Source organism: Arthrobacter sp. P1_B9, from assembly GCF_056406495.1.
Map to the genome: position 1 here is coordinate 1 of NZ_JBFUAA010000009.1, position 56238 is coordinate 56238.

Consider the following 56238-nt stretch of genomic DNA (forward strand, 5'->3'; position numbering starts at 1 on the left):
CGGGCCGCGGCGCCAGTACGAGGACCGGTACAGGAACTGCCAGGTGTCCTCGATCCGGTGCGGGTCCTTGCCGATCAGCAGCTGCGCGACGTGCTCCTTCAAATAGGCGGCCACGGCGAGCTCGCGCCCGTTCAGGGTCGCGTCCCCGATCCCGGTCACGCCGTCCTCGGTGGTGATCCGCAGGGTCACGAAGTTCCGGGAGGGGCTGGTGACGAACACTTCAGCGGCAATGATTTTCACAACAGGTCCAGGCTTTCTTGGTCGGTGAATGTCGGGCGCGCCGGATAGCCGCCAATGTGGTTCAGCACGGGTGGTTCAGCACGGGGGGCTTAGCGCTGGGTGGTTCCGCCCGGCGTGGTCGCGAGCAGTGCCAGCTCCGCACGGCCGGGCAGGCCTTCCCAGTCCCCCTCGGTGCTGACGGCGAAGGCTCCCGCCAGGGCGCCGCGCTGCAGGCGGCCGGCGACGTCGGCGCCGTCGAGCAGGGCGGACAGGTAGCCGGCGGTGAAGGCATCCCCGGCGCCCACGGTATCGATGCTGGTCACAGGCACGGCGGGCACTTCCCACCGCCCGTCGGCGGTGTGGACACCGGCGCCGGCGGCGCCGCGCTTGACCACGACTTCGCGGACGCCGCGCTCCAGCAGTTCGGCGGCCATGGCTGTTTCGGCGGTATCTGCATCTGTATCGGCATCGCCGGGGTGCGGTGATCCCTCCGGGCCAGCTCCCACCGGGTCAGCGACCAGCCCGAGCTCATCGTCGGAGGCGATCACGATGCTGGCGTGCCGGGCGAGCGGCGAGAGCGCGGCGCGGGCCTCCTCCCGGGTCCAGAGCTTACTGCGGTAATTGACGTCGAGGGAGACCTCCATGCCTTCGGCGGCGGCGCGCTCGGCCGCGTACTCCACGGCCTTGCGGGCGTCGGGGCTGAGGGCGGCGGTGATGCCGGTCAGATGCAGGATCCGGGCCCCGGCCGCCAGGGCACGGTCCAGGTCCTCCCGGCCGAGGGTGGACCCGGCGGATCCGGCGCGGTAGTAGAAGGCCCGGGTGACATCCGCGGTGCGCTGTTCAAGGAACATCACCCCGGTGTTCCTTGCCGCGTCAATCCGGTGCCGCAGCCCGATCCCCTCGGCGCGCAGCTGCCGCAGAATGTACTCCCCGTGCGGGTCAGCGCCGACAACCCCGGCCCAGGTGACGCTGTGCCCGAGCCGGGCGACCCCGACGGCCACGTTCGATTCGGCCCCGGCCACGTGCATGCCGAGGCTGCCGCCGGCGGACAGCGGGCCGGTGGACCGCAGCGAGACCATGGACTCGCCAAACGTCAGCAGGTCGACGCCCTCCCCAGCCAAAGCCGGGCCGACGGCGGCCATCACCGCAGGCTCTCCGCGCGGGGGCGGCCGAACCCGGCGGCCAGGGTCACGAAACCGCGGGCCCGCTCCCGCATCGGGGCGAGGTCGCCGCCGGAGCCGGCATCGCCGAACAGCGGTCCGCCGAGCCCCACGGCAATGGCGCCGGCTTCCCAGTAGCCCTCGGCTTCATCCAGCCCGACGCCGCCGACGGCGATGAACGGGATCCCGGGGAACGGGTCGCGGAGCGCCTTGAGGTAGCCCGGACCGCCGATGGAAGCGGGGAAGAGCTTGACGGCCGTGGCGCCGCGGTTCATGGCTTCGTGGGCTTCGCTGGGTGTCAGCGCACCGGCGAGCACAGGCAGTGCCAGCCGGGCCGACTCGGCAATCGACTCTGCCAGCGACGGGGTCACCATGAACTGGCCGCCCGCCTCGGCGACGCGGGCAACGTCCCGGGCCGTCAGCACCGTTCCGGCACCGACGAAGCAGCCCGCGGGGGCGGCCGCGCGGACTTCCCGGATGGCTTCAAGGGCCCGCGGCGTGGTGAGCGCTATTTCGACATACCGGAAGCCCTCCTCCATCGCCGCGAGGGCTGCCTTCGCGGCGGCCGCGCCGTCCGTGCCGCGCACAATGGCCACCAGCCGGCTTTCCTGGATCCCGGCCAGCAGCAGTTCGGGCGTCAGGGTGTTCTCCATGTCAGGCTTCTCCTTCGGGGCAAATACGTCGGGGCAACTACGTCGGGGCAACAGGTCCGGTCCCAGCGTTCCGGCGTTCACCACTCGGCGAAGGCGCCGTCGGGGTGCCGCCAGACGGGACCGCGCCAGGCGTGCCCGCGCTTGTCCGCGGCCCGGACCACGGTCTCGTCGATCTCGATGCCCAGGCCCGGGCCGGTGAGCCGTTCGATGTGTCCGTCCACGAACTTCAGCGGGGACTTGTCCACGACGTAGTCCAGGACTTCGGCGCCCTGGTTGTAATGGATGCCGATGCTTTGCTCCTGGATCAGGAAGTTGGGCGTCGCGAAGCCCACCTGCAGGCAGGCGGCGAGCGCCAGCGGGCCCAGCGGGCAGTGCGGGGCGAGCTGGACCTCGTAGATTTCGGCGAGCGAGGCGATTTTGCGGACCTCGGTGATGCCGCCGGCGTGGGAGAGGTCCGGCTGGGCCACGGCGATGCCGGCCTGCAGCGCGGGCAGGAATTCCTGCCGGCTGTAGAGCCGCTCACCGGTGGAGACCGGCGTCGTCGTGGAGGATGTGAACTCGCGCAGCAGGTGCGTGTTTTCCGGGACCACCGGCTCTTCGAGGAAGAAGGGCCGGTACGGTTCCAGCAGCGGCGCCACCCGGCGGGCGTTGGCGAGGCTGAAGCGGCCGTGGAAGTCCACGGCCACGTCGCGGTGGTCGCCGAGGACCTCGCGGGCGGCGGCGACGCGGCGGACGACGCCGTCGAGCTCGGCCACGGAGGCGATGGGGCTCATCCGGCCGCTGGCGTTCATCTTGACCGCCGTCAGGCCGACCTCCAGCTGCGCGCTGATCTGGTCCGCCACCTCATTGGGCTCATCCCCGCCCACCCAGCCGTACATCCGGATCCGGTCCCGGACATGGCCGCCGAGAAGCTGGTGCACGGGCGTGTTGAAGTGCTTGCCGGCGATGTCCCAGAGGGCCTGGTCCAGGCCGGACACGGCGCTGGCCAGGATGGGCCCGCCGCGGTAGAAGGACCCTTTGGTCATGACCTGCCAGTGGTCCTCGATCCGGAGCGCGTCGTTGCCGATGAGCAGCTCGGAGAGCTGGTCGACGGCGGTGCGCACGGTTTCGCTGCGGCCTTCGCAGCTCGCCTCGCCCCAGCCGACGATCCCGCTGTCCGTCTCGATCCGGACGAAGAGCCAGCGCGGAGCGACGAGGAACGTTTCAATCCTGCTGATGAGTGTCATCTGTTGCCTAGCCCTTGGTCGCGCCGGCGGTCATGCCGGAGACGATGTACTTCTGCGTGAAGAGCGCAATGATCATGATCGGAATAGTGACCACGGTGGCGGCCGCCATGAGTCCGCCCCAGTCGATACTGGCGTAGGAGACGAAGTCGAAGATCGCGACCGGCAGGGTCTTGGTCTTGGAGCCCGAGAGCACCAGGGCGAACATGAAGTTGTTCCACGAGAAGATGAAGGACAGGATGCCGGCGGTGGCCATGCCGGCGACGGAGAGCGGCAGGGTGATGCGGCGGAAGGCGCCGATCGGGGTGAGGCCGTCCACCTGGGCCGACTCCTCCAGCTCCAGCGGCAGGGAATCGAAGTAGCTCATCATGATGTACACGATCAGCGGCAGCGCGACGAACATGTGGCTGAGGATCAGCACCTCGAAGCCACCCACCATCTTCAGGTTGGAGAAGACGTAGTACCAGGGCACCAGCAGGGAGACGCCGGGGATGACGCGGGCCATCAGGACCACAAGGGCCGAGCGGTGCATCGTGAACCGGCTCATGGCGTAGGCGGCGGGCACGCCCAGGACCAGCGACAGGGCAGTGGAGACGAAGGCCACCCAGAAGCTGTTGAAGATGAAGACGAAGTAGTTGTTCCGCTGCAGCACATTGGCGTAGTTCTCGAACGTGGGCGTGAACAGGAACGACTTGCCGGTGTCGTAGATGTCCACGTTGGTCTTGAGGGATGCCAGCAGCATCCAGAACAGCGGGGCGATCAGGAACAGCACCACGGCCACCAGTGCCGCCACGCGGAACACCTTGTACGCGCGGGTGCCCAGCGGCTTCCGGGGGCGCGGCGCCGGTGTGGGCCGGGCGGGGTCTGCGGTCCGGGGCTCGGTGTTTTCTGTGTTTTCTGTCAGTACGGTCATTTGCTTACCGCTTTCTTGCGCATGGTCAGCAGCCACATGGAGCCGATGATGATCATGAAGAACAGGATCAGCACCGCGGAGGAGAGCCCGTACTGGTTGTAGTCGAAGCTCAGCCCGTAGGCGTAGACGTTGAGCGTTTCCACTTCGTGGAAGGACCCGCCGCCCTTGCCCTTGGTGGCGTAGAGGATGTCGAAGGTCTTCAGGGCGTCGATGCCCCGGAGCAGGATGGCGACGATCACGGTCGGCATCATGAGGGGCAGCGTGATGAAGAAAAAGCGCTGGAAGGCGTTGGCGCCGTCCATCCGGGCCGCCTCGTCGGGTTCCTCGGAGAGCGAGGTCAGTCCGGCCAGGAGGATCAGGACCACCATGGGGGTCCACTGCCACACGTCCATGAAGATGGTGGTGCCGAGCGCCGTGTCCTGGCCGGAGAGCCAGGGCTGGGCGGGAATCCCGACCATGCCGAGCAGCTGGTTGACGAAGCCGATGTTGGGATCGAAGATCAGCCGCCACATCATGCCGACGGCCACGGGAGTGGCGACGAGCGGGAGCAGGATGGCCACGCGGACCCATTTTTCGCCGCGGAACGGGCGCCACAGCAGCAGCGCAATGCACATGCCGAGGACCACTTCGCAGACAAGGGCAACGCCGGTGAAGCTCAGCGTGCGGCCGACGGCGGGCCAGAAGCGTTCGACGTCGGAGAGGACCGTGAGGTAGTTCTGCACGCCGACAAAATCGGAGGCCGCCCGGACCGAGCCCTGCGAATCGGTCAGGCTCAGGTACAGGGTCCAGCCGAGGGGGAAAACGATCAGGACGCCGACGAAGATCATGGCGGGGGCAGCGAAGAGCCATTTGCGGTGCCGGTTGGCCCAGCCGGAGAAGTTCTCGCGTGCACCGGGGGTGCGGGCGCCCTTGCGGCCGGACGGCGGCTGGGTCTGGGCGCTGCGGGGAGTGGTCAATACAGACATGGTTCACCTAAGGAGTTGGGGGTGAAGTGAAAAGCTGGCCGCGGCGGGACGGCATCGGACCGCCGTCCCGCCGGGCTGTTTGGTGCCCAGGCGCAGTGCTCAGGCGCGAAGCCTGGCTGGCGCGCCGGGGGCGCTACTTCTTTTCGCTGTCCAGGAACTTCTGGAAGGCGTCGTGCGCCGTGTCGGCTGCGGCGGACGAGTCAGAGCCGGTGATAGTGGCGACGATCGGGCCGCCCACGATTTCGCGGGCCTTGCCTACGGTGACAACCTCGGGACGGTCGTGCCCGACGCCGTTCTTGGCGCTGGCGGAGATGGCCTCGGCGAGGTCCTTCGGGTAGGTGGAGGTGCCGGCCTGGTCTGCCCAGACCGAGGCGCGGGGTCCGGGGACTCCGGCCTTCTGTGCCTCGAGGGTGCGTTCCTTGCTGGTGGCCCACTGGATGAACTTCCAGGCGTTGTCCTGGTTGCTGGATGCCTGGTTGATGGCGAGGCCCCAGGACGGGATGTTGTACGGCTTGGAGCCGGCGGGGCCGGCGGGCAGTGCTGCGAAGCCGACGGTGTCGGCGACCTTGGACTTGGCCGGGTCGGTGGCGTTCTTGTAGAGCGAGTCGGCCTCCGTGTAGAAGGCGGCCTTGCCCTGGGTGAAGATCGCCATTGCCTCGGGCCAGCTCATGTCGGTGCTGACGTTGGCGGGGCCGTAGTTCTTGATCAGGCCGCCGTAGAACGCGTAGGCCTTCTTCGCAGCGTCGGAGTTGACGGCGGACTTGCCGCTGGCGTCGGTGAAGTCGCCGCCGAAGCTGTACAGGAAGCTGGAGAACTGGGTGACGGCGGCGGACTTGCCGGTGCGGGCCACGAAGCCGGCCGTGCCCGGGGAGGAAGCCTTGATGGCCTTGGCCGCGGCTTCGAGCTCGTCCATGGTCTTGGGAACCTCCAGGCCGGCGGCCTTCAGCAGGTCCTTGCGGTAGTAGAGGACTTCGCGCTCGGTGATGATCGGGACGCCGACCACCTTGCCGTCAGCGGTGGTGGCCTTGACCGGGCCCTCCTGGTAGTCCTTCCAGTCCCACGCGGCGTCCGAGGAGACCTTGGACGTCAGGTCCGCGAGGTAGCCGTTCTTCGCGAACGCCTTTCCTTCCTGGAGCGGGCGGTACATCATGACGTCGATCTCGTCGCTGCCGGCGTTGAGCTTGACGTTGTACTGGTCCGAGAGCTGGTCTTCGCCCAGCTGGGTCAGTTCGACCTTGAGCCCGCTGGACTTCTCGAATTCCGGAATGGCTGCCTTGATGCCCTCGGTCCAGACATGGTTGGCGAGGGTGACCCGGACGGTGCCGGAGGTCTTGGCGTCGGCGCTGCCGCTGGCCCCGCCGCAGGCAGTCAGGCCCAGGGAAAGGACGGCGGCGACGGCCGCGTACTTCGCAATTGAACGTCGCTTCATTACGACTTCCTTTGGTTTTCAGGGCTGGGCGTCTCTGTCCAGCCGGCTGCAAATGCATCTTTACATCTGCTCTGGAAGTGATCTTAGGTAAATAAAGCAGATTTATACAAGACCTTGGGGGCTCCCAGTATGATTTATTTATGAAAACTCCAAAGGCGGAGCCAACAGCAGACCTGCACGCCGTGCTGCTCCAGAACCTGGGGCTTGCCATCGCCGAAGGGACGCTGGCACCGCACTCGATCCTTCGCCTGGACGAGATTGAGGCCCGGCACAACGTCTCCCGGTCCGTGGTGCGGGAAGCCACCCGCGTGCTGTCCTCCAAGGGGATGCTGGAGTCGCGGCGGCGGCTGGGGACGGTGGTGCAGCCGGAGGAATCGTGGAATGCGTACGACCCGCAGGTAATCCGCTGGCGGCTGGCCTCGTCAAAGCGGCTGGAGCAGCTGCAGGCCCTGAACGAGCTCCGCGGGGCAATCGAACCGGCGGCCGCCCGCCTCGCCGCCGGGAGGGCTTCCTGGGATGCCGGGAGCGACCTCGTCTCGCTGGCCGCACGGCTGTGGGCATCCGGCCAGCGCGGAGACCGGGACGAGTTCCTGCGGCTCGACATCGAATTCCACGCGTCAGTACTCCGGGCCTCCGGCAACGCCATGTTCGCCCAGCTGCATAACCTGGTCACCGAGGTCCTGACCGGGCGCACCCAGCACGGCCTCATGCCGCACTTGCCACACCACGAGGCCCTGCAGCTGCACGTCGATGTGGCCAGCGCCATTCAGCGCGGCGAGGCGGACGCCGCGCACGCCGCCATGAGCAGGATCGTGGAGCAGTCCACGGAGGAAATGGGCGACATCTGGTCCAGCTATCATGCCGGCGGCCCCGCCTCCCCGGAAGGGCAGCACTCCCCCGAATGACAGCGCGGGGTCACTTCCGGCCCATCGCCACCCCCCGGACCGGCGCTAAGTGACCCCGCGTTGCCTTGTTAGCCCGTTGCCTTGTTAGCGGCCGCCCTCGAGCTTCCGGCTGCGCTGTTCCTGGGCCATCGGCCCGTACGGATAGACTCCGACGCGCGGCCGGCTGGCCTCGGTCAGCCGCTCCGTCTCCCCCGCGGTGAGCCGCAGATCCGCGGCCGCGAGATTGTCCGCCAGCTGCGCGGTGGTGCGGGCGCCCAGGATCACCGAGGTGACCGCCGGCCGGTCCGCCAGCCAGGCCAGCGCCACCTGGGAAGGGCTCACGCCGTGGCGCCCGGCGGTCTGCTCCACCTCGGCAATCACGTCCCAGGTGCGCGGATCGGCGTTGCGGGCCTCCCAGGCCTCCATCCCCCGTTTCGGGTTCTCGCCCAGACGGGTGGCCCCGGCCGGCGGCTGGTCGCGCTTGTACTTGCCGGACAGCCACCCGCCGCCCAGCGGCGACCATGGCAGCAGACCGATCCCGGCGTCGAGTGCGGCCGGCACAATTTCCGACTCGATCTCACGGACCAGCAGGCTGTACTGCGGCTGCAGCGTCACCGGGGCACTCCAGCCATGTGCCTTCGCCACATGGACCGCTTTGGTCAACTGCCAGCCCAGGAAGTTGGAGAAGCCGTAGTAGGCGATTTTGCCGCTGGTTACGGCGTCGTGCAGGAACCGGAGGGTCTCCTCGAGGGGCGTAACAGGGTCCCACGCGTGCAGCTGGTAGAGATCGATCTGTTCCACGCCGAGCCGGCGCAGCGAGTCATCGAGTGCCCGGACAAGGTGCCGGCGGGAGGTTCCGACGTCGTTGGGGGCCTGGCCCATCGGGAAGCGGCCCTTCGTGGCCACCACCGCCCGGTCCCGGACCTCGGCCCGGTCCGCCAGCCACCGGCCGATGATTTCCTCCGACACCCCCGAGCTGTAGACGTCGGCGGTGTCGATGAAGTTGCCGCCCGCCGCGAAGTAGTCATCCAGAATCGCGCGGGATTGCTCCTCGGTGGCCTCGGCGCCAAAAGTCATGGTGCCCAGCGCATAGTTGGAGACGACGGCGCCGCTGTTGCCCAGGGTGCGGTATTGCATGGAGCTCCTCAAGTTGGGGTCAGTCTTCAGTGGGGGTGGTGCGCAGCGGGTGGTAATTCCGCCAGGTGTGCTCCGGCGCGTAACCCAGCAGCCGTTTGGCCTTGTCGATCGAGAGCATGGTCTCGTGCTCGGCCAGGTCCTTGACCACTTTGACGTTCGGGAACACCTCGGCGGCCAGGCTGGCGCTGGAGCGGCTCATCACCGTGTCCTCGTTGGCGATGATGTACGCCTCGAACCCGGGCTTACCGTGCTCCAGGGCTCGGGCCACGGCCTGGGCGCCGTCCCGGCCGTCAATGTAGCCCCAGAGATTCCACTTGCGCGCCCGCGCGTCGTGGTCGAAGGAGGGGAATTCCTCATAGTCCTCCGGGTCCATCACATTGGAGAACCGCAGGCCGGTGATGCTCAGGACCGGGTCCCAGCGGGTCAGCTGGATGGCCATCTGCTCCTCAAGGTGTTTGACCAGGGAGTACGTGCTTTCCGGCCGGGCGGGGTAGTCCTCGTCCACCGGGATGTAGGGAGGGTCGACGTCGAAAGGCAACCCCAGCACCGTCTCACTGGACGCGTAGACGATTTTCTTGATCCCGGCCCGCCGGGCAGCCTGGAACACGTTGTAGGTGGACTGCATGTTGTTCTCGAAGGTGGCGGCATCCGGGGCATGTCCCGGTGCGGGAATCGCGGCCAGGTGCACCACGGCGTCAAAGCCGGCATGGCGGTCCTCCAGGCCGAGGAACACGTCCACCACCTGGCCGTAGTTGCGCAGGTCCACCTCCGTGAAGCCCGGGCCGCGCACACCGGTGCGGTCAAGGTTGGTCACCTCGTGCCCGTCATCGCTGAGCCGCCGCACGACGTTTCGGCCCAGCTTTCCGCTTCCTCCGGTAACAGCAACTTTCATCAGGAACTCCTCGGGTGGCAGGCTCGGCTGACCGTCATGGTCAGGCCGGGGGGCCGGCACCTGCTCCGGTGCCGGCGGTCACCGTTCCACCCTAAGCGGAGGCGGCCACGGTGCCCAGCCCCGCGTGACTTTCGGCCCTAGGCAGTCCCGGGGGGCAGGGGCAAGGCTGGGGACCATGAACGGTGATCAGCGCATTGTCGTGGGTGTGGACGGTTCCGAGTTTTCGACGACGGCGCTCCGCCTCGCCGGGCGCATGTCCACCGCTCTGAACATCCCGTTGGAAGTCATCACATGCCTGGGAACTTCCGATTTCTTCCTGGCCTCCCACCTGCCCGAGGACAGAACGCCCACCCTCGATGAGCTGGAGGAGACCGCCGAACGCCTCGTGGACCAGGCACTGGAGCGGGCCTTCGGCGAATCGCGTCCGGAAGGACTTACCCGCTCGGTCAAGTTCGGGGCGCCCGCCAAGGTCCTGGTCGAGGAAAGCCAGCACGCCGAAATGCTCGTGGTGGGCCGGCGCGGCAAGGGCGGCTTCCTCCATCAGGTCATGGGCTCGGTGAGCGCGGCCGTCGCGGCCCACTCCCACTGCCCGGTGGTGGTGGTCGGGCCGGAATCGGACGACCCCAGGGGCCGGACCAGCGCATGAGGTCCCTCGCGTGAGCGGTCAGCACGTCCCCGGCCGGTTGCGCGGACCGCTCGCGGCGCTGGCTGCGGCATCGGCGGGCGCAGCCTACGTCCTGGCTGTCCGGCCGCGGCTCCTGCGCTGGGGGGCTACCACCCAGGAGGCCGCCGGCCCGCTCGCCGGGGACGAGATCGTGCCCGCCCCGCGCATGCAAAGCACCCGCGCGATCACTATTGCGGCCCCGGTGGCAGAGGTCTGGCCGTGGCTTGTCCAGATGGGCGCCGGGCGGGGCGGCTTCTACTCCTACGACTGGCTCGAACGCGGCGCGGGTCTGGGCATCCGGAGTGCGGACCGGATTCTCCCGGAGCTGCAACGCCTGAAAGTTGGCGACGTCGTTCCGCTGTCCCCCGACGGCGGCCTTCCGGTCCGGCTCATCCAGTCCGGGGCGGCGCTGGGGCTGGGCGGAACCATCGATCTGCGCACGGGGAGGATGTCGCCGGCAGGGGTCCGCCCCATCGGGCGCCGGCTGGACGTCGGCTGGACGTTCGTGTTGCGACCTGCTGGGCCCCAGGCCACCAGGCTGCTGTCCCGCACCCGGTACGACTTTTCGCCCCTGGCGGAGGGTCTGGCCCTGCGTGCACTGCTGGAACCGGTGCAGTTCCTGATGGAACGGCGGATGCTCCTGGGGATCCGGTCCAGGGGAGAGGGCCGCCGGCGCTAGGGTCCGCGGGATTCGTGGTCCCGGCCCTCCCCGGTTCTGGCCACCTCAGACGCCCGCGGCCCCTCAGACGCCCGCGGCCCGCGCGCCGGCACCGTTCGGGGGCAGCAGGTAGTCGACAAACCAGTCCCGCGCCAGGATGGCCGCCGCCGCGAGCGTGCCCGGCTCTTCAAACAAGTGCGTTGCCCCCTGCACGACGGCGAGCTGGCTGGGACTGCGCATCATCGCCTTCGCCCGGCGGTTCAGTTCCAGGACCTCGTGGTCCAGGCTCCCCACAATCAGGAGCGTGGGCGCCTTGACGGCGGACAACCGCGGGCCGGCGAGGTCGGGGCGGCCGCCGCGGGACACGACAGCCGCGATCCGCGCCGACGGCTCCGACGCCGCCCACAGCGCAGCCCCGGCTCCCGTGCTCGCACCGAAGTACCCCAGAGCGCAGGAGGCCGTGTCCGCCCGGGTGGAAAGCCAGTCCGTTGCCGAGGACAGCCTGCGGGCCAGGAGTTCGATGTCAAAGACGTTGGCGCGGTGGCGCTCCTCCGCCGGCGTCAGCAGGTCCAGCAGCAGCGTGCCGAGACCGGCCTGCTGCAGGACGCCGGCCACGTACCGGTTCCGGGGGCTGTGGCGGCTGCTGCCGCTGCCATGGGCGAACAGCACCACGGCGCTGGCCGGCACCGGAAGGTGCAGCTGGGCCTGGAGCCGCACCGCGCGGGACGGGATCTCCACTTCCTCGTCGACGTCGGCGGCAGTGCCGGCGCGGGTCGCCGTCGAGGTCCAGAAGGGCGGCGGTGCGGCCTCGACGCGTTTGGCCGCAAGATCGAGCAGGCGCAACACCTCGTCGTCGTCAGTCGGCGAGAAGTCCCGGTAGTGGTATCCGACGGCGGTGAACTGGCGCGGCGTCGCCAGGCAGACCACTTCGTCCGGTTCCGTCAGGTCGGCGAGGGTCTCGGCGGGGGCAACCGGAACGGCCAGGATCACGCGGGCCGCACCCTGTTTGCGGGCGACCCGGCAGGCCACGCGGGCGGTGGAGCCGGTGGCGATCCCGTCGTCGACGATCACCGCGATGCGTCCGGTCAGGTCGTGCCGGGTCCGGCCCTTCCGGAACAGGACCACCCGGTTTTCCAGCACGCCGCGTTCGCGTTCTTCAACAGCCTGGAGTTCCGCACCGCTGATCCGCGCATGGGCCAGGACCTCCTCGTCCAGGACTTTGGCGCCGCCTTCACCGATAGCCCCCATGGCGAGCTCGGGCTGGTAGGGAAGCCCAAGTTTCCGCACCACAATCACATCCAGGGGAGCATCCAGGGCGGCGGCGACTTCGAAGGCCACAGGCACGCCGCCGCGCGGCAGGCCCAGGACCACAATGTCCTGGCCACGCAATTCCGCCAGACGCCTGCCGAGCTGCCTGCCGGCGTCGACCCTGTCTTCAAAAATGCTCATGGGCTATGGCTTTCAAGTCGAAGCGTGGGCCATCGGCCATCAGTCGTGTGCTGCTGAAACTGGTGCGCTCCTACGAGTTCCCCTAACCCGAACAGGACCAGGTGGCCGCTGACTCCAACTATCCGCCCGCGCCCGAAACCCTGTGAGGGCCTTTATGCCCGAGTTTGCGTCGGCGGCGCCAGCCCGGGCCACGGTGGACGAGCAGCGGCCTGGCCGCCGGGATGCTGAAGCGGGCGGCCCGGCGGGCGATGCGGTGGGTCTGGCCGCGGTGCCGGAGCGCCGCCGGCTCGCGTGAGACAGGCTGCTGGGCGGCCCGGGAGTAGAACCAGACTTTCGCCATTTCCACCAGCACCAGGTACACCACTGCCATCCCGAGCAGGGCGAGGAAGAACGGCACAGGCAGCGGATCGAAGCCCAGCACGCCGGCCAGGGGCGAGAACGGCAGGTACACCCCGAGGGCCACCACGCCCAGGGAGGCCCCGACCAGGCCAAGCGACGGCCTGCTCCGGAAGAAGGGCACTCGCCGGGTCCTGATGACGAAGATGATCAGCGTCTGCGTCACGATGGACTCGATGAACCAGCCGGCCCGGAATTCGCCCGGAACCGCGTCGAAGACGAAAAGCATGAGGGCGAAGGTCGCGAAGTCGAAGATGGAGCTGATGGGGCCAAACAGGAACATGAAACGCCGGATGAAGCCGATGTCCCAGTGCGATGGGGCCACCAGCTGTTCCTTGTCCACCCGGTCGCCCGGAATGGCCAGCTGGCCGGCATCGTAGAGCAGGTTGTTGAGCAGAATCTGGCCCGGCAGCATGGGCAGGAAACTCAACACCACGGAGGCCGTGGCCGCGCTGAACATGTTGCCGAAGTTGCTGGACGTGCCCATGAGAACGTACTTGATGGTGTTGGCGAAGATCCGCCGGCCTTCCATGACGCCCTCGGCCAACACCCCCAGGTCCTTGTCGAGCAGCACGACGTCGGCGGCGTCCTTGGCGACGTCGGTGGCGCTGTCGACCGAGATGCCGATGTCCGCGGCATGCAGCGCGAGGGCGTCGTTGACGCCGTCGCCCATGAACCCGACGGCGCCGCCGCTTAGCCGCAGCAGCCGGATGATCCGAGCCTTCTGTTCGGGCGACACGCGGGCGAAGATGCTCGCCTCCCGTGCGGCGGCGGCCAGCTCCGGATCGGACATGGCCTCCACGGCGGCGCCGCTGAGCGTCCCGCCGGAGAGCACGCCGAGTTCGTCACAGACCTTTTCGGCGACCTTGGCGTTGTCGCCGGTGGCGATCTTGACCGTAATGCCGAGCGCCTCGAGCTGGTCAAGGGAGGCCCGTGCATTGGCTTTGGGCCGGTCCAGGAAGATGAGGAAACCGGCGAGGATCAGGTCCTTCTCGTCGGGCGGCGTCAGGTCCTCCAGGCCGCCAGCGGGTCGCGTTCCGACAGCCACCACCCGGGATCCGGCGTCGAACTGCTTGTCCAGCATCGCCTGCACGTCCGCCGGCGTGCCCACGCAGAGCGCCAGGACATCTTCCGGCGAGCCCTTTGTGATGATGCGGGCAGGTCCGTTCGCTTCGCGCACCAGCACGCTGGTCCGGCGGCGCTGGTGGTCGAAGTCTATGACGTCCAGGCGTTCGTAGCGCTCCGGCCGGAAGCCCGCCGCGTCGGGTGATTCCCAGAGGGCTGCATCCAGGGGGTTCAGGCCGACCGTGGAGAGCCGCGCCTCGGCGTAGTCGGCCTCTGTCGCCAGCAGTCCGAGCGTGAGCAGCTCGGCGGGCTCGATGCCCGCGCCGACGGGCAGCGCGGTGGTGAAGCTGATCCGGCCCTCGGTCAGCGTCCCGGTCTTGTCCGTGACCAGGATGTCCATGTCGCCCAGGTCCTCGATGCAGACCAGGCGCTTCACCAGGACCTTGCGCCGGGCCAGCTGCCGGGTGCCCGTGGCCAGGCTGGTGCTGACCACCGCGGGCAGCAGCTGCGGAGTGATGCCGACCGCGATCGCCAGGGAGAACAGCAGGGATTCGATCACGGGCCGGTGCAGCAGCAGGTTCGCGACGAAGATGAGCGAGCTCAGTCCGATGGCCACTTGCAGCAGCAGGAAGGAGAACCGTTTGAGGCCCAGCTGGAACTCGGTCTGCGGCTGCCGTTCGCCCAGGCCCAGTGCAATCCGGCCGAATTCCGCCCGGCCTCCGGTGGCTACCACCACTGCCGTGCAGCTGCCGGACTGGAGCACGGTCCCCATGAAGACGCAGCTGGTCAGGTCCGCCAGCGGGGCATCCTGCGGCACGGGCGCAGGATCCTTGGCGACCGGCAGCGATTCCCCGGTCAGGATGCTTTCATCACACAGGAGGTCCTTGGCCGTCAGCACCCGCATGTCCGCCGGAATGATCGCGCCGATCCCCAGGTGGACGACGTCGCCGGGCACCAGCGCGGTGACGTCGATTTCGCCCGGACTTCCGTCGCGGACGACGACGGCGCGGTGCGTGACGCGGGAATGCAAGGCCTCCGCAGCGCGTTCGGCCCGGTATTCGTTGCTGAACCCCAGCCCGACGCTGACCAGCAGGATCACGCCGATGACGATCGCGTTCGTGGCGTCCCCGAGAAACAGTGAAAGCCCGGCGGTGATGAGCAGGAGGAGCAGGATGGGGCTTGCCAGCTGCCGGCCCAGCACCGACCACCCGCTGGCCATGTGGGTCCGCACCGCATTCGGCCCTATTTCCGTCAGGCGCCTGCCCGCTTCGGCACCCGTCAGTCCGTTCCCGCCCGAGCCCAGCTCGGCCAACACGGCGCCAACAGGCCGGCCCGCGGCGCGGGCGATCGCCAGCGGGGCGGAGGGTAAGTCCTTGACGTCCAGCTCTGGCATACGGAATCCGTTCGCGACATTTCGCCTAAGGCACAGCTTATGCCCGGGACGAACGGTTCAGGAGCCGTCCGGCCCGGAGCCCTGTGTGGAACCTGCGTTTCCCGGATGTATATACTCTCCCGGTACGGTTTTGCAGCGAGCCGTTGGATTGTTCTTCGATCCGGCCGCTGCCGTATCCGCCCCTTGCCGCGGTGGGAAGCTCGGCCGGGTCGTCTTGACCTGAGTGAAACGGCACAACAGATAAGTGGTCAGCGAGTCAACCGCAAATTCAATAAACCAGCAGCTGCATGAACTGGTGCTCAGCAGCTCCGACGTCGAGGACTTCCTCTGGGAGCTGGCCCGCGTATCCGCGCGCAGCCTGTCCGAGCCCGGGGACGAGATCCTGTGCGGCATCACGCTTCTTCGGGAAAAGAAGGCGGCCACCGTCGCGAGCAGCAGCCCCGCCGCGCAGGCCATGGACGAAATCCAGTACACCTTCGGTGACGGCCCTTGCATGACGGCTTCCCGGGAACAGGTAACCGTCCACGTTGAGGACCTTGAACTCGATGGCCGTTGGCCGCAGTACGCCGCGGCGGTGCGGGGGCACGGCTTCCGGTCGATCCTGGCGCTGCCGTTCCTGCTGGAAGGCGAGACCCGGGCCGCCCTGAACCTCTATTCGCACCGGCCGGGCCGGTTCGATCACCGCGCCACGGAGCTGGCCCGTGACTTCGTCCACCAGACGTCCATGGCGCTGCGCCTCGCCGTCCGGTTCGCGCACAGCAGCGATACAGCCGCCAACCTCAAGGCCACCCTGGAGACGCGGACCGTGATCGACGTCGCCGTCGGCATCATCATGGCGCAGAACCGCTGCAGCCAGGACGAGGCGTTCGAGCTCCTGAAGTCGGCCTCGAGCGCCCGGAACATCAAGCTCCACGCCGTCGCGGCCGGGGTGGTCGAGTCACTCGGGCAGGGCCCCACCCGGACCCACTTCGACGTCTAACCCCGGCCCCGAGCAGCCAGTGCGGTCAGGCCGGGCTTCCGGGCAGCGGCTCGCCCGCCGCCGCGCCAAGGCCCGTGAACGCCAGAATGCCGTCCCGCACTTCGAGGGCCCGGTTGTGCTGGACGACATGCCCGGTTCCCTGCACTTCCAGCAGCCGCCCGCGGCTGGCGAGCCCGGCCAGCCGGCGGCACCAGTCTGCATCCGCGATGGGGTCGTTGGCGCCGCGCACCACGAGGACCGGTGCGCTGACGCCGGCGATCTTCTGTTCCATCGGGTACTCCATCATGACCTGCAGGGTCTTGAAGTACCAGGACGGGCCGCAACGCAGGTAGTCGGTGAAAACCAAGGCGTTCGAGGAGGGACTCTCGTAGAACAGGCAGTCACGGCCCAGCGCCAGGCCCATCTGTGCCACGGATCCGTGCCTGGGGTCCACCACGGGACCCATCAGCACCACATTCGAGATCTGTTCCGGCTGCTGAAGGGCCGCTTCCAGAGCCATCTGTGTTCCCATTGAGTGCCCCACCAGCACTATTTCCGCCACGCCAAGCTGTTCCATGACGCCGAGGATGTAACGGGCGTGGTCGGCAATGGACAGCTGGTACGCGGGCTTGGGGGTGGCACCGAATCCCGGCAGGTCGATTGAGTAGGTCTCCCTCGACCCGGCCAGGAGCCGGTGCAGCCGGCGCAGGTAGCGGTGTGACGCGCCGATTCCGTGGATGAGCACGACGGCGGGCGCGGACCCGCCGGCCATTTCGCGCGAGGCGAAGACGTGGCCGGCGTGGCCCGCGGCTGAAATCTCCAGGCGGACCGGACCGGTCATGCTGTAAACGACCGCGGCGGGGAGCACGGGTACAGGAGGGACCGCGTGGCAGCTGCCGGGGTCATGAAGGGCTCGTTTCGTCGCCGGGTGGTCAGCCCATTCTAGTAAGCCTGCTGGCTAGAACCCTGACGCCGTGCGGGGCGGCCGGCCCTTCAGGATGATCGGGCGGATCAGTTGTCCCGTTTGTCCCGCTCCTCGAACTCCTCATCGAGGTCATAGTGCCGGAATTCCGTCTCCGGATTCGGCTCGCCCTCCACCACGTACTCATAGTCCAGTTGGCGCTCGACTTGGCTGTCGAGGACCTGAAGATCCTTGTCCGGCAACTTGCTGAGATCCTCCGGGAAGTCATCTTCCGGGCTGAGGTGCAGCTTCTCGGTCATTGCATGGCTCCCTTGGCCAGGGGATGGACTCGCGCTTGCACTGTCCTGGCTGCATTCAGGATAGCCCTTACTGCCGGCGCGGCCGAGGGCCCGTTTTAGGCGGGCTCGGAGCCTACGTTTACCAGCCAGTCCACACCAAACCGGTCCTTGCACATGCCGAAGACGTCGCCCCAGGGTGCCTTCTCCAGCGGCATGGCGACTGTGCCGCCATCGGCCAGCTTGTCGAAGTAGCCGCGGAGCTCAGCTTCGTTGGCACCGCTCAGGGACACGGAAAAGTTGTTGCCCGCGGTGTAGTCCATGCTGTTGGGCGTGTCCGCGCCCATCAGCACCATGCCGGCGTCCGTCCTGAGCTGGGCATGCATGATTTTCTCCTGCTCCGCCGGGTCTTCGCTGGCGTGGTATTCGGCGAAGGTACTCATGGTCAGTTCCCCGCCGAACACCGACTGGTAGAAGGTCATGGCGTCTTTCGCGTTGTCGCGGAAGCCGAGGTAGGGATTGAGCGTAGTCATGTCCGAAACTCCTTGCTGTTGGGGGCGCCGGCCGGGCGGCAACGACGACGGTGCACGGTACAGGGCATATCCTGCCGCAAAACCAACAGCGTGGGTAGGTGTTCGGCCGCGGAACCGGGCAGCCGGCGACTAAGCAGGTGAACGGCCGGCCGAATGCGTCCGACGGCGGCCGGTGCCGCCGTCGGACGCTGCGGCGGGATTGCGGCTACGGCGTCTGGCCTGCGTGCTCGCCTTCGGCGATTTCCTCAAGGAGTTTGGCGTTGAAGGCCGGAAGGTCACGCGGGCTGCGGCTGGTCACCAGGCCCTGGTCCACCACGACCTGTTCGTCAGTCCAGATCGCGCCGGCATTCCTCAGGTCCGTCTGCAGCGTGTGGTAGGAAGTCAGGTTCCTGCCGCTGACCACGCCGGCGTCGATGAGCAGCCACGGGCCGTGGCAGATGGCGGCGACGGGCTTGTGCTGCTCGAAGAAGGCACGCGTGAACGCCTGGGCCTCCTTGTCGACCCTGAGGTGATCGGCGTTGACCACGCCGCCGGGGATGACCAGGGCGTGGAAATCGGCGGCGTCGGCCCGCCCCACGGCGAGGTCGACGGCGAACCGCTGTCCCTTTTCGGTGCCGTCATAGCCCTGCAGCTCTCCGCTCTTCGGCGAGACCAGGGTGGGCACGCCGCCGGCTTCCTTGACGGCATCCCACGGGCTGGTCAGCTCCACTTGCTCCACACCGTCCGTCAGCAGGAACGCGACTTTCTTGCCGGAAAGATTGTGCTCTGACATGTGTCCTCCTCGTGCCGGGCGCGGGCCGGGCAACATTCGTTCAGTGCCGGCGCCACGCGCAGTGTCCCACTTGGTTTGCAGTGTTAACTCTAGAAAGCCGCCAAGTCGTAAGCAAGCTGATGATGCATTGCAGGGCTCCCGCCGGCACAGGACGGGAAGCTGAGAGAATGGGCCCATGGAAGTCGCTTTCGGGCTGCTGGCCCTCGTCGCCGTCGTCTGTGCCTGCAGCGCACTGGGCCAAAGGATCAACATCTCCGTCCCCCTGCTGCTGGTGCTGGCCGGCGTGGTGTGCTCGTTCCTGCCGTTCGTTCCGACCATCGAGCTGAACCCCGAAATCGTTCTGGTCGGGCTGTTGCCGCCGCTGCTCTATGCGGCGGCGCTGCAGACCTCGCTGTTCGATTTCCGTTCCAACCGCCGCTCCATCGGCCTGTTGTCGGTCGGCTACGTCATTTTCGGCACCGTCAGCGTCGGGCTGGTGGTCGCCTGGCTGTTTCCCGAGATCCCGCTGGCGGCCGCCATGGCCCTGGGCGCCGTCGTCGCGCCCCCTGACGCCGTGGCGGCGACGGCGATTGCGCGAAAGGTGGGCATGCCCCGCCGGGTTGTCACCATCCTGGAGGGCGAATCGCTGGTCAACGACGCCACGGCGCTGGTCTGCCTGCGTGCTGCCATCGCCGCGATCGCCGGAGTTGTCTCCGCCGCGGAGATTGCCGGCGGCTTCGTCCTGGCGGTTGGCGGGGGCGTGGCGGTGGGCGTTGCCGCGGCCTTCGTGCTCACAGCGCTCCGCAAGCGGATCCGCAACGTGGCCATCAACACTTCCACTTCCCTGATCGCCCCGCTTGTCGCCTACCTCCCGGCGGAAGCGATCCACGCCTCCGGCGTCCTGGCCGTCGTCGTCACCGGGCTGATCATGGGGACCAAGGCGCCGTCCATGCCAAACGGGGCGGCACGGCTGAGCCAGCGCAGCAATTGGCACACGGTCCAGTTCCTGCTGGAGAACTCCGTTTTCCTGCTGATCGGGCTGCAGGTCCGGACCATCATCGAGGGCGTCCGGGATGACTCGCTGGGGCCGGAACGGATCTGGTTCGGCTGTGCCGCCGTGCTGCTGGCCGTGCTGGTCCTGCGCCCGGTCTGGGTCTTCCCCGCAACGTACCTGCCGCGGCTCATTCCCGCGGTCCGGCGCAAGGATCCCGCGCCGCCCTGGCAATTTCCGGCGATCGTCTCCTGGGCCGGCATGCGCGGCGTGGTGACGCTTGCCGCCGTCCTGGTCCTGCCGGCGGAGCTGGAGCACCGGTCGGTCCTGATCCTGATGGCCCTCGTGGTGGTGGCCGGCACGCTGACCCTGCAGGGTTTCACGCTCCCGGCGCTGGTCCGGTTGCTGCGCGTGAAGGGACCGGACCCGCGCGAGGACGCGCTCAACGAGGCGTCGCTGATGCAGATGGCGACGGCGGCTGGCGTGCAGCGGCTCCAGGAACTGCGTTCGGACGCCGATCCCCCCGAAGTCGTGGCGATGCTCAAACGGCGCACCCAGGAGCGCGGGCTGGCCGCATGGGAGCGGCTGGGCCGGCCGTCCGCCGAAGCCGCCACCCCCAGCCAGCGGTACGCCCAACTCCGGCTGGCGATGCTGGACGCCGAGCGCACCAAGGTCCTCGAGCTGCGGCGCGGCGGCGGATACGCGCACGAGGTCCTGGTCAACGTCCTTGACCGCCTCGACGTCGAAGAGTCCATGCTGGACGCCGCACTGGAGGAACCGGACGCGGACGGCAGCGGCGGCGAGGGAATCGCCCGGCCCCGCGGCGTTTGTCCGCACCTGGAGTCCGCCCCCGATCTCACCGTCCCGTCTGGCCCCTTCTGCGAGGCGTGCGAACGGGAGGGGACGACGACGGTGCATCTGCGGATGTGCCTGCAGTGCGGCAACGTGGCCTGCTGCGATTCCTCGCCGGGAACCCACGCGTACAAACACTTCCAGCTCAGCGGCCACCCCGTCATGCGCAGCGTCGAGCCCGGCGAGGACTGGCGCTGGTGCTACCCGGACGAACTTCTTGGCTAGGCCGCAGGCGCCGGCCAGTGCCGTCCGGCGTCGGTCCCGGGCGCCCCTGTTCACCGCACCATCCCCTCCGTAGGCTGGAAGGGGACCTGCTGGAAGTGGACCCTGCGAAGAGAAGGCTGTCTGCCGCCGTCGGACGAAAAGAGGACACCATGGACAATCAAGACATCCTGGAGCGCATCAAGGCCCTGGTGGAGGAGGAACACGGCCTCCGCGAAGGCTCAACCCAGTCTGGCGGGACCGGAGGCCCGGACATCCTCCGGCTGCAGCAGGTGGAAGAACAACTGGATCAGTGCTGGGACCTGCTCCGCCAGCGGCGCGCGAAAAAAGACTATGGCGAGAACCCCGACGAGGCGGAAGTGCGGCCGGTCAGCGAGGTCGAAGGCTACCAAAGCTAGCCCCCGGGCCCTGACCTGACAGGCAGGCAGGCAGGCAGGCAGTCCATGCTGATCGCGCTGCTGGGAGACGTCATGCTGGGCCGGCTGGTGAACCGGCACCTGGCAGCGGCCAGGCCTGCCTATCCGTGGGGCGACACGCTGGCGGTCCTGAAGCAGGCGGACGTCCGCATCGCCAACCTCGAGTGTGTCCTGGCGGCCGGCGGCGAGCCCGAACCCGGCAAGATCTTCCATTTCCGCTCGGACCCGAAGAACGTCGCCAGCCTCCTCGCGGCCGGGATCGACGTCGTCTCGCTCGCCAACAACCACGTCCTGGATTTCGGCCAGGACGCGTTCGGGGAGATGCTGCCGGCGCTGGATGGCTGCGGCATCCTCCATGCCGGGGCCGGCCCCGACCTGGAGGCCGCCCGCCGCCCGGCCGTGTGGCGCGTGGGCGCCGTCGCCGTCGGATTCATTGCCTTCACGGACAACGAGCCCGGCTGGGAGGCGGGCACCGCGGCTCCCGGGGTCTACTACGTCCCGGTAGACGACGTTCCCGTCGATGACGCCGGCCGGCGCCGCGGGACACGATTGGACGGACTCTTGGAACTGGTCGCCAGGACCAAGGCCCGCGTCCAGGTCCTCATCGTGTCAGCCCATTGGGGCGGCAACTGGGGCTACGACGTCCCGGCCGGGCACCTGGACCTTGCCCGGGACCTCATCGAGGCCGGGGCCGACGTCGTGTTCGGCCACTCGCCGCACATATTTCGCGGCGTCGGCATCCACCGGAACCGTCCCATCATCTTCAGCGCCGGGGACTTCATTGACGACTACGCTGTGGACCCGGTCGAGCGCAATGACCAGTCTTTCGTGTTCATGCTCGACACCGACGCCGGCGCACCCCGAACGCTTCGGCTGCATCCGACCATCATCGACGGATTCCAGGCGCGACTGGCCCGCGGATCGGCACCCGGCATTGCCGCCCGGATGCAGCGGCTGAGCGGTCCGCTGGGCACGCTGGGCTACTGGAACGCCTCCGGCCGCTGCCTGGAGATTCCGCTGGACCAAAACTGAATCGCTGTAGTGGGCCAGCCGGCGGGCTGATTGTCAGACTGGTTGCTTGCCGGGCCGGCTGCTTACCAGGGCGGCCGAGACCTCCCTGTTGACGGCGGGCATGATCTCCGTGGCCAGCAGTTCAATCGACCGGGCCGTCTCGGCAAAGGGTAGGCCGCCCAGTCCGATCTGGGCCAGGTATCGCGAGTTCCCCAGAGTCTGGTGGATCTCCAGGAGCTTCTCGGTGATCTGCTGCGGGCTCCCCACCAGCAACCCGCCGCCGGGCTCGGTCCAGGAATCGAAGGTGGATCGGGGGAAGTGGTCTACGGGTCGCGGCATGTTTTGTTCGAAGTAGGCCCGGTAGTAGGGGTAGAACGTGTCGCGCGCCTGCTGTGACGTCGGCGCCGCGTAGAAGTGACCGCCGGCCCCCACCGGCAGCGCGCCGGCATCGTGGCCGGCCTCGGCAGCGCTCTCGCGGTAGAGCTCAACAAGGCGGCGGAAGCGGGCCGGCCCTGACAGCAGGGCGATGAAAAGAGGAAGCCCGAGCCTGCCCGCCCGGGAAAAACTGGCCGGGGTGCCACCGACGCCCACCCAGACTGGCAGCTTCGCCTGCACCGGGCGCGGGGCGATGTCCATGTCCGGGATGCTCTGAGTCAGTCTTCCGGCCCACTGCACTGTGGAGTTGTCCCGGGCGTTGTCCCGCAGTTCCAGCAGCAGGCGCAGCTTCTCATCAAACAGGGCGTCGTAGTCGTCGAGCTTGTGGCCGAACAATGGATACGACTCCACGAACGCGCCGCGGCCCGCAATGATCTCGGCCCGGCCGTCGGAGATCAGGTCCAGAGTGGCGAACTGTTCAAAGAGCCGCACGGGGTCCTGGGTGGAGAGCACCGTCACGGCCGTGCCCAGCCGGAGATTGGATGTTTCCCGGGCGATCGCGGCCAGGACGACTTCCGGGGCCGAGAGGGCGAAGTCGCGCCGATGATGCTCCCCCAACCCCAGGAAACCGAGGCCCGCCTGATCGGCCAGCTTGGCGAGTTCGATGATCTCTTTTAGCCGCTGCTGCGGGGACAGCGCGATGCCGGTGCTGCTATCGCGGGTGAGCTCGCCGAAAGTGAAGATACCAAAGTCCATATTTATTGAACATTCAATTATTTGAATTCATTCCTGGCCTACCCGGCAGCATCAAAACCGGCTGGTGATTGAGGTCCCGTTTACATTTCTGAAACATGCCGGTCACGCGAACTTCACGCCGTCGCGATTCCCGTAACGTGCCCGCAACTTTTCGCCTCACTCCCGGAAACATGGCTCCGCGAGGATTAAATCCGGATCGGGGGGGGCCGGCGGCGACGTGTCCCGGTACGGAAGACTGACGAGAAGGGACCCGCCGGTGGAGCTCACTGCTGGAAGCGTCTGGATGATTGTGTCGGCAGCGATGGTTCTGCTGATGACCCCGGCCCTGGGCCTGTTTTACGGAGGAATGACCCGGGCCAAGGCCTCGCTCAACATGATGATGATGAGCTTCGTCTCGGTGGGGATCGTCGGCGTGGTGTGGGTCCTCTGGGGCTACTCCATGAGCACCGGGCAAGGTGTCCTCGGCGTGTTCGGCAACCCGTTCGCGAGCTTCGGCCTGAGCAGCCTCATCGGTTCGCCGGATCTGATCAAGGCCGGCTACAGCGCCACTTTTGCCATCCTCACCGTGGCCCTTATCAGCGGCGCCATCGCGGACCGCGCGAAGTTCACCTCCTGGGCCCTCTTCGTCCCCATCTGGATCACCCTCGTGTACTGCCCCCTGGCCTTCATGGTCTGGGGCGGAGGCCTCATGAGTGCCGGCGGCGCCGTAAGTGCCGTCTTCGGCCAGGTCATCGACTTCGCCGGCGGCACCGTAGTGGAAATCGCGTCCGGAACCGCGGCGCTGGTCCTGGTCCTGATCCTGGGCAACCGGCACGGTTTCGGCAAGGACCCCGGCCACCGCCCCCACAACATTCCCTTCATTATGCTTGGCGCGGGCATCCTGTGGTTCGGCTGGTTCGGCTTCAACGCCGGCGCCGCCACCACAGTGGAGCAGGCCGGCCTGATCTGGGTGAACACCCTGGCCGCCCCTGCCGCAGCCATGATCAGCTGGCTGGTGACGGAGAAGGTCCGCCACGGCCACCACACCTCCTTGGGCGCGGCGTCCGGCGCCGTCGCCGGCCTGGTGGCGATCACGCCGTCGTGCGCCAACATCAGCCCGCTCGCCGCGCTGGGCCTTGGCTTCGTGGCCGGTGCGGCCTGCGCCGTGTTCGTGGACCTGAAATTCAAGTTTGGCTTCGATGACTCGCTCGACGTCGTCGGCGTCCACCTCGGCGGCGGCCTGATCGGCACGCTCGCCCTCGGTTTCATTGCGCTCCCGGTGGACGGTGCCGGCGGCGGGCTGTTCTACGGCGGCGGCCTCCACCAGGTCATCGCGCAGGCCGTGGCCGTTCTCATCACGGTGGCCGTGTCCGGCCTCGGGACCGCGGTGATCGGACTCGCCATCCACAAGACGCTGGGTTTCCGGGTCAGCCGCGAGGACGAACTCGCCGGAGTCGACCGGTCCGAACACGCCGAGACCGCGTATGCCTTTGCCGAGCTCGGTTTCAGCCGGTTCAACCCGTTCGGCCACCACACCGGCGCGGCCCACGCCGCGACGTCCGCCCACGCGGCCGGCCGGGCACCGGAAAATGCCTCCGCACGCGCAAAGGAAGACAGCCTCGTCTGAGCCGGCCGCTGGGGCCGGCTCAAGTTTTTCCAAAGGGCCCGGGTGTAAGACGCGGTCGGAGGCTTAAGATATGGGCGGGGGGCACTCGAATTAGCGAACTCGCTTAATGGGAGGCCACGATGTTCAGCCAAGCCAGCCGCAAGGCATCAAAACCGAAGCTAACATCGGTGGCGCGGACCCCGCGCAGACACCGGCGCAGCTCTCTTCCCAGACCGGACACATTTTGGTTCAGGCGCGGGCTGGCCTCGCTGGCGGCCTTTGCCCTGGCGGCTGGCGGCAGCCTGGTGGCGGCAGCTCCTTCGAACGCCGCCAACCCGGCACAAAACTACATCGTGGTGCTCAAGGACGGCGTCGTGGACGCCGGAGCGGCGGCGGCCGCCCAGCAAAGCGCCTACGGATTCACGGCATCAAAGGTCTACCGCAACGCTGTGAACGGCTACTCTGCCACTCTGACGGCGGCCCAGGCGCAACGCGTCCAGGCCGACCCCAACGTCGACTTCGTCACGGCAGGCCGGACCTTCCAGCAACCGCGGGATCTTGGAACCGCGGCCACCCAGGAGACGCCGTTTTGGCGCAAGCGGATCGCCGGAACCAGCTCAGACGTCCGGAAGGCCCTCGACCGGGGGCCAAGCCGGATCAACGTCAACGTCGCCGTGATCGACAGCGGCATCGATGCGACCCACCCGGACCTGAACGTCAAGGGCGGCGTCGACTGCCAGTCCGGCTCGCCCGTCGAGGTGACCCCCGTTGACGTCCTGGGGCACGGGACATTCGTTGCGGGCGTGATCGGCGCCCGGAACAACCGCCTGGGCGTCATCGGGACCGCCCCGGGCACTCCGCTGTGGTCTGTCCGGGTGGTTGACGACAACGGCCTGATCTCCGAGCAGAGCCTGATCTGCGCGATTGACTGGGTGACCTCGACGCGCAAGGACCATGACGACAGCAACGACATCGCCGTGGCCAACATCAGCATCGCCGGCGGCGCCGCGGACACGCCCAACTGCGGCAAGGGCACGGACCCAATGCACTACGCCATCTGCCGCTCGGTCCGGGCCGGTGTCACCTATGCCGTCGCGGCCGGCAACGCCGGTGAGGACTTCGCCAACACAGTGCCGGCCACGTACGACCAAGTACTGACCGCCACCGCCATGGGCGATTTCGACGGAAAGTCCGGCGGGGATGCCGCCCCGATCTGCGGCCCTGACGACTTTTCGAAGTACGGGCAAAAGGATGACCAGCCTGCATTCTTCTCCAACTTCGCCACCACGAGTGACGACAAGGCCCACACGGTCGCCGGACCCGGTGTGTGCATGCTCTCCACCTGGCCCGGAGGCTACAACGTAAGCAACGGCACCAGCTTCGCCAGCCCGGCCGTGGCAGGGTCCGTGGCCCTCTGCATCAGCCAGAAGGCCTGCACGGGCTCAGCCGAGCACGTCATGGAGCAGTACCTTGACCTGACAAAGTCGTACTCGAAGCGGCACCACGACTACGGCTTCGGCGGCGATCCCATCCACCCGATCTCGGGGCAGTACTACGGATACCTGACCCAGACGGTGAGCTTCTGACGCTGCGGCGGTGAGGAATCCGGCGGCGCAAGTCGCCGCGCCAGAGGCCCTCGGCGAGTCTCAGCCGGGGGCCCAGCCGGGTCTCAGCCCAGCCGCCGGTTTCAGCCCAGCAGCCGGCGCTCATAGGCGAAGGCCACCAGCTGGAGCCGGGTCCCGAGGCCCAGTTTGCCCAGCACGCTCCTGAGGTGTGTCTTGACTGTCGCCTCGGATACGAACAGGCTTCCGGCGATCTCACCGTTGGCCAGCCCCTTGGCCGCGAGCAGGAAGACATCCCGTTCCCGGACAGACAGCACCTCCAGCGCGGACAGGTCCGGTCCCCCGGCCGGCACGGTCCGGGCGGCATGCTGGAACAAATCCTGCACTGATCCCGGCGCAATCACGGAGTACCCGGAGTACACCGTCCGGATCGCGGCGAGGAGGAACTCCGGTTCGGCGCTCTTGAGCAGGTAGCCGCTGGCCCCGGCGTGCACGGCGTCAACCACCGCCTGGTCCCGATTGAACGTGGTCAGGGCGATGATCTTCGGCGCGCCGGTGCCCGCGGCCTCCGCCTGCCGCACGATCCGCCGTGTGGCGCCGACACCGTCAAGGACCGGCATGCGCAGGTCCATGAGCATCACGTCCGGGCACCGTTCGACGGCGAATGCCGCCGCCTGCGCGCCGTCGCCGGCTTCCCAGGCCATCTCCATGTCCGGCTGGCTCTCCACCAGCATCCGGATTCCCGCCCGGAACAGGGCCTGGTCATCGACAATCGCCACGGTAATGGCCGCCCCGGCATCAGCCACGGTCGCCGGCTTCGGCCAGCGGCATTCCCGGGCGCGCTGCTGGGCTTCCCGCGGGAACCAGGTCCGGCTCCGCGCTGGCGGCGGCAGCGGCAGCGTCGGCGTCGGCCGTCCTTGTGCCGTAGGGGATAAAGACGGTCACCCGGTACTGCTCGCCATCCGGGCCGGACGTCATCCAGCCTCCTGAGAGGTGGGCGCGTTCCCGCATCCCGGCGAGGCCGCGGCCCACCCGCGTTTCGGCGGCGGGGTCCGGGCTGTCCCTGCCTGGGGTCTCCGGGATCCCGGACGCCGCATGCAGGGTCAGCCCCGGGCCGCTCCAGTCCAGGTGCAGCCGCACCGCGGTGCCGCGGCCGCCGTGTTTCAGTGCGTTGGTCAGGCATTCCTGGATGATCCGGAATACGGCGAGCTGCTGCCCGGCGGAAAGCTCGGCGGGTGCGCCGGACTCGCTCTGTTCGATCTCGAGGCTGCCCTGCATGCGCGCCACGAGGGGCCCGACGTCGCTGAGCCGGGGCTGGGGCGTGACCATGCCGTCGTCGTGCACCCCCTCGATGACGCGCTGCGCGTCCACCAGGGCGCTCCGGGCCGACGTCGCAATGTTCTCCAGGGCGTTTAGGACTGCCCTCGGCTGGTCCTTGCTCAGGTAGCGGGTGCCATCCGCCTGCGCCGCGATCACGGCGAGTGAGTGGGCCAGCACGTCGTGCAGGTCCCGGCCGATCCGGGTCCGTTCCTGCTCCACGATCAGGTCCACCTCGGCTTCCCTGAGGCTGGTCTGGGCGATGGTCCTGGCCTGGAACAGGCTGCCGCGTTCCTGATACATCGCCAGCAGAAGTCCGACGGCGGCGCAGGCTGCCGCGATCACCAGCAGCAGCGAAAAGAGTTGCCAGCCGTAGGCTTGAAAGGTCCACCGGTCGCCCATGTACAGCGGAAGGAGCCAGCCGACGCCGTTGCCGTAGCGCCAGGACAGCATCAGGAAGGTCATGGCGCCGGCGAACACCACGTTGGCGGCCGCCGCGATGAAGCGTGTCCTTCGCCGGGCCGTCCATTGGATGAAAGCCAGGGACACGAACGCCCCGAGGTAAATGGCCCAGTGGTTGGCGTGCATCGCGGGAATGGCGTACCCCAGTTGGCCCGCGAGCAGCCCTGCCGTGAATCCGAGCGACGCGTAGGGCTTCCAGGCAGCGCAGGCAATCGCTGCCGTCATGAGGATCAGCGGCCACGTCCCCTCCCAGGTGTGGAGGCCGGGGCCCATCCGCCCGGCCTCGGCCACGCACCACAGCGTGAAGAAGAGAACGGCCGCCGCGGGGGCGCCCCAATGCCGCAAAACTTTCAGTAGTGGTTCCATGCTGTCACCCTATCCACGGCGGCTGTCACAGGCAGGTCACATCCGGCCGCACTCCACCTTGGGGCCAGAAGATTCATCTTTCGAGCCAGCCCTCCGTCGATAGCGGGCGTAGTATGGCGGCCATGACCAAGGCAGCGGTTGAGGTCACAGCTCCCGCCGAAGCGGTGCCGTACTCCGTGCTGGACAGCGTGTTCTTCGTGGTGGGCGGCGTTGCGGCTGTGTGGCTGACCGCGCTGCTGGTGCAGTTGAGCTTCGAATGGGGCTGGGCGCAGGTCTGGTTCCTCTTCATCTTCTGGGCCCTGCTCGCCTATCTGGTGCTTCCCCGTCTGCACCGGATCCTGACCCGGCTCTACGTTCCGGACTACTTCATCGGCCGGGCGCGCACCAGCGACGGGCTGCTGGGCGATCCCGTGAACATCGCCCTGCTGGGATCGGAACCGCAGATCCATGGCGTGATGCGGTCCGCGGGCTGGACAAGGGCCGATGACGTGACCCTGGCCAGCAGCCGGCGGATCGTCTCCTCCACCCTCCTGCGCCGCAGCTATCTCGAGGCCCCGGTCAGTCCGCTGTTCCTGTTCGGCCGCCAGCAGGATTTTGCCTACCAGCAGGAAGTCGACGGCACCCCGGGCAAACGGCACCACGTCCGCTTCTGGCGGTGCCCGCCCGGCTGGCTGCTGCCGGGCGGGCTGGCCGTCGACTGGTTGGCGGCCGGCACGTATGACCGCAGCGTCGGGCTGTCCCTGTTTACCCTGCAGATCACCCACAAGATCGATGAGAACACCGACGCCGAACGCGACCATGTGGTCGGCGCCATTACCGGGGCCGATCCCGCGGCCGGGCTCCGGGTGATCCGTGATTTTTCCACCGGCTATCACGCGCGCAACGGCGGGGGCGACACCATCACCACCGACGGCAATCTCCCCATCGTCGATCTCAGGCAGACCGTCGCGGAGCCGACCGCTGCGGGCTTGCTTGGGAGCGACACGCCCCCGGGCGAGGGCCGCGCCAGGCGTCCTTCGACCACGATTGTCGGGGCGGTCTTCGTCGGTGCCCGCGCGGCGGCGGCCGCGCTGCTGGCCCTGTCCCTGGTGCTCTTCAAGGACGCGCACGTCAGCTCACTGGTGCAGCCCGTAGCCGGCCCGGCGGTCACAGAGGCCCAGGCGGAATTGGCCGTCAGCGCCGCAACGGCGGTTGTCCTGCTCTTTGCCGTGGCAGAGATCCTGCTGGCGTGGTTCGTGTTCCTCGGCCGAAACTGGGCCCGGACGGTGGCCATGGCACTGAGCACGGCCGCCATCTGCTTCCAGGCCGTCGATGTTTTCCACGGCGGCCCGGACATCACCCTGAAGTCCAATCTCCCCGGCCTGACCCTGGACATCCTGTTGCTTCTGGCGCTCTCCAGCAAGCGGTCCCGCGACTATGCCCTGCGCCCCCGCAAGGTAATCAACCGGGATTCCAGCCGTCCCGGCGGCCGGACGCCCGTCTGAATCCGCAGGATCAACGGGCCCTTGACAGCCCTCTCGCAGCGGGAGCTAGATGTTCAAATAGCCAGCAATCCACCGCAGGAGCAGCTAAGGAGCGGACATGAGCGACGACTCACAGGCGCCGGAGCGCCACCACAGCGAGACCCCGGCCGAAGGTGATGCAACGGCTGAACCCTTCGACGACCGCGCCCATTCCCAGGACGCGGCAGAAGGCCCGGACACCGACGACGAACCGGGCCCCACGGCCTAGCCTCCCTAGGCGCCAGCCTCTCTACGATCGAATTCGCCGGAACCCTGCGGGCTCGCCGGAACTTTCCGGCGAGCGGGGAGGCTTCCGGCGATTTGGACTCGCCTGCCCCGACCGGTGTCCTGTCGGTCCCCGGCGCACACAGTCCTTAACAGGCGAAATATCTTCGCTTGCCCGGCTGTTGCTCCGGCATGACAACTATCGGAATCATCGGTGCAGGACACATTGGCAGCCAGATCGCCCGCAAGGCCGTGGAGGTCGGCTACGACGTCGTGATCAGCAACTCGCGCGGGCCGGAAACCCTGACGGAGCTCGTCGCGGAACTGGGGCCCAGGGCCCGGGCCGCAACGCCGGCCGAGGCGGCCGCAGCCGGCGACTTCGCCGTCGTCACCGTGCCGCTCAGGAGCCTCCCGGACGTCCCCGTGGAACCGCTGGCCGGCAAGATCGTCCTCGACACCAACAACTACTACTGGGAACGCGACGGGCATATCCCGGCCCTGGATGCCGGCGAGGCCACCACGTCCGGCCTGTTGCAGGAGCACCTTCCCCAGTCGAAGGTGGCCAAAGCCTTCAACCACATCATGTACTCCCAGATCACCACGGACGGGACGCCGGCCGGCACCCCGAACCGCCGGGCCCTGGCCACGGCGAGCGATTTCCCGGAGGCGGCCGAGCTGGTGACCAGGCTCTACGACGAATTCGGCTTCGACACCGTCAACATGGGCCCGCTCGCCGAAAGCTGGCGCACGGAACGGGACCGCCCGGCCTACGTGATCCGGCAGAACGCGGCCGAGCTCACAGAGAACCTGGCCAAGGCTCCGCGCACCATCTGACCCGTCCTGCCCCGGGCGCGCGAATTCGCCGGAAGCCTGCGAGGTCGCCGGACTTTTCCGGCGGGCTCGCAGCCTTCCGGCGAATCCGGGCGGCAGCGCGCGGCTACGCCACCGCAGGACCCGGGAAGCCCTGAAGGGGGACGACTCCCGGATGGTCATTCCCCTATGCGCTTTGCTGGGCTCCGGCCCCTGCGTCCCGGAACTCTGACGGACGCGACGACGGCGGCGGCTGAACCTCCCGCCGTCGGGGTCCGCTGGCCGCGTCACCTGTCGCGGGCGGGCGCGTCCTTCCCGAACCATGCACTGACCAGGAGCCACACGGACCACACGAGGATGAGGACAATCCCAGCGAGTGTAGGAATGGAGTTGGCCGGAGAGAAGCCTTCGGCGCCGACGATCCAGCCCTGCGCAAGGTAGGCGAGCCCGGACAGCGCCATAAGGTAGCCGATCAGCCGGGAGACGCGGCGCGCCCCGACAACCACGGCACCGGTCAGGACCAGGGCCACGCCCAGCACGAAGCTCTGGTAACTGCGCATGCCCCACTCCAGCCAACGGATACCCTCGGCCGTCGCAAACCGCGCAGCTTTCTCCGGCTCCGGAGCCGCAACCCAGGCGTCCACTGCGTGCTTGAGGGCAACGCCGTCGACGGCTTGGAGGGCGGCGTAAAGTGCCAGCGCGGCGACCGCAGCGACAGCGCCGAAGCGGGCCGTCCAGGCCATGGCCCCGTCCGGTGCTTTCAAGACCACCAGCAGGACCAGCAGCCCGGAGATGAGAAGCGCCATGCCGGCGAACTGGCCGAGGTGGACCGCCGTCCAAATACCGCTGCGGGCGTACTCCGCGAACGTCGCCGGGTGGTCATTTGCGCTGGCCGTATCGGCATGGAGCAGCCCGGCGACCACGGACAGCGCGAAGCCGGCAAACGCCAGGGTGGCGGCGAGGCGAAGCGGTGCACGGTCTGATGCCGGGCGCCCAGACCCGGCCGAAGCCGCCGGCCGCGGATTATGATCAGTGCCGTATTTCCTCATGGCATCGCCCGTTTCGTGCCGACGCGCGGGTGCGCGAAGTGCGCGAAGTGCGCGCCTAAGCGCAGGCTACGCCGATTGCGTCCCCGGAGCCACGGGCCTTTGACCGGCATGTGGCGGCGGCACGTGTGACCCGGCGGGACCGCCCGTTAATCTGGACACCGCCGCACCCACTAGGACTGCGCTGGTCCATGGCCCAACCGCGCAGCGAAGCGCGCGACCGCGTCTTCCGGAGTTGGCGCGGGGCCGAAGAGTTCTGCCTGGCGGCTCGTGTTGGCCACGTAGCGGCCGGTTTCGAACCACGCCGCCATGGCTCCCATGTCGCTCATGCGCGAGCCGGACTTTCCCGAAATCTTGCCTATCCTGAGGAGCAGTCCGGTGGGAAGGGAGAGCACCCTAATTTTCTTGTTCGCCAGCCGCGACGCCAGTTCAGCGCCTTCCCGCATGCTGATGGGGCGCGTCCAGCCGATTTCGATGCGTTCGCCGTCGGCGATGTCGGCGTCGACGGCTTCGGCGAGGTAGGTTGCGAGGTCGCTGGTCAGAACGAACGTCAGGGGGACGCTCTTTGAGCCGAGCCAGATGATGCGGCCCTTCTCGAACGGGTCACCGCCGAGCCGGGCAATCTGGTCGAAAAATGCTCCGGGGCGCAGCGCGACGAACGGGACGTTGAGTTCTTCGAGCTTGTCCTCGGCGAGCTTCTTGTGCCAGAAATGCGGCACACCGGGTGTCTGGTCACTCGTGAGGATGCTGGTGAGCACGAAGCGCGGCACCCCGGTTTTGCTGGCGGCGATGGCGAGATTGGCGTTGCCACGCGTGTCGATCTCGTGGGCGTTCTTGTTCTTCCCGGTGTACCCGGCCGCCGTGGTGATCACAGCGGCGGCGCCGGTCATCGCGGCGACGAGCGAATCGAGGTCGAGCATGTCGCCGCGGGCTATCTCGACGCCCTTGGCCTCGAGTTTGCCCGCGTCCGAGCTCGGGCGGACAAACGCCCGCACCTTCTTGCCCCGGTCAAGAAGCCGGTCGACGACCTGCCCACCGAGCGATCCCGTTGCACCGACCACCAGCACGGGTTCCTGTTCAGACATTGTTATCTCCTAGTTGTTTTCTCTGCGGCAGCTGCAATGGGCCGGCCCTCGAGTAATGAGCCCAAGGAGTTCGACGGCGCCCGTAGCCTGTGAGCGTTTAGTTCGGCGGCGCCTGGCCCGCCCCGCTCCACAGCCGCCGCCACCAGGGCCGCCTCGGCTCCGGCTCCGGAGGGGCGACGGCGGCCGCGGCAGCCCGGCGACCCCGCCAGCGGTCCAGTTCGGCGTCGACGTCCCGCGTTTTGGTGATCACGGGCGGCCCGCCCTGGAGCTGCCGCCGGGCATCGATGACCCGGGCATTGAAGTCCTCCACGATCTCGCGGACCTGCTTTTCGCTGAACTGGGCATCGAGCCGCGCGTCGAGCTCGGCGTCCTCGGTGCGGAGCAGGATCGCCTTCGGGCCCAGCCCGGAGATGTTCTCCCGCTGGATCAGGCCCTTGACCCACCAGTCAGGGTCGTACGCCTCGTCCAGCCCGGGAATGGGTTTGCCGGCGTACTTGAGGTTGTCGAACTTGCCCTGCGCCATGGCATCCCGGATCAGGTACTCGGCCTTGGCGGCGTCGTCGATCTTGGCGCGCTTTCGCCGGAGTTCCTCCTCGGCGGCGTTGAGCTCGTCGTTCTCCTGCGCCGTGCTGCCCGTGGCCCGCACGGCCCGGAGTTCCGCGGCACGCTCCACCCGGCGCCGGAACGCGCTGTTGGAACCACTGACTCCGCTGCTCATCAGTCACCACCGTCCTCGCCTGTCGAAATCGCGGATCTGCCTTCCAGTATGAGGAACAGCCGGGCGGCGGCAAAAGGTCCGCGCGGCGGCGAACCGCGACCGTTGCAACCCGCCCCCTCGCCGAGACGGGATCCTTACACTCCCGTAACCCGGTGTTAACCCACCCGTGCGAAGCTGGGGACTTCGGATAAAACTAAGCATCCTTCCCATCTCTCCTGCACAGCAGATCCCGAGGAGTTGCAGCCGTGAACAGCCAAAACCAGAGCGCGTCCGGAAGCCCCCTACAAACCAGCCGCGAGGAAGCGCCAGAGGATCAGAGCAGCACGCACGTCACGCATGTGCGCGAAGACGTGGCCATGGCGGGCCGGTGCGCCAACGTCCACCTGCCCACCGGGCGCACGTGCACGTTGCCCAAGCGCCACCCCGGCTCGTGCAATTTCGTCGGGCCCGAGGACGCGGAGCACGTTGCAAAGCATTAGATCAAAGCACACCCCCTCCGCAGTTTTGCGCAAGGATTCCGGCGGATCCGGTCACGGGTGCCATGCCCCGGCTACGCTGATCGGACATTGAGCACCGGATCTAGCTGAGGGAGATCACGTGCCTCGAGAGAATCTGCGTGAAGATCTGCAGCACGCCGAGAACCTATCGGCTCAAAGACTGCCGACTGGAAAATCATCCGCCGCGCCGCGGCCCTTACCACTGGACGCCACAGCCCTGACCCGGGCCGGCATTGCCGGCTGGGCCGCCCGGCTCGGACCCCCCGGAGCGGAAGCACCCCGGTCCCGGAGGCTGGCCCATGTGGGCGGCATCGCGGCCATCGCCGCCCTGGTCCTCTACCTGACGTGGCGCGTCCTGTTCACGATGCCGTCGGGGGAATGGAACCTGGCCATCGCCTGGATCCTGGTCACCTTCGAGGCCTTGCCGCTTGCCGGCCTCATCCTGAAGGCGTGGTCCGTGTGGAACATCGACAGCCATCCGCCGGCGCCCGTGACGGAGGCCCCCAACGGCATGCGGGTGGCGGTGCTGATCCCCACGTACAACGAGCCCATCGAGGTTCTGACGCCCACGGTCGCGGCGGCCTGCGAGCTGGCCCCGGCGCATGAGACGTGGGTCCTCGACGACGGCGACCGGCCTTGGGTCGAGGAAATGTGCGTCGCCTACGGCGCCCGGTATGTCCGACGGGCCGTCCACGACCACGCCAAGGCCGGCAACATGAACCACGCCCTGGGCCTGATGGCCTCGGAGAAGGCCGCCGGCGGCCCCGGCATCGACATCATCGCCGTCCTGGACTGCGACCACGTCCCGCTGCCCACGTTCCTTACCGCCACCCTGGGCTGGTTCGAAGACCCCGGGATCGCCCTGATCCAGGGTCCGCAGTCGTTCTACAACGGCGGCGCGTTCGACGACGACGGCATCACGGGTGAGCAGGGCACCTTCTTCAACGTCCTCATGGCGTCCCGCAACGTACCCGGCGCCGGACCCTTCTGGTGCGGGTCGACGTCGTTGTTGCGTCTGAGCGCCCTGCAGGAGGTGGGCGGCGTGGCGACCGAGACCATCACCGAGGACATGCACACCACGCTCAAACTCATCCGGCGCGGCTGGCGGACCGTCTACCACCACCAGACGCTCGCCGTCGGGCTCGCGCCGGCGACGCCGGACCAGTACCTGCTGCAGCGCCGGCGCTGGGGCATGGGAGCCATGCAGATTCTCGTCCACGAGAAGCTGTGGGCGGCGAAGGGGTGGCTGTCGTGGCGGAATTACCACGAGTACCTCAACGGCACGCTGTGGTGGCTGGAGGGCATCGCCACGCTGGTGGCCTTCCTGATTCCGGTGGTGATCATGCTGTCCGGGGCGCAGACCTCCACTGCCGGGCCGCTGCTTTTCACCGGGGTCTTCCTGGTCATGTTCACCGTGCGCCTGTGGGGGTCCAAGCAGCTGATGCGCAACGAAATCCACTGGCCCACGGCCTTCGCCCTGCGGATTTTCCGCGTCCCGGTCGGCCTGGCGTGCCTCTGGTGGCTCATGTCCCGGAACATCCTGGAGTTCCAGGTGACGCCCAAGGGCGCCGCCGACCTCCGGCTCCGGGGCCGGACGCCGCGCATCCTGATCGTGATGGTTGTCCTGATCACCGCGGTGATTCTGTATGCGGCGGCCGGGTTGGCCGGGCTGGTGCCCTGGCGCACGACGCCCGGTTCCACGGTGGCGTCCGGTGCCTGGCTGGTGCTCGCCGGCGCGGTCCTGGTGCTCGGGACGCGCAGGATCCGGGCCGCCGAATTCGCCACATCCCGCCGCAACGCCTACCGGATGGAGGTGTCCTCGCCGGTCGAGGCCGAGGGCACCAGCGGAGAGCTGCTGGACATTTCGGTCGGCGGCGCCGCAGTCCGCTTCCCGCACGGCACGCTGCCGGCTTCGGGGTCCGTCATGCTCCGGTTGCCGGAGGCCGCGCCGGTCCGGCTGCAGGTCATCCGCACCACCGGGCAACCCGACGGCACCGAGATCGCGTCCCTGCGGGCGGCCGACGACGACTGGGCCACCTACCGTGCGCTCTCGTTGTGGATCTTCCACACGCCCGCAGGGGCGCTGCCCGATTTCCCGCCCGGCGTCCCGGCCGCGGCGTCGCTGCGGGGGCGCTGAGGGCTGGAGGCCGGTGGTCCCGCCCGCTCATTCCCCCTCGAGGCAGAGGATGAACCCGGGAAACACATGCCGGCCGGGGCGTCCGCCCACCTCGTCGATGGCCCGGCGGATCTGCCGGAGCTGCTCGACGGTCATCTGCAGCGGTGGTTCGTCGGGCTGGTAGGTGGTGAAGATCGGATAGTCGACGCCGGGCTGCTGCGACATTTCGATGTGGCAGCCCAGGACATGGGTGACGGGGTGGGTGGCGCAGAACCCGATCAGCCGGTCGATGGTGCTCACAAACGCTGGCCAGTCCTGGATGTAGAGCCGGCCGGGATAGACCGTGTCACCGGTGAGCAGGAACCCGGTGTGGGGATCGTAGAACGTCACGGCCGCGTTGTGGTGCCCCGGGCTGGGCCAGCATGCCAGGACGCGCCCGCCGAGGTCCACCTGCGCCGGCTGAACGGCGTCGCCGCCGGCGTCCGGGTCGCCGGCGTCCAGGGCACCCGCGGCAGTGAATCCGAAAAATTCCCAGGCATTGTCCCGGGCCGCGTCCACCAGAACGGTGTCGGGACGGCCCGCGAACTGGGCATCGCCCGCGACATGATCGCCATGCGGGTGGGTGTGGAGGACAAGGAGACCGTAGCCGTCGCGGGGATGGGCGGCAAGCCAGGCCTCCACAAGTCCGTCGACAACGCGGCGCAGCGGGAAGAAGTCCGCGGATGCGGTCGCGCCGGTATCGATGAGGACGGCCCGCGCGTTGCCGAACAGCAGGAACATGAACGGCGCCTCGTAGTTGACCGCCATGTTCTGGCGCAGGATGAACGTGTGCCCGTCGTAGGCGTGGACCTGGATGTCCGGGTCCGTATTGTGCTTCGCCGATTCCGAGCCGTGGATCCAGGCCGCCTCCAGGTCTCCCGACCGGGCGCGGCCTGCGGTGAAGTCGATCAGGTCCGGGGGCGTCTCCATGGGTTCTCCTAGGGGCGTCAGCGCCAGTGGCGGCGGGTGCGGCGGACGTCGGGTTCCGCAATGACGCACCAACACTCCATGATGACCGGTCCCCTTCCGGTCCTCAAACCCGGTCGGTTGCTCCGTAGTTGCCCTTTTGACGAGTGATTACGGCACTTACGGAGCAATCGATGGGGCCACGCAGCTCTGCAGACCTCGCCTTGGTCCGTAGACCTAAAACGGGCCGCGTAATTTAGGAGCTTTTCCATACTTTCGGCGATGTCTGCTGGATAGGCTGAGGTGTCCGGACAAAGCCGTCCGGGCGGGTGCCGATGTCAGAAAGAAGCCCATGGCCGCAGCTACAGTGGACGACATCCTCGCGGATCTTCCGTTGGGTTTCGCCAGCCTGATGCTTCGGCCGTCCCGCACGGATGCTGCGATCGAACGCTTTCTGATCGTCGACGCCGACGACGAGACCGCCGACGGCGCGACTGCGTTCGTCCTTCTGATCGGCGTTCGCGGACGCTCCGCGTTGCCCGCAGTGCGGCGCCTCTTGAAACGCCCGCCCCTGGTCCTGGCCGTCAAGGGCAGCCCCGACGAACTGGCGGAAGCCGAAGAGCTGCTCCGCGCCGCCGGAACCGGCCTGCTGCTGGTGGACCCGGCGGCAGACTGGGACCGATTGCTGTCCATCGCCAAGGACCGAATCCAGCCGCCCAGCTACCAGCGCGAAGTGCTGACCCTGCTCGAAGAAGACCTCTTCGCCATCGCCCAGACCACGGCCCGCCTGACCTCCAGCCACGTGGTGATCGAGGACGCCGCCAACAAGGTCCTGGCCTACTCCACGGTCACCAACGCCATTGACGAACTGCGAAAGGCCTCGATTCTGGCCCGGCGCGGCCCGCGCAAATACGAACTCCTCCTCAAGGACCTCGGCGCCTACCGCGAGCTGCACCGGACGCGCCTGCCGGTCCGGGTTCCCGCCCGGCCCCAGGACGGCCTGCGGGAGCGCGTCGCCATCAGCCTGTTCGCCGGCGACCGCATCATGGGCTACATCTGGCTTCAGGAAACCGGTGCGGGCTTCGGCGACGACGTCGACTATGTGCTCACCGGCTCGGCCGCGCGGGCCTCCGCCGAGCTGATCCGGTACCGTAACCAGCAATCCGTGCACATGCGCGAGGACCGGATCGTGCGCCTACTTTCGGGTCCCGCGGAGGCTGCGGCGAGCGCGCACAGCGAGAAGATCCCTGCGGACCGCCCCGCGGCCCTGATCCTGATTGGCCTCTCGGCGTCCGAAGCCCAGGAGAACGACGCCGCACTCAAACACGGCGAGCTGGCCAACCTCGCTTCAATCCATGCAGCCGCCTACAAGCCCTCAGCCATCGTGGGACAGTTTCACGGCGACACCGCCGTGATCCTTCCCGGGCTGCAGTCCGCCAACGCGGGGGCCGGTCTGCGGAGTCTGGCCGAGGCAATCGTCAAGGACGCCAACAAGCACCTCGGCATCAGCCCCTTTGCCGCCGTCGGCCCCGCTGTTCCCGATCTGCTATCAATCCATTCCGTGACCGGAATATGCGAAGCGCTGCTGGGCTGCATGCGCCGCTCCGGCGAAGTTTCGGTTGCCACGGTGGACGACTTCGAAGCCGAGATCCTCTTCCACGACGCCGTGGAGAACTTTACGACGGCGGCCTTTCGGCACCGCAGCCTCTGGGCCCTCCTCCGCGACGACGCGGAACTGGCCGTAACCCTGCGTGCCTTCTTCGACGCCTCACTCGACGTGGCCGAGTGCGCGAAGCGGATGCAGCTGCATAAGAACACCGTCTACTACCGGATCGGCAAGGTCAGCCGGGTCACCGGCCTGGACTTCGGCAATCCCCGCCATGCACTGGTCGCGCTGCTGCATGTTCAGGAGTGGTCCGGCACGCAGAAGGAGCATGTGGGCAAGAAATGATGACAACACTTGATTCGCCGCCGCTTGCCTTATTACTGGATGACATTGTCCGCGGCCACCGGCCCCGGACGGAAGCGGGGTCAGTCCCCGCAAACATTCCCCACCTGCAGTCCCCGCCGTTCGACCGTTTCGGCATCGCGGTTGCCACGACGTCCGGGGAACTATTCAGTTCCGGCGACGCCGATCTTCCGTTCTCGATCCAGAGCATCTCCAAGGTCTTCACCCTGGCGATGGCGCTCAGCGCCGATGACTCCGGCTCGTTGTGGTCCAGGGTCCTTCGCGAGCCTTCAGGGACGCCCTTCAACTCTTTGGTCCAGCTTGAAGTCGAGCACGGGATCCCACGGAACCCCTTCATCAATTCGGGCGCCCTGGTGGTCACCGACCATCTGATGGAAAGAACTCCCGACGCCGCCGCCCAGGTCCTGCGTTTCCTCACCGGCCAGGTGGGACACCAGAATGGAAGCCAGAGCCCTTTCATCGACGAGATCGCCGCAAAGAGTGAACTCTCCAGCAGCAGCCGCAACCTGGCCCTCGCCCACTTCCTGAAGGAATTCGGCAACCTGCGGCAGCCCGCAGAGGCAGTGGTGGAGAACTACGTCAGGCAGTGCTCAATCATGATGACCTGCGCGGAGGTGGCCAAGGCGGCTCTATTCCTCGCGCAGGATGGTCGTGGAGTTCAAGGCGCGGTGATCTCCAGGAGCGAGGCTAAGCGCATCGGTTCCATCATGCTGACCTGCGGCATGTATGACGCAGCCGGCGAGTTCGCCTACCGCGTGGGACTTCCCGGGAAAAGCGGTGTAGGCGGCGGCATCCTGGCGATTGTCCCCGGCCAGTGCGCCATCTGCGTCTGGAGCCCGCGGCTGGATTCCAAAGGAAATTCCCTGGCAGGCACGGCGGCTCTCGCTGACCTGTCCGACCGGACCGGGTGGTCGATTTTCTGATCTGACGCCCGGCTGTCCCCACAATCTCCCTCCAGAACCCCATTTAGATCTCTGACAGATCGAAAGGAACACCCATGCCCAACAACCCCAATGACGAGGTTGGCTTGTACCAGGCCGATGGCGGCCACGCCCACGCTTCGGATGCCCTGATCCACGCGGAGGACTCGGGCTATCACAAGAGCCTGAAGCCCCGGCAGATCCAGATGATCGCGATCGGCGGGGCCATCGGGACCGGCCTGTTCCTGGGTGCCGGCGGCCGGCTCAACGCGGCAGGCCCGTCACTGGTCATCGCCTACGCAGTCTGCGGCTTCTTCGCATTCCTGATCCTGCGCGCCCTGGGTGAACTGGTGCTGCACCGGCCCTCGTCAGGATCGTTCGTGTCCTACGCCCGCGAATTCTACGGAGAGAAAGCCGCGTTCATCTCCGGCTGGTTCTATTGGATCAACTGGGCCACCACCACCATCGTGGACATCACCGCCGCGGCCCTCTACATGAACTTCTTCGGCAAATACATCCCCTGGATGGGGGCAGTACCGCAGTGGGCGTGGGCGCTGATCGCCCTCGTCGTGGTCCTTTGCCTCAACCTCGTCTCCGTCAAGGTGTTCGGCGAGCTCGAGTTCTGGTTCGCCCTGATCAAGGTCGCGGCCCTGGTCGCATTCCTGTTGGTCGGCACCTACTTCGTCATGTTCGGCACGCCCGTGGAAGGCCAGGAAGTCGGATTCAGCCTCATCACCGACAATGGCGGCCTCTTCCCCAACGGTCTGCTGCCCATGATCATCCTTATGCAGGGCGTGCTGTTCGCCTACGCCTCGATCGAACTGATCGGTACCGCCGCCGGCGAAACCGAAAACCCCGAAAGAATCATGCCCAAGGCCATCAACTCCGTGGTCTTCCGGATCGCCGTCTTCTACGTCGGCTCGGTCATTCTGCTCGCCCTGCTGCTGCCCTACACCTCGTATGAAAAAGGCGTCAGCCCGTTTGTGACGTTCTTCGGATCCATCGGTATCCAGGGCGTGGACGTCATCATGAACCTCGTGGTCCTCACGGCCGCACTGTCCTCGCTGAACGCCGGCCTATACTCCACCGGCCGCATCCTGCGTTCCATGTCAGTGGCCGGATCGGCCCCGAAGTTCGCCCAGCGGATGAACAAGGCCGGTGTCCCCTACGGCGGTATCGCTATCACCGCCGGCGTCTCCCTCCTCGGGGTCCCACTGAACTACCTGGTCCCCGGCCAGGCTTTCGAGATCGTCCTGAACGTCGCCGCCGTAGGCATCGTCGTCACTTGGGCCACCATTGTGCTCTGCCAGATCCAGCTCAAACGGTGGGCAGACAAAGGCTGGCTTGAGCGCCCCAGTTTCCGGATGTTCGGCGCCCCCTACACCGGTTACCTCTCCCTGGTATTCCTGCTCGGCGTCCTCGTCATGGTCTTCATCGATTCCCCGCTCACATTGCTGGTGACCCTGGTGGCCTGCGCGCTGATGGTAGGCGGCTGGTACGCCTGCCGGAAACAAATCCACGACATCGCCGAAACCCGCGACGGCTTCACGGGCGCCGCGCCCGTGCTGGCCAACCGGACTCCAATCCGCTAATCGAACATCCCAGTGCCGACCAATCCCACAACCCGGCACCCAACGCGAAAGCCTTCATGCAGCCACGAAACCCGCTGAGTCCCGGCCGCCCTAGCGCTCTGCAGGAGCGCCACCCGCCAGACACGCACAAAGACAAGCCGCCGGCGTCGAACGACAGTTGCGAGGACGGCTGCTTCTTCTGCACCGGACCGGAAACAGACTAGCCACCGTTCCGCTGGATTCAGTGGACATGCCATGCCCGCCAACCCAACCCAAGAAGACAAGTAGTGATGAAAACCGAGTCTGCATCCACAATGACCGCAACCGACACGCACCCAGTTGAAGGCGACACCATCAAACCCCTGCAGACGGCCCCAGGGGCTGTCCTGGATAACCGCAACGGCGCCAGCACCCTCAAGTCCGCCGGCCACGTGATTGTTGATTCGCTCGCAGCGCACGGGGTGGAACGCACGTTTGTTGTCCCGGGGGAAAGCTTCCTGGACGTCCTCGACGGGCTGCACGGCTCTGAGATCGAGACCGTGGTCTGCCGGCACGAGGGCGGCGCCGCCTACATGGCCGAGGCCGACGGCAAGATGAACCAGCGCCCCGGCGTCGCCATGGTCACCCGCGGCCCCGGGGCAGCGAACGCCCATGTGGGCCTGCACACCGCGTGGCAGGACTCCACCCCGATGCTGCTCTTCGTCGGACTGATTCCGTTCGCGCACCGGGACCGCGAGGCGTTCCAGGAGTTCGACATCAAGGCGTGGTTCGACACCGGCGCCAAACGCGTGATGGTCCTCGACCACCCCGAGCGGGCCTCCGAAATTGTCGCGGAGGCAATGTTCGCGGCCATGAGCGGCCGTCCCGGGCCCGTGGTGGTGGGCCTGCCGGAGGACATCATCCGGGTCCCCATTGATCCGGCCCTGCACCCGGCCATCCCCGTTGCCGCGGGCGGCATGAGCAGCACCGATGCCGGTGCGCTGGCTGAGGCGCTGGCACAGTCGAAGAAGCCGCTCTTTGTCACCGGCGGGAACGACTGGACCCAGGAAGCCGCCTCGGAACTAACCCGTTGGCTCGAAAAGCACCACATCCCGGCCGCGGCGGAGTGGCGTACACAGGGGACCGTCTCCTTTGATTCGCCCAGCTACGTGGGGCCGATCGGCTACGGCCGGCCCCGCCCCACCTATGACCTCCTGGAGGAAACCGACCTGCTCGTTTTCGTCGGGACGGTCCCGGGGGACGTGATCACGGACGGTTTCGTCTGCCGGCAGGACTGGAACAAGAACAACTTCCTCGTCAGCATCGATCCCTCGCTGCGCGGCCGCTCCGGTCCGGTCTCCCGCCAGATCCTGGCCAAGCCGGACGCCTTCGTCCGGGACTTGGTCAACATCGACCTGCCCGTCAGGCAGGAGTGGAAGGCGTGGACGGCCCGGATGCGCGCCGAGCAGCAGTCGTTCGCCAGCCTGCCGCCGTCGACACCCGGCGCCGGTCCCGCGAAGATGGACACCCTGATGGCCAACCTCGTCCCGCTGCTGCCGCAGGACGCCCTGGTGACATTCGGGGCAGGCGAGCACACCAACTGGGCGCACCGGTACTTCCCCACCCGGCGCTACGCCTCGATGATCAGTGCCCGGAACGGTTCCATGGGGTACTCGGTGCCTTCGGCCATCGCCGCCTCACTGGCCAGCCCGGAGCGCCGGGTGGTCACCATCGCCGGCGACGGGGAATTCCTGATGAACGGCCAGGAGCTCGCCACGGCCGCCCAGTACGGAGCCACGCCGCTGATCATCGTGATGGACAACCAGGAGTACGGCACCATCCGCACCCATCAGGAACGCCACTACCCGTCCCGGGTGTCGGGCACGCAGCTGAAGAACCCCGACTTCGGCATGATGGCCCGGGCGTTCGGCGGTTTCGGCATCACCGTCACCGAGGATAAGGATGTGCCGGCCGCCCTCGAGGCGGCGCTGGCCGCCATCGACCGGGACGGTGTGTTCGCCCTGGTCCACCTCATCGTCGAACAGCGGGTCAAGGCCTACTAAATACACCCTGCCCAACCTGGTTGCGCTATCAGTCCTGGTCGTCATTCGGCGTCCATAACCGCCAAGACTGATAGCGCAACGGGTGGTTGGAGGGGTGCCTCGAGGCTACTCCCCCGTTTCGCCGTCTATTCCCCCGTCTCGCCGTCTAGGGCCTCGCGGAGGAGGTCGGCGTGGCCGTTGTGCCGGGCATACTCCTCGATCATGTGGCACAGGATCCAGCGCAGGCTCGGTGCCGAACCGTCCGGCCACGGGCGACGGGCCAATTGGTCCAGGCCGCCGGCGGCCAGGGCCTCCGTGACGCTGGCCCGGGACCGGTCCACGGCGTCCTGCCACAGGGTGCGCAGCTGGTCCGGGGTGTCCCCGGCGGCGGAATGCCACTCCCAGTCCGGGTCGGCCTTCCAGTCCACGGCGGCAAACGGGGCCTCCCGGTCCCGGGCGTGCAGGGAACGGGAGAACCATTCGCTCTCCACATAGGCCATGTGCTTCAGGAGCCCGCCCAGTGTCATCGATGAGGCAGCGGTAGTAGCCACAAGGCCGGCCGCGTCCAGCCCGGCGCATTTCCACGCCAGCGTGGCCCGCTGGTAGTCCAGGAATCCCAGGAGGGTCGCGGTTTCGTCGGAGGCGAGGGGAGGCTCCGGGCGGCCCTGATCGTCCACAATTGTCATGCGCGTGAGTCTAGCCGCCCGGCCTCCACGTCGCCGGAAACCGTCCGCTTCGCCGGAAAAGTACGGCGTGCCGGCACACTTCCGGCGACTTCGACGACGGCGGCGGCAGGCACGGGGACGACGGCGGGGACCCGCACGGTCCGCCTGGAGCGCCGGTGGATGACGTACTCGGCCACCGCAAGGTTGATCACCCAGGCTGCCCCCAGGAGCACAGCCCGGGTCGGCTCGTCGGGCGGGCCCACCAGCAGCATCCACGGCAGCCCCGTCAGCGCCTGCGTTCCCGCGGCGACGCCGATCGCGTAGCCGCGCGTCATCCACGCGCCGTGCCGCACAAAATCCCGGCGCACAACCGCCACGACTCCCAGGACAATGCTCGCCGCCATGGCCGAGCCGAAGACCAGCCGCAGTACCAACAGCGCCGGTCCGTCCCCGGGCGGCAGCGGATAGAAGACGGCCATCCACAGGCCGGACAGGGCGGCCAGCAGGCCCGCCGGCGCGAGGATGCGGCCGGCGAAGCGGTGCCAGCTGCGGCGGCCCCGCAGCGCGGGGAGGAACTGGAACGCACCGAGCAGGCTGTAGGTGGTGACACTGAGGATGTGGGTCACCACGGGCACGGGTGAGGCGAAGAACCGGGCGTTCTGGGCGGTGACGGCGGCACCGCCGGTCAGTTCCGTCAGCCGCGCCGCACCGGCGATCACCGGGATGAGGCTGAGAAGGATCAACCCGGCGGGCACTGGCCACTGGGGGCGGCGGCGGACTCGGGGGACGGGGGCGCTGCTGGCGTGTGTTGTCACGGCGTGGTCCTTGGCGGGGATGGCTGGCGGCGGCGGTACATGCGATGCGCGGTGTACGGCGTACACCTGATGCGGCCACGTTAGGTGTACGGCGTACACTTGTCAATAGGGAACCGTTAGGGAAGGGTGGCCGGATGACCCAGCAAGCGGAGCGAACGCGCCGGATTCCGTTGAGCCGGGACCGCGTCCTGGCTGCCGCCGTCGTGCTGGCCGATCATGTGGGGATCGAGGCGCTGAGCATGCGCCGGCTGGCGCAGGAACTCGGCGTCGTGCCGATGGCGCTTTACAAGCACGTGGCCAACAAGGAGGAACTCCTTGATGGCATGGTGGACGCCCTTGTCAGCGAGATCGATCCTCCCGTCCGCGATGCCGGCTGGAAGGACGCCGTGCGCCTGAGGGTGCTCTCGGCGCGGGGGGCGCTGCTGCGGCATCCGTGGGCCCGGCAAGTGCTGGAATCGCGCACGAATAAAACTCCAGCGGTCCTTGGCTACATGGACTCGTTCATCGGCATGTTCCTGGCCGGAGGCTTCTCCGTGGACCTGACCCATCACGTCATGCACGCCCTCGGCAGCCGCATGTGGGGGTTTACCCAGGAGCTGTTCGACGACTCCGCCGGCGGGAACGCCGCAGGGCTGGCCACCCTTCCGCCGGAGGCGCAGGCGGCCATGTTCCAGGAGATGGCCGAGCGGTATCCGAACATCCTGAAGGTCGCCACCGCCTCCGCGCACCAGGACTCCGTGGTGGGCCAGGGGTGCGATGACCAGTTCGAGTTCGAGTTCGCCCTGGATCTGCTCCTGGACGGCTTCGAGCGGCTGCACCGGCAGCACTGGACCTCAACTCCGGCACAGACCAGCCCGGCACAGACCTCGACGCCGGCGAGGCCCTGACCGGCCCCTACTCCTCCAGGAACCGCAGCAGGTACGGGAGAGTGGTCCGCATGGCCCGCAGGTCGCCCCCGCTCGCGGCCAGCTCGCCCAAATAATCGCCGTGGGTACCCGGCACGATCATCAGGCGCGCCCCGGGAATGACCCGTGACATCCGCACGGCGTGGTCAGCGCTGACGACGTCGCGGTCGGCGCTCAGCACCAGGGTCCGGGCCGTGATGCGGCGCAGGTCCTCGTCCGACCATCCGGGGAAGCTCAGGATCCGCTGGCGGTCCAGTTCGAACATCCGCTCGAGGTGTCCGGGCTCCGGGTTCAGCCGGCGGTCCGCGTCCTGGTACACCTCCGGCATGTCATCGAGGGTTGCCTTTTCCATCCCCTCCCAGAATTCATCGCCCACAGCGTCGCGGCTGGCGAAGGTGGAGGCGGCAATCAGGCACCGCACCATGGACGGATGCCTCATGGCCAGCGCGAGCGCGGTGTGGCCCCCGGCGCTGAACCCGAGCACGTCCACGGAGTCCACGTTGAGCTCATCGAGCACGGCCTTGATGTCCCCTGCCGATCCTTCGGCGGTGAGCGGCCGGGCGGTAGCCGCGGTCCGGCCGTGGCCTTCCTCTTCGACGGCGATCACCTGCAGGCTCTCGGCCAGCAGCGCGGGGATGAGGCCGGCGAAATTGGTCTCGATGCTCGAGCCTCCGCCGGGAATCAGCAACAGCGGGGGCTCGCCGACCCGCGGGTGACCGTGGACCTCGTAGTACATGCGGAGGTCGCCGTTGGCCGCGTAACCGTGGGTGAAAGTCACATGGCATGTTACCGCCGCTAATACCGGGCTGAACAGGGCCTTGCGGACGACGGCGGGAGATTCCCGCCGTCGTCGTGTTGCGTTGCAGGTCAGGCGTTGACGGACTCGGCGATGATCGCGTCGACCTGGCCCAGCGCCTCCCTCATGCCTTCTTCCATGCCCATGGCGACGATCTTCTCCATCTGCTCCTCCGCCTCGAAGGTGGACAGGATGGTCATTCGGGTGCGGTCGCCGATTGGCTCCAGTGTCACAACTCCGTGGATCGTTCCCATATCGGCCACGGGGTCGCCGTTGTCGTCCGCGAAGCCATCATCGAACTCCAGCCGGTGCGGGGCGTTGATGGTCACGAACCGCCACCAGCCGCGGGCCTTCTCCCCCTCGGGTCCCGTCATGTAGTAGCTGGCCTCGCCGCCCGGGACGAACTCGTGCTTCTCGAAGGTGGCCGGCCACGTGGGCGGCCCCCACCAGCGCTCGAGCTGGCGCGGGTCTTCCCAGATTTGCCAGACGCGCCCCACTCCGGCATCGAACTCGGCGACCACGGTGAGGCTCAGCGCCTCAAGATTCTTGACTGAACTGACAACCGTCATGACGAACTCTCCTATCCTTCAGTTTCCTTCAGCTTGGCCTTGCGATTTCTTGATTGGTCTGGCGCCTGCCTGCGTCTCGTCAGGTTCCGGGGCGGCCCCTTCGGCAAGCAGGTCCGCAATCCGGTCGGCGCGCTGGCGCCAAATGACCTCGTAGTCGTCCAGCAGGCGGCGGGCCCGCTGCAGGCCGTCATGGTTGGCCCGCACGATCTGCTCCCTTCCCCGCTTCTCCTTCGAGACAAGGGAAGCGCGTTCCAGCACCGCCACATGCTTCTGGACGGCCGCGAAACTCATGGCGTAGAGGGCGGCGAGCCCGGAGACCGAGTACTCGCCCACTGTCACCCGGCGCACGATGTCCCTGCGGGTCGCGTCGGCGAATGCGTGGAAAAGGCGGTCGAGTTCGTCGTCGTTGAGCTGGGTTCTGAGCTGATCTACAACCATTTGGTTGTAGGATAGTCCGGCCGTTCGGGGGTGTCAATGGTTCACGAAACGACCCCGGTGGAGACAAGGACCGGGCGGCAAGAGGCCGGTGTGCGGAGCGTGTGCCGAGCGTAGAGTGAGCCCATGAAGCGTGTGGTGATCGACCGCTTCGGCGGCCCCGAGGTCCTGCAGGTGGTGGAGGTCGACGATCCACGGCCCGGCCCGGGCGAAGTCCGCGTCAGGGTCCTGGCTTCGGGGGTCTCTTTCACCGACGCCCAGCTGCGCGCCGGCACCTACCTCGGCGGACCGAAGCCGCCTTTCACGCCCGGCTATGAGCTCGTCGGCATCGTTGATGAGCTCGGGCCCGGTTGCTCGCGGGTACGGGTCGGGGACCGCATCGGCGCGCTGACGGTGTGGGGCGCCAACGCCGAGCGCGTCTGTGTGCCGGAGGCATACGCGGTGGATGTGCCTGAGGACCTCGACCCGGCCGAGGTCGTAAGCCTCGTCTTCCCCTACATGACCGCCTACCAGCTGCTGCACCGGACGGCCCAGGCGAAGCCCGGGGAGAGTGTTCTGGTTCACGGCGCGGCAGGCAGGGTAGGGGCCGCCATCCTCGAGCTCGGAGCACTGGCCCGCCTCCGCCTCTACGGGACCGCCTCCGGCCGGGACCGCGCGGCAGTTGAGCGGCTGGGCGCGGTGGCGATCGACTATCAGAACGAGGATTTCCTGGCCCGGGTGCGCGGGCTCACCGGCGACGGCGTAGACATTGCCCTCGACGGGATCGGTGGGCCGTTGTCTCTGCGCTCCTTCCGCGCGCTGCGGCCCGGCGGTCGGCTCGTTGTGTTTGGCCGCTACGCCACCATCGCGCAGGGGCGCAAGAACTGGCCGGGCGTGATCGCCTGGTACGCGGCAACGGGGAGCGTCGCCCTCTGGGGCTGGCTGTCACCCCGCCGAAAAGTGTTGTCCTACCGGATCCAGAAGCTGCGCATCCACCACCAGGACTGGTTCAGGGCAGACTTCTTCGCGCTGCTCGAGTTGCTTCGCCGCGGCGAGATTCACCCGGTGGTGGCCGAGCGCCTGCCGCTTTCCGACGTTCGCCGCGCCCATGAGCTGCTGGGGAGCACCGCGTCGAAAGGGAAGATCGTGCTCGTACCCTGATGAGGCCCCGCCGAGTTCGCGGGAAGCTTGCGAGATCGCCGCAAGGTTACGGCGTGTCCGCACGTTTCCGGCGACTTGGCGCGCCGGCGCTGCGAGGGAGGATAGTTTTAGGGCATGACGGCAAGCTACAGGTACGACGTCGAGATTCTGCACCTCCTTGTCTCGCCGGCACACGCCTACTTCGGCCGCGCCCGCGATGGTGCGGCGCAGATCCCCACGACGGACGCGGACCAAGTGGAGCTGGTGGCCGGCAAGGGCATCGTCGGCGACCGGTTCTTCGGCAAGGCCGCGCACATGGACGCCGCCGTCACCCTCCTCTCGATCGAGGCCCTCGAGGCGATGGCCAAGGAACTGGCAGCCGGCCCCTTTGACCCGCTCCTGACCCGGCGCAATGTGGTCCTCCGGGGCGCCCAGCTCGCTCCCCTGCTCGGCGAAGAGTTCGCGCTCGAGTCGAGGGGCAACGTGGTCCGGCTCCGGGCCGGACGGCCAGCCCACCCCTGCGCCTGGATGGACCGGATGCTTGCCCCCGGCGCGCACGCCGCCATGCGCGGCCGGGGAGGCGTGCGCTGCCAGCCGCTTTCGACCGGCCTCCTGAGCCGCGGCCCGGCCGTGCTGGTCAGCCCCGTCCCGCTCGACCCCGGGCAGGCCGGCGTCCCCACGCTGCTGCGCCCCTCCCGGCTGCCGTAGCGCGGCGGAGACGCGAGCGGCACGGACGACGGCGATCATGTTCTTTGCCGCGGATGTGGAACAAATGCTCATCCGAATCGTCGGCAGGAAATAGGCTCGGACTCATCGATCAGGCGGCCGCACGGCAACCGTCAAGCGCAAAAACCGGTGAAGGAGCCAGGGTGGACACCCGAAAGCTGAAGTATTTTCTGGCTGTTGTTGACCACGACGGGTTCAGCCGGGCCGCGGAGCACCTGCTCATCGCCCAGCCATCGCTCTCGCAGACCATCGCCGCCCTCGAGAAGGAGCTGGGCGTGCCGCTCTTCCACCGGATCGGGCGGCGGGCGGTGCTCACCGAGGCGGGCAAGGAGCTGATCGGGCCGGCCCGGCTCGTGATGCGCAACCTCGATGCTGCGCAGTCCGCGGTGCAGTCGGTGCGTGGGTTGCGCAGCGGACGGCTGGACATCGTCACGATGCCCTCGCCCGGGATCGAGCCCCTGTCCTCGATGATCGCCGCCTTCACCCGGGCGCATCCCCTGGTCAGGCTCAATGTCAGCGCCGCCTTCACCCCGGAGGACGTCATCGAGTCTGTCCGAAGCGGCAGCACGGAGATCGGGCTGGCAGGCTCCCCCACGCCCATCAAGGTTCCCGGCGTTGAGGTGTTGGAGCTCGATCGCCAGCCGCTGATCCTTCTCGTCAATCCCCAGTCCGATACGTTTGGCGCCGCAACAACGATCCAACGCGAGGAGCTGGCCGGCCACCGTCTGGTCGCGAGCCAGCGCGGTTCGCTGATGCGCTGGCTTGTGGACGACGCACTGGCGCGGGGGATCGACGCCGAAATCGTCGTCGAGGTCGCCCACCGGACCTCGATCCTGCCGTTGGTCCTGGCCGGGGTCGGCCACGCCGTGATGCCGTCGTCATGGGCGCCTCTGGCCCACAAATCGGGGCTGCGGACGCTGCTGATCGAACCCGTGTCCTACCTGGATGTTGCCGTTCTCAGCCGGAGGGACGACCTGACCCCCGCAGCCCGGTCCTTCCTGGCGGTGGCGCGGCTGCACGCGGCCCCGCAACCGCAAGGAGGGACAGAAACGCCTCCCCCGGCGCATCATCAATAGGCTGAACCTATCTAGCGGATCGGATCTTGGTCTTGGACGGCATGTGGTGCCGGCCCGTCTACTTGAAGAGGAAGGCAGTGTGACGCTGCTAACACACTCAACGAGGAGGTAGGCACATGAGCGCCACCCAGACATTCAGCATCGCTTCAATCCCCGCAGACGGAGTCGGCAAAGAGGTCGTCTCCGCCGGACGCCGGGTCCTGGACGCCCTGGCGCAGAATTCCGGCGGCAAGTTCGCCTTCGAATGGACCGAGTTCCCATGGGGCTGCGAGTACTACGCCAAGACCGGCCAGATGATGGACCCCGACGGACTGGACACCCTCAAGGACTTCGACGCCATATACTTCGGCGCTGTCGGCTGGGAAAACGTCCCGGACCACATCAGCCTCTGGGGCCTGCGCCTGAATATCACGCAGAACTTTGACCAGTGGGCGAACATCCGTCCGGTGAAATTCCTCCCGGGCATCCAGTCCCCGCTGCGCAAGGCCGACACCACCGAGCTCGACTGGATTGTGGTCCGCGAAAACAGCGAAGGCGAGTATGCCGGCCTCGGCGGGCGGAACCTCAGCGGCCGCGGCCCGGGCAACGAGGTCGCCCTGCAGACCGCGCTGTTCACCGAGAAAGGCTGCGAGCGCATCATCCGCTTCGCGTTCGATCTGGCCCGGACCCGCACGGTGAAGAAGGTCTCCTCCGTCACCAAGTCCAACGCCCAGCAGTACGGCATGGTCCTCTGGGACGAAACCTTCCAGCGGGTTGCCCTGGACTACCCCGATGTCGCCACCGAGAGCGTCCTGGTCGACGCGATGAGCGCCAAGTTCATCCTGCACCCGGAAGACCTCTCCGTGGTCGTCGCCTCCAACCTGAACGCCGACATCCTCTCCGACCTCGGCTCGGCCCTTGCCGGCAGCCTCGGCCTGGCGGCCAGCGCAAACCTGAACCCGGAGCGCCGCTTCCCGTCCATGTTCGAGCCGGTGCACGGCTCGGCCCCGGACATCGCGGGCAAGGGCATCAGCAACCCGATCGGCGCGATCGCCAGCGCAGCCCTGATGCTGGACCACTTCGGCCTGCACGAGGAAGCCTGCCGCGTCGAGGCCGCCATCGAAGAGGCAACCGGCGCCGGCCACCTGACCCGCGACGTCGGCGGCGACGCCACCACCGCGGACGTCACCGACGCCATCGTCGAGGCCCTGGCCCGCACCCTGGCGGCCGTCTAACGCTTCCGTCCAGCGCTGCGGCGCACTGAAACGGACGACGCCGGCCGCGCGGCCGCCGTCGAACGCTACACACTGCACGGGGCGGCTGCGCCGAACTGGCACCCGCCCCGTGCAAACCCCCACACTTAAAGCATCTCCAGAGACATTCCACAATGAGGTAGGAATCATGGGACACATCACCACCGCGGGCACGGAAATCCCGGCCCCCAAGAAACGCTGGTACAGGCAGCTGTACTTCTGGGTATTGACCGGCATCGTCCTCGGCATTCTGGTGGGCTGGCTGGCCCCGGCCGCGGGCATTGCCATGGAACCGATCGGCACCACCTTCGTCAACGCCATGAGAATGCTGATCGGCCCGATCGTGTTCCTGACCATCGTCGGCGGCATCGCCAGCGTCGCGGATCTGAAGAAGGTCGGCATGACCGGGCTGAAGGCCCTGACGTATTTCCAGATCGGCACGATCTTTGCCCTGCTCTTTGGCCTGGTCGCCATCAACATCTTCCGCCTCGGCGACGGCGTCAACGCAGACGCCAGCGCTATCAAGACGACGGACTCCGCGGCCAAACTCATCGACGCCGGCGCCCACCAGGAATGGTGGCAGTTCCTGACCCACATCATCCCCACCAGCGTCGTCGCGCCCTTCGTGGAAGGCGACATCCTCCAGATCATCTTCATCGCCGTGATCTTCGGCGTTGCGCTGAACGCCATGGGCAAGGTCGGGGCGCCCGTCCTGGACGGCGTCCAGCGCCTCACCGGGGTCATGTTCAAAATCCTGGGCTTCATCATGAAGGCCGCCCCGCTGGGCGCGTTCGGCGCGATGGCCTTCGCCGTCGGCAAGTACGGCGTCTCCTCCCTCTCCAGCATGGGCGGGCTGATCGCCCTCTTCTACGCCACCTCCATCCTCTTCGTCGTCGTGGTCCTCGGGTCCGTCATGGCCTTCCTGAAGCTGAACATCTTCAAGATGATCCGCCACCTCAAAGAGGAGTACCTGCTCATTCTGGGCACCTCCACTGCCGAACCGGCCCTCCCTGGCCTGATGCGCAAGCTCGAGCACGCCGGTGTGAAGAAGGAAACGGTCGGGCTCGTGGTCCCCACGGGCTACAGCTTCAACCTCGACGGCGCCGCCATCTACCTTTCGCTGGCCGCCGTCTACATCGCCCAGGCAACCAACACGAACCTGACCATCGGCCAGCAACTGGGCCTCATCGCGGTCATGCTGCTCACCTCCAAGGGCGCGGCAGGCGTCGCCGGCGGCGGCTTCATCGCCCTGACCGCCACCCTGGCCACGCTCGGCACCATCCCTGCCGCCGGCATCATGCTTATCTTCGGCATCGACAAGTTCATGTCTGAGTGCCGGGCCCTGGTGAACTTCACCGGTAATGCCGTCGCCACCTTGTTCATCGCCTGGTGGGACCGCACCCTGGACGAGGACCGCGTCCGCCGCGTCTTCAACGGCGAAACTGTTGAGCCGCTGCCCAGCGAGGATCCGATCCTCCCGGACGGCTACGGCGACATCGACGATGACCTGATCGAATACGGCCACCACACGCACCCGGACAACCACCCGGAGCGCACAGAAGCCGCCGATGCCGATTCGACGGCCAAGGACACCCGCCGCCCCGCCTACTCGGAAACCATCTGACATGTTCAACACCACCGCCCCGAAAACCGTGCGGACCCTCATCGCACCGGACAAGTTCAAAGGCAGCCTCACGGCCGGCGAGGTGGCCGACGCCCTGGCCGCAGGGCTCCGCGCCGGAGCCGGCTCCACCGGCGGGGCCGGAGCGGTCCACTGCGAGCTGCTTCCCCTGGCCGACGGCGGGGACGGCAGTGTGGACGCCGCCGTCGCCGCCGGCTTCACCCGGCACCGCCACACTGTCACCGGGCCCACCGGCCAGCCTGTCCCGGCCGGCATCGCGTTTGACGGCACCACCGCCGTCGTCGAGGTCGCCAACACCTGCGGTCTGGCGCTCCTGCCGGCGGGCCAGCTGGAACCCTTGGCGGCCTCCAGCCGGGGCTTTGGGGAAGCGATCCTGTTCGCCCTCAGTCTCAACCCGGTCAGGATCGTCCTGGCGCTGGGCGGAAGTGCCAGCACCGACGGCGGCATGGGAATGCTCACCGCCCTGGGCTACGGCTTCCACGACGCCCGCAGCCGGCAGCTCCACGGCAGCGGAGAGTCACTGGCGCAGATCCACACCATCCGCCGGACCAGGTTCCCCGAACTGGACAGCACGGAACTCGTGGTCGCCAGCGACGTCCACAATCCACTGCTCGGGCCCGGCGGCGCGCCGGCGGTCTTCGGACCCCAAAAGGGCGCCGGACCGCAGGACGTTGCGGCACTGGAGCACGGGCTGGCGCACCTCGTCGCCACGTTGACGGACGCCGGGTTTGAGGACGCCGCCGAACTTGCGCAGCGCGAGGGCGCCGGAAGCGCCGGCGGGATCGGCTTCGCCTGCCTGCTGCTGGGCGCCAAGCAGGTCTCGGGCGCCGACTACTTCCTGGACCTGCTCGATTTCAACAACCGCAGGGACAGTTGCGACGTCGTCATCACCGGCGAAGGCAGCATCGACGAACAGACCCTCGCCGGCAAGCTTCCCGCCGCCGTCGCCCGGAGGTCGGGAACCCGCCCGATCATCGCGGTGGCCGGCCGTTCCCTCCTCCCCCGGGAAAGGTGGTCCGAACTGGCGCTCACCCGGGTCTACACCCTGGCCGAGTACACCGACCAGGACTCCGCCAAAGACCCCGGACTTTCCGCCGCCCTGCTGCAGAGGATCGGGAGGGACATCGCGGCAAGCCTGCTGTAGGCGCTCTTCCGCCGACGAGGGGAACGCCCGCCGGGGGAAACCCGGGCGGGCGTTCCTGTCGCGTTCCTGTAGCGTTCCCTTTGATGTCCGCTTGCTGTCCGCCCAACGGCGGGCCGTTGTCAGCAGTAGCGGAATCTGGCCCCGCGGTCCTACTGCCTAATCGCGCCCTGGCTCTTCCCGCCCTGACTCTTCCCGCTCGGCGATCGCCTTCACGCTCTTCACCAGGCTGTCCCACATGCCCTTGGAGTGGTCGGCGTCCTCGGCACTGGCGTTGTTGTCCTGGGCGAGCGTCAGTTGCGTGGCACCGGCCTGGTCCTCGAGCGTCCAGGTCAGCGTGTGGTAGTTCTCCGGCGCATCCGCTTGGCCGCTCAACGGGCTGAAGTGCGTGACAACAAGCCGCCGTCCGGGTTCAAACTCGAGGATGCTGCCCCTGTCCTCGTACTCCTTGCCGTCCCAGGTGCCCCGCCACAGGATGGGTCCGCCTACCGTCCAGTCGGTCACGAGTTCGGTGCCGAACATGAACTCCTTGGCGGCATCGGGATCGGTGATCACGGACCATACGCGGCTCGCGGGCGCCCCGATGGTGATGGTCGAGGTCGCCACATACATTCCAGGCATAGCTTCCTTTCCTCGCGGAGTCGCTCGGCGCCGGCAGCGCCCGGCACCGAGACTACTCCGCCGGGCGGAACGTGCGGAAGCTCCCTAGGCCGGGTAGATCGCGATGGCGGCGGCCTTGATGACGAAGTAGACGCTCATTCCGGGGATGAGGCCGAGGTCGGCTGACGCGGCCGGGGTGATGTCGGCGGAGAGTCGACCGGCACGGACACGGATCTGATCGCCGTGGGGCTCCAGGTCCGTGATGATCACTTGGAATGAGTTTCGCGGACTGCCGTGCTCTTCGGTGAGGAACACCGATACCGCCGAGGGCGGAAAGACCGCTACTCCGTCCTGCCCGGGCTCGATGGTCTCGTCCCGGTGGCCCGCGACGACCATGCCCTCGGCGGTGGTCACCCCGGCGTCGCTGACAGTCCCCGCCACCAGGTTCAGCCCGGCCAGTCCGGCGGCGAACCGGCTGCGCGGTTTTTCCAGGACTTCGCGGGTGGGGCCCTGTTCGGTGATCCGGCCGTCCTCGAGGACGATCACCCTGTCGGCCAGCATGAGGGCGTCGAGGATGTCGTGGGTGATGATGATGGCCCGGCGGCCGGCGAGGACGCGCTTGAGGAGCCGGCGGAGCA

The 56238-nt window shown here is 67.7% G+C and carries 52 protein-coding genes and 1 pseudogene (1 of these 53 only partly in view); 24 read left to right on the forward strand and 29 right to left on the reverse strand.

Going from position 1 to position 56238, the window contains the following annotated elements; genetic code table 11:
- The 7 genes and pseudogenes from AC1D1A_RS13425 to AC1D1A_RS13455 all read right to left on the reverse strand — a co-directional run.
- Nucleotides 1–240, reverse strand: a pseudogene (locus AC1D1A_RS13425) (bifunctional D-altronate/D-mannonate dehydratase); the annotation flags it as partial.
- 89 nt (nt 241–329) lie between these two features.
- Entirely contained in the window at nt 330–1361 is a 1032-nt protein-coding gene (locus tag AC1D1A_RS13430) for a sugar kinase (protein ID WP_476871357.1), read from the reverse strand.
- A complete protein-coding gene (locus AC1D1A_RS13435) occupies nt 1361–2032 on the reverse strand; it encodes a bifunctional 4-hydroxy-2-oxoglutarate aldolase/2-dehydro-3-deoxy-phosphogluconate aldolase (RefSeq protein WP_476851730.1) in 672 nt (223 codons plus the stop codon). The genes AC1D1A_RS13430 and AC1D1A_RS13435 overlap by 1 nt, the downstream gene beginning before the upstream one ends.
- A 77-nt stretch (nt 2033–2109) precedes the next feature.
- Nucleotides 2110–3258, reverse strand: coding sequence for a galactonate dehydratase (dgoD, locus tag AC1D1A_RS13440; protein WP_476947915.1), 1149 nt, complete (start codon nt 3256–3258; stop codon nt 2110–2112).
- Between the two features lie 7 nt (nt 3259–3265).
- Entirely contained in the window at nt 3266–4168 is a 903-nt protein-coding gene (locus AC1D1A_RS13445; protein ID WP_476857978.1) for a carbohydrate ABC transporter permease, read from the reverse strand.
- Complete coding sequence (locus tag AC1D1A_RS13450; RefSeq protein ID WP_476851732.1) at nt 4165–5133, reverse strand: carbohydrate ABC transporter permease; 969 nt, start codon at nt 5131–5133, stop codon at nt 4165–4167. The genes AC1D1A_RS13445 and AC1D1A_RS13450 overlap by 4 nt, the downstream gene beginning before the upstream one ends.
- 133 nt (nt 5134–5266) lie before the next feature.
- Nucleotides 5267–6562 (reverse strand): ABC transporter substrate-binding protein, encoded by a 1296-nt coding sequence (locus AC1D1A_RS13455; protein ID WP_223913573.1) that lies wholly within the window; start codon nt 6560–6562, stop codon nt 5267–5269.
- 140 nt (nt 6563–6702) lie between these two features.
- On the opposite strand from AC1D1A_RS13455, the gene AC1D1A_RS13460 reads away from it, so the two are divergent.
- Nucleotides 6703–7467, forward strand: coding sequence for a FadR/GntR family transcriptional regulator (locus AC1D1A_RS13460; protein ID WP_476857979.1), 765 nt, complete (start codon nt 6703–6705; stop codon nt 7465–7467).
- Between the two features lie 84 nt (nt 7468–7551).
- Here AC1D1A_RS13460 and AC1D1A_RS13465 read toward each other — a convergent pair whose 3' ends face one another.
- Both AC1D1A_RS13465 and AC1D1A_RS13470 read right to left on the reverse strand, forming a co-directional pair.
- Nucleotides 7552–8583 carry an aldo/keto reductase gene (locus AC1D1A_RS13465; protein ID WP_476851734.1) on the reverse strand — a complete coding sequence of 344 codons (1032 nt, stop codon included), beginning with the start codon at nt 8581–8583 and terminating at the stop codon, nt 7552–7554.
- A 19-nt stretch (nt 8584–8602) separates the two neighbouring features.
- Nucleotides 8603–9475, reverse strand: a complete 873-nt coding sequence (locus AC1D1A_RS13470; protein ID WP_476947916.1) for an NAD-dependent epimerase/dehydratase family protein — start codon at nt 9473–9475, stop codon at nt 8603–8605.
- A 175-nt stretch (nt 9476–9650) separates the two neighbouring features.
- On the opposite strand from AC1D1A_RS13470, the gene AC1D1A_RS13475 reads away from it, so the two are divergent.
- Nucleotides 9651–10121, forward strand: a complete 471-nt coding sequence (locus AC1D1A_RS13475; RefSeq protein WP_223913569.1) for a universal stress protein — start codon at nt 9651–9653, stop codon at nt 10119–10121.
- 10 nt (nt 10122–10131) lie between these two features.
- Nucleotides 10132–10818, forward strand: a complete 687-nt coding sequence (locus AC1D1A_RS13480; protein WP_476947917.1) for an SRPBCC family protein — start codon at nt 10132–10134, stop codon at nt 10816–10818.
- 63 nt (nt 10819–10881) lie between these two features.
- Here AC1D1A_RS13480 and AC1D1A_RS13485 read toward each other — a convergent pair whose 3' ends face one another.
- Nucleotides 10882–12246, reverse strand: coding sequence for a phosphoribosyltransferase family protein (locus AC1D1A_RS13485; protein WP_476873386.1), 1365 nt, complete (start codon nt 12244–12246; stop codon nt 10882–10884).
- A gap of 118 nt (nt 12247–12364) precedes the next feature.
- Entirely contained in the window at nt 12365–15100 is a 2736-nt protein-coding gene (gene mgtA / locus AC1D1A_RS13490; protein WP_476947918.1) for a magnesium-translocating P-type ATPase, read from the reverse strand.
- 244 nt (nt 15101–15344) lie between these two features.
- Between mgtA and AC1D1A_RS13495 the strand changes: the two genes are divergently transcribed.
- Entirely contained in the window at nt 15345–16079 is a 735-nt protein-coding gene (locus AC1D1A_RS13495; RefSeq protein ID WP_476947919.1) for a GAF and ANTAR domain-containing protein, read from the forward strand.
- Nucleotides 16080–16104: 25 nt separating this feature from the next.
- On the opposite strand, the gene AC1D1A_RS13500 is transcribed toward AC1D1A_RS13495, so the two are convergent.
- From AC1D1A_RS13500 to AC1D1A_RS13515, 4 genes are all read right to left on the reverse strand, one after another.
- Entirely contained in the window at nt 16105–16926 is an 822-nt protein-coding gene (locus tag AC1D1A_RS13500; RefSeq protein ID WP_476947920.1) for an alpha/beta fold hydrolase, read from the reverse strand.
- Nucleotides 16927–17069: 143 nt separating this feature from the next.
- Nucleotides 17070–17279 (reverse strand): hypothetical protein, encoded by a 210-nt coding sequence (locus AC1D1A_RS13505; RefSeq protein WP_028276113.1) that lies wholly within the window; start codon nt 17277–17279, stop codon nt 17070–17072.
- A gap of 95 nt (nt 17280–17374) precedes the next feature.
- Entirely contained in the window at nt 17375–17788 is a 414-nt protein-coding gene (locus AC1D1A_RS13510) for a VOC family protein (protein ID WP_476857984.1), read from the reverse strand.
- A gap of 205 nt (nt 17789–17993) precedes the next feature.
- The gene (locus AC1D1A_RS13515) at nt 17994–18560 is read right to left on the reverse strand and encodes a type 1 glutamine amidotransferase domain-containing protein (RefSeq protein WP_476857985.1); all 567 of its coding nucleotides are present in this window, start codon (nt 18558–18560) and stop codon (nt 17994–17996) included.
- Nucleotides 18561–18735: 175 nt separating this feature from the next.
- Here AC1D1A_RS13515 and AC1D1A_RS13520 point away from each other — a divergent pair, with 175 nt between their 5' ends.
- The 3 genes from AC1D1A_RS13520 (at nt 18736) to AC1D1A_RS13530 (ending at nt 22052) form a co-directional block, all read left to right on the forward strand.
- Nucleotides 18736–20607, forward strand: a complete 1872-nt coding sequence (locus AC1D1A_RS13520; RefSeq protein ID WP_476947921.1) for a Na+/H+ antiporter — start codon at nt 18736–18738, stop codon at nt 20605–20607.
- Nucleotides 20608–20756: 149 nt separating this feature from the next.
- On the forward strand, nt 20757–21002 hold the full coding sequence (locus tag AC1D1A_RS13525; protein ID WP_223913561.1) for a DUF2630 family protein: 246 nt from the start codon (nt 20757–20759) through the stop codon (nt 21000–21002).
- 45 nt (nt 21003–21047) lie between these two features.
- Nucleotides 21048–22052, forward strand: a complete 1005-nt coding sequence (locus AC1D1A_RS13530) for a CapA family protein (protein ID WP_476857987.1) — start codon at nt 21048–21050, stop codon at nt 22050–22052.
- A 33-nt stretch (nt 22053–22085) separates the two neighbouring features.
- On the opposite strand, the gene AC1D1A_RS13535 is transcribed toward AC1D1A_RS13530, so the two are convergent.
- A complete protein-coding gene (locus AC1D1A_RS13535) occupies nt 22086–23162 on the reverse strand; it encodes an LLM class flavin-dependent oxidoreductase (RefSeq protein WP_476857988.1) in 1077 nt (358 codons plus the stop codon).
- A gap of 256 nt (nt 23163–23418) precedes the next feature.
- Between AC1D1A_RS13535 and AC1D1A_RS13540 the strand changes: the two genes are divergently transcribed.
- Together AC1D1A_RS13540 and AC1D1A_RS13545 are read left to right on the forward strand one after the other, a co-directional pair.
- Nucleotides 23419–24768 carry an ammonium transporter gene (locus AC1D1A_RS13540; RefSeq protein WP_476947922.1) on the forward strand — a complete coding sequence of 450 codons (1350 nt, stop codon included), beginning with the start codon at nt 23419–23421 and terminating at the stop codon, nt 24766–24768.
- Between the two features lie 284 nt (nt 24769–25052).
- Nucleotides 25053–26333 (forward strand): S8 family peptidase, encoded by a 1281-nt coding sequence (locus AC1D1A_RS13545; protein ID WP_476947923.1) that lies wholly within the window; start codon nt 25053–25055, stop codon nt 26331–26333.
- A gap of 101 nt (nt 26334–26434) precedes the next feature.
- Here the strand turns inward: AC1D1A_RS13545 and AC1D1A_RS13550 are convergent, their stop codons facing one another.
- Complete coding sequence (locus AC1D1A_RS13550) at nt 26435–27115, reverse strand: response regulator (protein WP_476947924.1); 681 nt, start codon at nt 27113–27115, stop codon at nt 26435–26437.
- Nucleotides 27108–28454, reverse strand: a complete 1347-nt coding sequence (locus AC1D1A_RS13555; protein WP_476947925.1) for a sensor histidine kinase — start codon at nt 28452–28454, stop codon at nt 27108–27110. Before AC1D1A_RS13555 ends, AC1D1A_RS13550 begins: the two co-directional genes overlap by 8 nt.
- A 122-nt stretch (nt 28455–28576) precedes the next feature.
- Between AC1D1A_RS13555 and AC1D1A_RS13560 the strand changes: the two genes are divergently transcribed.
- The 3 genes from AC1D1A_RS13560 (at nt 28577) to AC1D1A_RS13570 (ending at nt 31015) form a co-directional block, all read left to right on the forward strand.
- A complete protein-coding gene (locus AC1D1A_RS13560) occupies nt 28577–29938 on the forward strand; it encodes an LssY C-terminal domain-containing protein (RefSeq protein ID WP_476851748.1) in 1362 nt (453 codons plus the stop codon).
- A gap of 97 nt (nt 29939–30035) precedes the next feature.
- Nucleotides 30036–30185 (forward strand): hypothetical protein, encoded by a 150-nt coding sequence (locus tag AC1D1A_RS13565; RefSeq protein ID WP_164468554.1) that lies wholly within the window; start codon nt 30036–30038, stop codon nt 30183–30185.
- A 188-nt stretch (nt 30186–30373) separates the two neighbouring features.
- Nucleotides 30374–31015, forward strand: coding sequence for an NADPH-dependent F420 reductase (locus AC1D1A_RS13570; protein ID WP_476871374.1), 642 nt, complete (start codon nt 30374–30376; stop codon nt 31013–31015).
- Nucleotides 31016–31278: 263 nt separating this feature from the next.
- Here the strand turns inward: AC1D1A_RS13570 and AC1D1A_RS13575 are convergent, their stop codons facing one another.
- From AC1D1A_RS13575 to AC1D1A_RS13585, 3 genes are all read right to left on the reverse strand, one after another.
- Nucleotides 31279–32040 (reverse strand): DUF4386 family protein, encoded by a 762-nt coding sequence (locus AC1D1A_RS13575; RefSeq protein ID WP_476947926.1) that lies wholly within the window; start codon nt 32038–32040, stop codon nt 31279–31281.
- Nucleotides 32041–32210: 170 nt separating this feature from the next.
- Entirely contained in the window at nt 32211–33122 is a 912-nt protein-coding gene (locus AC1D1A_RS13580; RefSeq protein ID WP_476947927.1) for an SDR family oxidoreductase, read from the reverse strand.
- Between the two features lie 97 nt (nt 33123–33219).
- Nucleotides 33220–33840, reverse strand: coding sequence for a DnaJ family domain-containing protein (locus AC1D1A_RS13585; protein WP_476859913.1), 621 nt, complete (start codon nt 33838–33840; stop codon nt 33220–33222).
- Nucleotides 33841–34437: 597 nt separating this feature from the next.
- On the opposite strand from AC1D1A_RS13585, the gene AC1D1A_RS13590 reads away from it, so the two are divergent.
- Complete coding sequence (locus AC1D1A_RS13590) at nt 34438–36474, forward strand: glycosyltransferase family 2 protein (RefSeq protein ID WP_476947928.1); 2037 nt, start codon at nt 34438–34440, stop codon at nt 36472–36474.
- Between the two features lie 27 nt (nt 36475–36501).
- Here the strand turns inward: AC1D1A_RS13590 and AC1D1A_RS13595 are convergent, their stop codons facing one another.
- Complete coding sequence (locus AC1D1A_RS13595; protein ID WP_476871378.1) at nt 36502–37422, reverse strand: MBL fold metallo-hydrolase; 921 nt, start codon at nt 37420–37422, stop codon at nt 36502–36504.
- A 328-nt stretch (nt 37423–37750) separates the two neighbouring features.
- Between AC1D1A_RS13595 and AC1D1A_RS13600 the strand changes: the two genes are divergently transcribed.
- The 4 genes from AC1D1A_RS13600 to AC1D1A_RS13615 all read left to right on the forward strand — a co-directional run bounded on the left by AC1D1A_RS13600 (nt 37751) and on the right by AC1D1A_RS13615 (nt 43900).
- Nucleotides 37751–39349 carry a PucR family transcriptional regulator gene (locus AC1D1A_RS13600; protein ID WP_476947929.1) on the forward strand — a complete coding sequence of 533 codons (1599 nt, stop codon included), beginning with the start codon at nt 37751–37753 and terminating at the stop codon, nt 39347–39349.
- Nucleotides 39346–40290 (forward strand): glutaminase, encoded by a 945-nt coding sequence (locus tag AC1D1A_RS13605; protein WP_476873402.1) that lies wholly within the window; start codon nt 39346–39348, stop codon nt 40288–40290. Before AC1D1A_RS13600 ends, AC1D1A_RS13605 begins: the two co-directional genes overlap by 4 nt.
- 74 nt (nt 40291–40364) lie before the next feature.
- Nucleotides 40365–41879 carry an amino acid permease gene (locus tag AC1D1A_RS13610; protein WP_043435285.1) on the forward strand — a complete coding sequence of 505 codons (1515 nt, stop codon included), beginning with the start codon at nt 40365–40367 and terminating at the stop codon, nt 41877–41879.
- Between the two features lie 293 nt (nt 41880–42172).
- Complete coding sequence (locus tag AC1D1A_RS13615) at nt 42173–43900, forward strand: thiamine pyrophosphate-dependent enzyme (protein ID WP_476947930.1); 1728 nt, start codon at nt 42173–42175, stop codon at nt 43898–43900.
- Between the two features lie 125 nt (nt 43901–44025).
- Here the strand turns inward: AC1D1A_RS13615 and AC1D1A_RS13620 are convergent, their stop codons facing one another.
- The gene (locus tag AC1D1A_RS13620; RefSeq protein ID WP_476859918.1) at nt 44026–44565 is read right to left on the reverse strand and encodes a DinB family protein; all 540 of its coding nucleotides are present in this window, start codon (nt 44563–44565) and stop codon (nt 44026–44028) included.
- Complete coding sequence (locus AC1D1A_RS13625; RefSeq protein WP_476947931.1) at nt 44562–45359, reverse strand: DUF2306 domain-containing protein; 798 nt, start codon at nt 45357–45359, stop codon at nt 44562–44564. The genes AC1D1A_RS13620 and AC1D1A_RS13625 overlap by 4 nt, the downstream gene beginning before the upstream one ends.
- Before the next feature lie 134 nt (nt 45360–45493).
- On the opposite strand from AC1D1A_RS13625, the gene AC1D1A_RS13630 reads away from it, so the two are divergent.
- Nucleotides 45494–46246, forward strand: coding sequence for a TetR/AcrR family transcriptional regulator (locus tag AC1D1A_RS13630; RefSeq protein WP_476947932.1), 753 nt, complete (start codon nt 45494–45496; stop codon nt 46244–46246).
- A 7-nt stretch (nt 46247–46253) separates the two neighbouring features.
- On the opposite strand, the gene AC1D1A_RS13635 is transcribed toward AC1D1A_RS13630, so the two are convergent.
- The 3 genes from AC1D1A_RS13635 to AC1D1A_RS13645 form a co-directional block, all read right to left on the reverse strand.
- On the reverse strand, nt 46254–47042 hold the full coding sequence (locus tag AC1D1A_RS13635) for an alpha/beta fold hydrolase (protein ID WP_476947933.1): 789 nt from the start codon (nt 47040–47042) through the stop codon (nt 46254–46256).
- A gap of 89 nt (nt 47043–47131) precedes the next feature.
- Nucleotides 47132–47629 carry an SRPBCC family protein gene (locus tag AC1D1A_RS13640; RefSeq protein WP_230009669.1) on the reverse strand — a complete coding sequence of 166 codons (498 nt, stop codon included), beginning with the start codon at nt 47627–47629 and terminating at the stop codon, nt 47132–47134.
- A gap of 18 nt (nt 47630–47647) precedes the next feature.
- Nucleotides 47648–48067 carry an ArsR/SmtB family transcription factor gene (locus AC1D1A_RS13645; RefSeq protein WP_476931919.1) on the reverse strand — a complete coding sequence of 140 codons (420 nt, stop codon included), beginning with the start codon at nt 48065–48067 and terminating at the stop codon, nt 47648–47650.
- Nucleotides 48068–48190: 123 nt separating this feature from the next.
- On the opposite strand from AC1D1A_RS13645, the gene AC1D1A_RS13650 reads away from it, so the two are divergent.
- The 6 genes from AC1D1A_RS13650 (at nt 48191) to AC1D1A_RS13675 (ending at nt 55003) form a co-directional block, all read left to right on the forward strand.
- Nucleotides 48191–49204, forward strand: coding sequence for a medium chain dehydrogenase/reductase family protein (locus AC1D1A_RS13650; protein WP_476931920.1), 1014 nt, complete (start codon nt 48191–48193; stop codon nt 49202–49204).
- 114 nt (nt 49205–49318) lie between these two features.
- Nucleotides 49319–49891, forward strand: a complete 573-nt coding sequence (locus AC1D1A_RS13655; RefSeq protein WP_476947934.1) for an MOSC domain-containing protein — start codon at nt 49319–49321, stop codon at nt 49889–49891.
- A 161-nt stretch (nt 49892–50052) separates the two neighbouring features.
- Nucleotides 50053–50985: a LysR family transcriptional regulator gene (locus AC1D1A_RS13660; RefSeq protein WP_476871388.1), complete on the forward strand. Its 933-nt coding sequence runs from the start codon at nt 50053–50055 to the stop codon at nt 50983–50985.
- Between the two features lie 116 nt (nt 50986–51101).
- A complete protein-coding gene (locus AC1D1A_RS13665) occupies nt 51102–52199 on the forward strand; it encodes a tartrate dehydrogenase (RefSeq protein WP_476947935.1) in 1098 nt (365 codons plus the stop codon).
- Nucleotides 52200–52365: 166 nt separating this feature from the next.
- Nucleotides 52366–53841 (forward strand): C4-dicarboxylate transporter DctA, encoded by a 1476-nt coding sequence (gene dctA / locus AC1D1A_RS13670; protein ID WP_476858119.1) that lies wholly within the window; start codon nt 52366–52368, stop codon nt 53839–53841.
- Between the two features lies 1 nt (nt 53842).
- On the forward strand, nt 53843–55003 hold the full coding sequence (locus AC1D1A_RS13675) for a glycerate kinase (RefSeq protein ID WP_476859927.1): 1161 nt from the start codon (nt 53843–53845) through the stop codon (nt 55001–55003).
- A 156-nt stretch (nt 55004–55159) separates the two neighbouring features.
- On the opposite strand, the gene AC1D1A_RS13680 is transcribed toward AC1D1A_RS13675, so the two are convergent.
- Entirely contained in the window at nt 55160–55621 is a 462-nt protein-coding gene (locus AC1D1A_RS13680; RefSeq protein ID WP_476887584.1) for an SRPBCC domain-containing protein, read from the reverse strand.
- Nucleotides 55622–55705: 84 nt separating this feature from the next.
- Nucleotides 55706–56238: the 3' portion of a sulfate/molybdate ABC transporter ATP-binding protein gene (locus AC1D1A_RS13685; protein ID WP_476947936.1), read on the reverse strand. The gene runs 517 nt beyond the window's last position; 533 of the gene's 1050 nt are visible here — the last part of the coding sequence; the start codon falls outside the window, past its right edge; the stop codon is at nt 55706–55708.

Coding starts and splice junctions, on each gene's coding strand:
- AC1D1A_RS13450 (WP_476851732.1), bottom strand. CDS start 5,133: ATGTCTGTATTGACCACTCCCCGCAGCGCCCAGACCCAGCCGCCGTCC.
- AC1D1A_RS13665 (WP_476947935.1), top strand. CDS start 51,102: ATGAGCGCCACCCAGACATTCAGCATCGCTTCAATCCCCGCAGACGGA.
- AC1D1A_RS13580 (WP_476947927.1), bottom strand. CDS start 33,122: ATGTCTGAACAGGAACCCGTGCTGGTGGTCGGTGCAACGGGATCGCTC.
- AC1D1A_RS13475 (WP_223913569.1), top strand. CDS start 9,651: ATGAACGGTGATCAGCGCATTGTCGTGGGTGTGGACGGTTCCGAGTTT.
- mgtA (WP_476947918.1), bottom strand. CDS start 15,100: ATGCCAGAGCTGGACGTCAAGGACTTACCCTCCGCCCCGCTGGCGATC.
- AC1D1A_RS13460 (WP_476857979.1), top strand. CDS start 6,703: ATGAAAACTCCAAAGGCGGAGCCAACAGCAGACCTGCACGCCGTGCTG.
- AC1D1A_RS13560 (WP_476851748.1), top strand. CDS start 28,577: ATGACCAAGGCAGCGGTTGAGGTCACAGCTCCCGCCGAAGCGGTGCCG.
- AC1D1A_RS13515 (WP_476857985.1), bottom strand. CDS start 18,560: ATGTCAGAGCACAATCTTTCCGGCAAGAAAGTCGCGTTCCTGCTGACG.
- dgoD (WP_476947915.1), bottom strand. CDS start 3,258: ATGACACTCATCAGCAGGATTGAAACGTTCCTCGTCGCTCCGCGCTGG.
- AC1D1A_RS13470 (WP_476947916.1), bottom strand. CDS start 9,475: ATGAAAGTTGCTGTTACCGGAGGAAGCGGAAAGCTGGGCCGAAACGTC.
- AC1D1A_RS13555 (WP_476947925.1), bottom strand. CDS start 28,454: ATGGAACCACTACTGAAAGTTTTGCGGCATTGGGGCGCCCCCGCGGCG.
- AC1D1A_RS13530 (WP_476857987.1), top strand. CDS start 21,048: ATGCTGATCGCGCTGCTGGGAGACGTCATGCTGGGCCGGCTGGTGAAC.
- AC1D1A_RS13455 (WP_223913573.1), bottom strand. CDS start 6,562: ATGAAGCGACGTTCAATTGCGAAGTACGCGGCCGTCGCCGCCGTCCTT.
- AC1D1A_RS13680 (WP_476887584.1), bottom strand. CDS start 55,621: ATGCCTGGAATGTATGTGGCGACCTCGACCATCACCATCGGGGCGCCC.
- AC1D1A_RS13570 (WP_476871374.1), top strand. CDS start 30,374: ATGACAACTATCGGAATCATCGGTGCAGGACACATTGGCAGCCAGATC.
- AC1D1A_RS13485 (WP_476873386.1), bottom strand. CDS start 12,246: ATGAGCATTTTTGAAGACAGGGTCGACGCCGGCAGGCAGCTCGGCAGG.
- AC1D1A_RS13585 (WP_476859913.1), bottom strand. CDS start 33,840: ATGAGCAGCGGAGTCAGTGGTTCCAACAGCGCGTTCCGGCGCCGGGTG.
- AC1D1A_RS13675 (WP_476859927.1), top strand. CDS start 53,843: ATGTTCAACACCACCGCCCCGAAAACCGTGCGGACCCTCATCGCACCG.
- AC1D1A_RS13525 (WP_223913561.1), top strand. CDS start 20,757: ATGGACAATCAAGACATCCTGGAGCGCATCAAGGCCCTGGTGGAGGAG.
- AC1D1A_RS13650 (WP_476931920.1), top strand. CDS start 48,191: ATGAAGCGTGTGGTGATCGACCGCTTCGGCGGCCCCGAGGTCCTGCAG.
- AC1D1A_RS13430 (WP_476871357.1), bottom strand. CDS start 1,361: ATGGCCGCCGTCGGCCCGGCTTTGGCTGGGGAGGGCGTCGACCTGCTG.
- AC1D1A_RS13565 (WP_164468554.1), top strand. CDS start 30,036: ATGAGCGACGACTCACAGGCGCCGGAGCGCCACCACAGCGAGACCCCG.
- AC1D1A_RS13595 (WP_476871378.1), bottom strand. CDS start 37,422: ATGGAGACGCCCCCGGACCTGATCGACTTCACCGCAGGCCGCGCCCGG.
- dctA (WP_476858119.1), top strand. CDS start 52,366: ATGGGACACATCACCACCGCGGGCACGGAAATCCCGGCCCCCAAGAAA.
- AC1D1A_RS13640 (WP_230009669.1), bottom strand. CDS start 47,629: ATGACGGTTGTCAGTTCAGTCAAGAATCTTGAGGCGCTGAGCCTCACC.
- AC1D1A_RS13655 (WP_476947934.1), top strand. CDS start 49,319: ATGACGGCAAGCTACAGGTACGACGTCGAGATTCTGCACCTCCTTGTC.
- AC1D1A_RS13445 (WP_476857978.1), bottom strand. CDS start 4,168: ATGACCGTACTGACAGAAAACACAGAAAACACCGAGCCCCGGACCGCA.
- AC1D1A_RS13505 (WP_028276113.1), bottom strand. CDS start 17,279: ATGACCGAGAAGCTGCACCTCAGCCCGGAAGATGACTTCCCGGAGGAT.
- AC1D1A_RS13630 (WP_476947932.1), top strand. CDS start 45,494: ATGACCCAGCAAGCGGAGCGAACGCGCCGGATTCCGTTGAGCCGGGAC.
- AC1D1A_RS13645 (WP_476931919.1), bottom strand. CDS start 48,067: ATGGTTGTAGATCAGCTCAGAACCCAGCTCAACGACGACGAACTCGAC.
- AC1D1A_RS13605 (WP_476873402.1), top strand. CDS start 39,346: ATGATGACAACACTTGATTCGCCGCCGCTTGCCTTATTACTGGATGAC.
- AC1D1A_RS13535 (WP_476857988.1), bottom strand. CDS start 23,162: ATGGACTTTGGTATCTTCACTTTCGGCGAGCTCACCCGCGATAGCAGC.
- AC1D1A_RS13615 (WP_476947930.1), top strand. CDS start 42,173: ATGACCGCAACCGACACGCACCCAGTTGAAGGCGACACCATCAAACCC.
- AC1D1A_RS13620 (WP_476859918.1), bottom strand. CDS start 44,565: ATGACAATTGTGGACGATCAGGGCCGCCCGGAGCCTCCCCTCGCCTCC.
- AC1D1A_RS13575 (WP_476947926.1), bottom strand. CDS start 32,040: ATGAGGAAATACGGCACTGATCATAATCCGCGGCCGGCGGCTTCGGCC.
- AC1D1A_RS13610 (WP_043435285.1), top strand. CDS start 40,365: ATGCCCAACAACCCCAATGACGAGGTTGGCTTGTACCAGGCCGATGGC.
- AC1D1A_RS13520 (WP_476947921.1), top strand. CDS start 18,736: ATGGAAGTCGCTTTCGGGCTGCTGGCCCTCGTCGCCGTCGTCTGTGCC.
- AC1D1A_RS13510 (WP_476857984.1), bottom strand. CDS start 17,788: ATGACTACGCTCAATCCCTACCTCGGCTTCCGCGACAACGCGAAAGAC.
- AC1D1A_RS13435 (WP_476851730.1), bottom strand. CDS start 2,032: ATGGAGAACACCCTGACGCCCGAACTGCTGCTGGCCGGGATCCAGGAA.
- AC1D1A_RS13600 (WP_476947929.1), top strand. CDS start 37,751: ATGGCCGCAGCTACAGTGGACGACATCCTCGCGGATCTTCCGTTGGGT.
- AC1D1A_RS13465 (WP_476851734.1), bottom strand. CDS start 8,583: ATGCAATACCGCACCCTGGGCAACAGCGGCGCCGTCGTCTCCAACTAT.